This is a genomic window from Streptomyces sp. NPDC046977 (genome assembly GCF_040644455.1).
Lineage (GTDB): Bacteria > Actinomycetota > Actinomycetes > Streptomycetales > Streptomycetaceae > Actinacidiphila.
The window spans coordinates 283,757-337,308 of record NZ_JBEYWO010000003.1 but is presented as its reverse complement, the minus strand read 5'-3'; the positions used below and the strand labels follow the sequence as shown (position 1 = coordinate 337,308).

Annotated in this window: 66 protein-coding genes (2 of these 66 running past the window's edge); 56 read left to right on the top strand and 10 right to left on the bottom strand. The window is 71.1% G+C overall.

Annotated features, from left to right (window positions below; genetic code table 11):
- The 32 genes from ABZ883_RS06650 to truA all read left to right on the top strand — a co-directional run.
- Nucleotides 1–1,109, top strand: partial view of a S8 family peptidase gene (locus tag ABZ883_RS06650; RefSeq protein ID WP_360902520.1) — the 3' portion only. It extends 76 nt beyond the left edge of the window; 1,109 of the gene's 1,185 nt are visible here — the last part of the coding sequence; its start codon lies beyond the left edge, outside the window; the stop codon is at nt 1,107–1,109.
- 401 nt (nt 1,110–1,510) lie between these two features.
- Nucleotides 1,511–1,819 (top strand): 30S ribosomal protein S10, encoded by a 309-nt coding sequence (gene rpsJ / locus ABZ883_RS06645; RefSeq protein ID WP_014144312.1) that lies wholly within the window; start codon nt 1,511–1,513, stop codon nt 1,817–1,819.
- A gap of 14 nt (nt 1,820–1,833) precedes the next feature.
- Nucleotides 1,834–2,478, top strand: coding sequence for a 50S ribosomal protein L3 (rplC, locus tag ABZ883_RS06640; protein ID WP_360902516.1), 645 nt, complete (start codon nt 1,834–1,836; stop codon nt 2,476–2,478).
- 4 nt (nt 2,479–2,482) lie between these two features.
- Complete coding sequence (rplD, locus tag ABZ883_RS06635; RefSeq protein WP_360902513.1) at nt 2,483–3,133, top strand: 50S ribosomal protein L4; 651 nt, start codon at nt 2,483–2,485, stop codon at nt 3,131–3,133.
- Entirely contained in the window at nt 3,133–3,459 is a 327-nt protein-coding gene (gene rplW / locus ABZ883_RS06630; protein WP_319139009.1) for a 50S ribosomal protein L23, read from the top strand. The genes rplD and rplW overlap by 1 nt, the downstream gene beginning before the upstream one ends.
- Nucleotides 3,460–3,506: 47 nt before the next feature.
- Complete coding sequence (gene rplB / locus ABZ883_RS06625) at nt 3,507–4,343, top strand: 50S ribosomal protein L2 (RefSeq protein WP_360902510.1); 837 nt, start codon at nt 3,507–3,509, stop codon at nt 4,341–4,343.
- 12 nt (nt 4,344–4,355) lie between these two features.
- A complete protein-coding gene (gene rpsS / locus ABZ883_RS06620) occupies nt 4,356–4,637 on the top strand; it encodes a 30S ribosomal protein S19 (protein ID WP_018558873.1) in 282 nt (93 codons plus the stop codon).
- 49 nt (nt 4,638–4,686) lie between these two features.
- Entirely contained in the window at nt 4,687–5,034 is a 348-nt protein-coding gene (gene rplV, locus ABZ883_RS06615) for a 50S ribosomal protein L22 (protein WP_319139012.1), read from the top strand.
- A complete protein-coding gene (gene rpsC / locus ABZ883_RS06610; protein ID WP_360902505.1) occupies nt 5,034–5,873 on the top strand; it encodes a 30S ribosomal protein S3 in 840 nt (279 codons plus the stop codon). Before rplV ends, rpsC begins: the two co-directional genes overlap by 1 nt.
- Before the next feature lie 5 nt (nt 5,874–5,878).
- Nucleotides 5,879–6,298 (top strand): 50S ribosomal protein L16, encoded by a 420-nt coding sequence (gene rplP, locus ABZ883_RS06605; RefSeq protein WP_360902502.1) that lies wholly within the window; start codon nt 5,879–5,881, stop codon nt 6,296–6,298.
- Nucleotides 6,298–6,522, top strand: coding sequence for a 50S ribosomal protein L29 (gene rpmC, locus ABZ883_RS06600; RefSeq protein WP_319658486.1), 225 nt, complete (start codon nt 6,298–6,300; stop codon nt 6,520–6,522). Before rplP ends, rpmC begins: the two co-directional genes overlap by 1 nt.
- Entirely contained in the window at nt 6,522–6,806 is a 285-nt protein-coding gene (gene rpsQ, locus ABZ883_RS06595) for a 30S ribosomal protein S17 (protein ID WP_018558878.1), read from the top strand. Before rpmC ends, rpsQ begins: the two co-directional genes overlap by 1 nt.
- A gap of 157 nt (nt 6,807–6,963) precedes the next feature.
- Complete coding sequence (gene rplN, locus ABZ883_RS06590) at nt 6,964–7,332, top strand: 50S ribosomal protein L14 (protein WP_360902498.1); 369 nt, start codon at nt 6,964–6,966, stop codon at nt 7,330–7,332.
- A gap of 3 nt (nt 7,333–7,335) precedes the next feature.
- On the top strand, nt 7,336–7,659 hold the full coding sequence (rplX, locus tag ABZ883_RS06585) for a 50S ribosomal protein L24 (RefSeq protein WP_360902495.1): 324 nt from the start codon (nt 7,336–7,338) through the stop codon (nt 7,657–7,659).
- Nucleotides 7,659–8,228, top strand: a complete 570-nt coding sequence (gene rplE / locus ABZ883_RS06580) for a 50S ribosomal protein L5 (protein ID WP_360902492.1) — start codon at nt 7,659–7,661, stop codon at nt 8,226–8,228. The genes rplX and rplE overlap by 1 nt, the downstream gene beginning before the upstream one ends.
- Before the next feature lie 3 nt (nt 8,229–8,231).
- A complete protein-coding gene (locus ABZ883_RS06575) occupies nt 8,232–8,417 on the top strand; it encodes a type Z 30S ribosomal protein S14 (protein WP_003948630.1) in 186 nt (61 codons plus the stop codon).
- A 210-nt stretch (nt 8,418–8,627) separates the two neighbouring features.
- Nucleotides 8,628–9,026, top strand: coding sequence for a 30S ribosomal protein S8 (gene rpsH, locus ABZ883_RS06570; RefSeq protein ID WP_319658491.1), 399 nt, complete (start codon nt 8,628–8,630; stop codon nt 9,024–9,026).
- Nucleotides 9,027–9,047: 21 nt separating this feature from the next.
- A complete protein-coding gene (gene rplF / locus ABZ883_RS06565; protein WP_360902488.1) occupies nt 9,048–9,587 on the top strand; it encodes a 50S ribosomal protein L6 in 540 nt (179 codons plus the stop codon).
- A 3-nt stretch (nt 9,588–9,590) separates the two neighbouring features.
- Entirely contained in the window at nt 9,591–9,974 is a 384-nt protein-coding gene (gene rplR, locus ABZ883_RS06560) for a 50S ribosomal protein L18 (RefSeq protein ID WP_360902485.1), read from the top strand.
- Nucleotides 9,975–10,014: 40 nt separating this feature from the next.
- Nucleotides 10,015–10,620 (top strand): 30S ribosomal protein S5, encoded by a 606-nt coding sequence (gene rpsE, locus ABZ883_RS06555; RefSeq protein WP_360902482.1) that lies wholly within the window; start codon nt 10,015–10,017, stop codon nt 10,618–10,620.
- Nucleotides 10,620–10,802, top strand: a complete 183-nt coding sequence (gene rpmD, locus ABZ883_RS06550; RefSeq protein ID WP_018558884.1) for a 50S ribosomal protein L30 — start codon at nt 10,620–10,622, stop codon at nt 10,800–10,802. Before rpsE ends, rpmD begins: the two co-directional genes overlap by 1 nt.
- Nucleotide 10,803: 1 nt before the next feature.
- Nucleotides 10,804–11,268 carry a 50S ribosomal protein L15 gene (gene rplO / locus ABZ883_RS06545; protein ID WP_360902479.1) on the top strand — a complete coding sequence of 155 codons (465 nt, stop codon included), beginning with the start codon at nt 10,804–10,806 and terminating at the stop codon, nt 11,266–11,268.
- A 210-nt stretch (nt 11,269–11,478) separates the two neighbouring features.
- Complete coding sequence (secY, locus tag ABZ883_RS06540) at nt 11,479–12,792, top strand: preprotein translocase subunit SecY (RefSeq protein ID WP_360902476.1); 1,314 nt, start codon at nt 11,479–11,481, stop codon at nt 12,790–12,792.
- On the top strand, nt 12,792–13,466 hold the full coding sequence (locus tag ABZ883_RS06535; protein ID WP_360902473.1) for an adenylate kinase: 675 nt from the start codon (nt 12,792–12,794) through the stop codon (nt 13,464–13,466). Before secY ends, ABZ883_RS06535 begins: the two co-directional genes overlap by 1 nt.
- Before the next feature lie 91 nt (nt 13,467–13,557).
- The gene (gene map / locus ABZ883_RS06530) at nt 13,558–14,397 is read left to right on the top strand and encodes a type I methionyl aminopeptidase (protein WP_360902470.1); all 840 of its coding nucleotides are present in this window, start codon (nt 13,558–13,560) and stop codon (nt 14,395–14,397) included.
- Nucleotides 14,398–14,528: 131 nt separating this feature from the next.
- Nucleotides 14,529–14,750, top strand: a complete 222-nt coding sequence (infA, locus tag ABZ883_RS06525) for a translation initiation factor IF-1 (protein ID WP_003956442.1) — start codon at nt 14,529–14,531, stop codon at nt 14,748–14,750.
- 29 nt (nt 14,751–14,779) lie between these two features.
- The gene (gene rpmJ, locus ABZ883_RS06520) at nt 14,780–14,893 is read left to right on the top strand and encodes a 50S ribosomal protein L36 (RefSeq protein WP_003956441.1); all 114 of its coding nucleotides are present in this window, start codon (nt 14,780–14,782) and stop codon (nt 14,891–14,893) included.
- A 184-nt stretch (nt 14,894–15,077) separates the two neighbouring features.
- A complete protein-coding gene (rpsM, locus tag ABZ883_RS06515) occupies nt 15,078–15,458 on the top strand; it encodes a 30S ribosomal protein S13 (RefSeq protein WP_089226450.1) in 381 nt (126 codons plus the stop codon).
- Between the two features lie 65 nt (nt 15,459–15,523).
- Nucleotides 15,524–15,928, top strand: coding sequence for a 30S ribosomal protein S11 (gene rpsK / locus ABZ883_RS06510; RefSeq protein WP_003956432.1), 405 nt, complete (start codon nt 15,524–15,526; stop codon nt 15,926–15,928).
- Nucleotides 15,929–16,089: 161 nt separating this feature from the next.
- Entirely contained in the window at nt 16,090–17,112 is a 1,023-nt protein-coding gene (locus tag ABZ883_RS06505; protein WP_319658499.1) for a DNA-directed RNA polymerase subunit alpha, read from the top strand.
- A gap of 82 nt (nt 17,113–17,194) precedes the next feature.
- Nucleotides 17,195–17,698 carry a 50S ribosomal protein L17 gene (rplQ, locus tag ABZ883_RS06500; RefSeq protein WP_319658500.1) on the top strand — a complete coding sequence of 168 codons (504 nt, stop codon included), beginning with the start codon at nt 17,195–17,197 and terminating at the stop codon, nt 17,696–17,698.
- 74 nt (nt 17,699–17,772) lie between these two features.
- Nucleotides 17,773–18,624 (top strand): tRNA pseudouridine(38-40) synthase TruA, encoded by an 852-nt coding sequence (gene truA / locus ABZ883_RS06495; RefSeq protein ID WP_360902465.1) that lies wholly within the window; start codon nt 17,773–17,775, stop codon nt 18,622–18,624.
- Nucleotides 18,625–19,006: 382 nt separating this feature from the next.
- On the opposite strand, the gene ABZ883_RS06490 is transcribed toward truA, so the two are convergent.
- Complete coding sequence (locus ABZ883_RS06490; RefSeq protein ID WP_360902462.1) at nt 19,007–20,845, bottom strand: hypothetical protein; 1,839 nt, start codon at nt 20,843–20,845, stop codon at nt 19,007–19,009.
- Between the two features lie 34 nt (nt 20,846–20,879).
- Nucleotides 20,880–21,776 (bottom strand): hypothetical protein, encoded by an 897-nt coding sequence (locus ABZ883_RS06485; RefSeq protein WP_360902459.1) that lies wholly within the window; start codon nt 21,774–21,776, stop codon nt 20,880–20,882.
- A gap of 66 nt (nt 21,777–21,842) precedes the next feature.
- Here ABZ883_RS06485 and ABZ883_RS06480 point away from each other — a divergent pair, with 66 nt between their 5' ends.
- From ABZ883_RS06480 to glmM, 4 genes are all read left to right on the top strand, one after another.
- Nucleotides 21,843–23,465 (top strand): ATP-binding cassette domain-containing protein, encoded by a 1,623-nt coding sequence (locus tag ABZ883_RS06480; protein ID WP_360902452.1) that lies wholly within the window; start codon nt 21,843–21,845, stop codon nt 23,463–23,465.
- Nucleotides 23,466–23,746: 281 nt separating this feature from the next.
- Entirely contained in the window at nt 23,747–24,193 is a 447-nt protein-coding gene (rplM, locus tag ABZ883_RS06475) for a 50S ribosomal protein L13 (RefSeq protein WP_360902450.1), read from the top strand.
- Between the two features lie 40 nt (nt 24,194–24,233).
- Nucleotides 24,234–24,734 (top strand): 30S ribosomal protein S9, encoded by a 501-nt coding sequence (gene rpsI / locus ABZ883_RS06470; RefSeq protein ID WP_360902447.1) that lies wholly within the window; start codon nt 24,234–24,236, stop codon nt 24,732–24,734.
- A gap of 146 nt (nt 24,735–24,880) precedes the next feature.
- Nucleotides 24,881–26,239, top strand: a complete 1,359-nt coding sequence (glmM, locus tag ABZ883_RS06465; RefSeq protein WP_360902444.1) for a phosphoglucosamine mutase — start codon at nt 24,881–24,883, stop codon at nt 26,237–26,239.
- 286 nt (nt 26,240–26,525) lie between these two features.
- Here the strand turns inward: glmM and ABZ883_RS06460 are convergent, their stop codons facing one another.
- Both ABZ883_RS06460 and coaA read right to left on the bottom strand, forming a co-directional pair.
- A complete protein-coding gene (locus ABZ883_RS06460; RefSeq protein ID WP_360902441.1) occupies nt 26,526–27,479 on the bottom strand; it encodes a DUF389 domain-containing protein in 954 nt (317 codons plus the stop codon).
- A 29-nt stretch (nt 27,480–27,508) separates the two neighbouring features.
- Nucleotides 27,509–28,474, bottom strand: coding sequence for a type I pantothenate kinase (coaA, locus tag ABZ883_RS06455; RefSeq protein ID WP_360902958.1), 966 nt, complete (start codon nt 28,472–28,474; stop codon nt 27,509–27,511).
- A gap of 187 nt (nt 28,475–28,661) precedes the next feature.
- On the opposite strand from coaA, the gene ABZ883_RS06450 reads away from it, so the two are divergent.
- The 10 genes from ABZ883_RS06450 (at nt 28,662) to ABZ883_RS06405 (ending at nt 39,284) form a co-directional block, all read left to right on the top strand.
- The gene (locus tag ABZ883_RS06450) at nt 28,662–29,636 is read left to right on the top strand and encodes an ATP-binding cassette domain-containing protein (RefSeq protein ID WP_360902438.1); all 975 of its coding nucleotides are present in this window, start codon (nt 28,662–28,664) and stop codon (nt 29,634–29,636) included.
- Nucleotides 29,633–30,442 (top strand): ABC transporter permease, encoded by an 810-nt coding sequence (locus tag ABZ883_RS06445; protein WP_360902435.1) that lies wholly within the window; start codon nt 29,633–29,635, stop codon nt 30,440–30,442. Before ABZ883_RS06450 ends, ABZ883_RS06445 begins: the two co-directional genes overlap by 4 nt.
- Nucleotides 30,443–30,526: 84 nt before the next feature.
- Complete coding sequence (gene glmS / locus ABZ883_RS06440; protein WP_360902432.1) at nt 30,527–32,374, top strand: glutamine--fructose-6-phosphate transaminase (isomerizing); 1,848 nt, start codon at nt 30,527–30,529, stop codon at nt 32,372–32,374.
- A gap of 13 nt (nt 32,375–32,387) precedes the next feature.
- Nucleotides 32,388–32,756, top strand: a complete 369-nt coding sequence (locus tag ABZ883_RS06435; RefSeq protein WP_360902429.1) for a holo-ACP synthase — start codon at nt 32,388–32,390, stop codon at nt 32,754–32,756.
- A gap of 658 nt (nt 32,757–33,414) precedes the next feature.
- Nucleotides 33,415–34,869 (top strand): NAD(P)H-hydrate dehydratase, encoded by a 1,455-nt coding sequence (locus ABZ883_RS06430; protein ID WP_360902426.1) that lies wholly within the window; start codon nt 33,415–33,417, stop codon nt 34,867–34,869.
- A gap of 69 nt (nt 34,870–34,938) precedes the next feature.
- Nucleotides 34,939–35,877 carry a L,D-transpeptidase gene (locus ABZ883_RS06425; protein WP_360902423.1) on the top strand — a complete coding sequence of 313 codons (939 nt, stop codon included), beginning with the start codon at nt 34,939–34,941 and terminating at the stop codon, nt 35,875–35,877.
- A gap of 35 nt (nt 35,878–35,912) precedes the next feature.
- Nucleotides 35,913–37,049 carry an alanine racemase gene (gene alr, locus ABZ883_RS06420; protein ID WP_360902420.1) on the top strand — a complete coding sequence of 379 codons (1,137 nt, stop codon included), beginning with the start codon at nt 35,913–35,915 and terminating at the stop codon, nt 37,047–37,049.
- A gap of 122 nt (nt 37,050–37,171) precedes the next feature.
- On the top strand, nt 37,172–38,431 hold the full coding sequence (locus ABZ883_RS06415; RefSeq protein WP_360902955.1) for an alpha/beta hydrolase: 1,260 nt from the start codon (nt 37,172–37,174) through the stop codon (nt 38,429–38,431).
- Between the two features lie 11 nt (nt 38,432–38,442).
- A complete protein-coding gene (gene tsaE, locus ABZ883_RS06410) occupies nt 38,443–38,970 on the top strand; it encodes a tRNA (adenosine(37)-N6)-threonylcarbamoyltransferase complex ATPase subunit type 1 TsaE (protein ID WP_360902417.1) in 528 nt (175 codons plus the stop codon).
- 134 nt (nt 38,971–39,104) lie between these two features.
- The gene (locus ABZ883_RS06405) at nt 39,105–39,284 is read left to right on the top strand and encodes a hypothetical protein (RefSeq protein ID WP_360902414.1); all 180 of its coding nucleotides are present in this window, start codon (nt 39,105–39,107) and stop codon (nt 39,282–39,284) included.
- Nucleotides 39,285–39,328: 44 nt separating this feature from the next.
- Here ABZ883_RS06405 and ABZ883_RS06400 read toward each other — a convergent pair whose 3' ends face one another.
- Entirely contained in the window at nt 39,329–39,892 is a 564-nt protein-coding gene (locus tag ABZ883_RS06400; protein ID WP_360902411.1) for a hypothetical protein, read from the bottom strand.
- Between the two features lie 138 nt (nt 39,893–40,030).
- Here ABZ883_RS06400 and tsaB point away from each other — a divergent pair, with 138 nt between their 5' ends.
- Genes tsaB through ABZ883_RS06380 form a run of 4 tightly spaced genes read left to right on the top strand, consistent with a single transcriptional unit; the run spans nt 40,031 to nt 42,537 of the window.
- Nucleotides 40,031–40,684: a tRNA (adenosine(37)-N6)-threonylcarbamoyltransferase complex dimerization subunit type 1 TsaB gene (tsaB, locus tag ABZ883_RS06395; RefSeq protein WP_360902408.1), complete on the top strand. Its 654-nt coding sequence runs from the start codon at nt 40,031–40,033 to the stop codon at nt 40,682–40,684.
- A gap of 17 nt (nt 40,685–40,701) precedes the next feature.
- Complete coding sequence (gene rimI, locus ABZ883_RS06390) at nt 40,702–41,196, top strand: ribosomal protein S18-alanine N-acetyltransferase (RefSeq protein ID WP_360902952.1); 495 nt, start codon at nt 40,702–40,704, stop codon at nt 41,194–41,196.
- Nucleotides 41,189–42,289, top strand: coding sequence for a tRNA (adenosine(37)-N6)-threonylcarbamoyltransferase complex transferase subunit TsaD (gene tsaD, locus ABZ883_RS06385; protein ID WP_360902405.1), 1,101 nt, complete (start codon nt 41,189–41,191; stop codon nt 42,287–42,289). Before rimI ends, tsaD begins: the two co-directional genes overlap by 8 nt.
- The gene (locus ABZ883_RS06380) at nt 42,286–42,537 is read left to right on the top strand and encodes a hypothetical protein (RefSeq protein ID WP_360902402.1); all 252 of its coding nucleotides are present in this window, start codon (nt 42,286–42,288) and stop codon (nt 42,535–42,537) included. Before tsaD ends, ABZ883_RS06380 begins: the two co-directional genes overlap by 4 nt.
- 463 nt (nt 42,538–43,000) lie before the next feature.
- Here ABZ883_RS06380 and ABZ883_RS06375 read toward each other — a convergent pair whose 3' ends face one another.
- Nucleotides 43,001–44,200: a class I SAM-dependent methyltransferase gene (locus ABZ883_RS06375; RefSeq protein WP_360902399.1), complete on the bottom strand. Its 1,200-nt coding sequence runs from the start codon at nt 44,198–44,200 to the stop codon at nt 43,001–43,003.
- A gap of 229 nt (nt 44,201–44,429) precedes the next feature.
- Here ABZ883_RS06375 and groES point away from each other — a divergent pair, with 229 nt between their 5' ends.
- On the top strand, nt 44,430–44,738 hold the full coding sequence (gene groES, locus ABZ883_RS06370; RefSeq protein WP_018562788.1) for a co-chaperone GroES: 309 nt from the start codon (nt 44,430–44,432) through the stop codon (nt 44,736–44,738).
- A gap of 124 nt (nt 44,739–44,862) precedes the next feature.
- On the top strand, nt 44,863–46,491 hold the full coding sequence (gene groL / locus ABZ883_RS06365) for a chaperonin GroEL (protein ID WP_360902395.1): 1,629 nt from the start codon (nt 44,863–44,865) through the stop codon (nt 46,489–46,491).
- Nucleotides 46,492–46,564: 73 nt separating this feature from the next.
- Here groL and ABZ883_RS06360 read toward each other — a convergent pair whose 3' ends face one another.
- From ABZ883_RS06360 to ABZ883_RS06345, 4 genes are all read right to left on the bottom strand, one after another.
- Nucleotides 46,565–47,350, bottom strand: a complete 786-nt coding sequence (locus ABZ883_RS06360) for an SDR family oxidoreductase (protein ID WP_360902392.1) — start codon at nt 47,348–47,350, stop codon at nt 46,565–46,567.
- 11 nt (nt 47,351–47,361) lie between these two features.
- Nucleotides 47,362–48,021, bottom strand: a complete 660-nt coding sequence (locus tag ABZ883_RS06355) for an MOSC domain-containing protein (RefSeq protein ID WP_360902389.1) — start codon at nt 48,019–48,021, stop codon at nt 47,362–47,364.
- A gap of 52 nt (nt 48,022–48,073) precedes the next feature.
- Nucleotides 48,074–49,129: an aminotransferase class V-fold PLP-dependent enzyme gene (locus ABZ883_RS06350; RefSeq protein WP_360902386.1), complete on the bottom strand. Its 1,056-nt coding sequence runs from the start codon at nt 49,127–49,129 to the stop codon at nt 48,074–48,076.
- A 236-nt stretch (nt 49,130–49,365) separates the two neighbouring features.
- Nucleotides 49,366–49,680 carry a WhiB family transcriptional regulator gene (locus ABZ883_RS06345; protein WP_360902383.1) on the bottom strand — a complete coding sequence of 105 codons (315 nt, stop codon included), beginning with the start codon at nt 49,678–49,680 and terminating at the stop codon, nt 49,366–49,368.
- 479 nt (nt 49,681–50,159) lie between these two features.
- On the opposite strand from ABZ883_RS06345, the gene ABZ883_RS06340 reads away from it, so the two are divergent.
- The 4 genes from ABZ883_RS06340 to ABZ883_RS06325 all read left to right on the top strand — a co-directional run.
- On the top strand, nt 50,160–50,771 hold the full coding sequence (locus tag ABZ883_RS06340) for a response regulator transcription factor (RefSeq protein ID WP_003948568.1): 612 nt from the start codon (nt 50,160–50,162) through the stop codon (nt 50,769–50,771).
- A 260-nt stretch (nt 50,772–51,031) separates the two neighbouring features.
- Nucleotides 51,032–51,643 (top strand): sigma-70 family RNA polymerase sigma factor, encoded by a 612-nt coding sequence (locus tag ABZ883_RS06335; protein ID WP_360902380.1) that lies wholly within the window; start codon nt 51,032–51,034, stop codon nt 51,641–51,643.
- A 134-nt stretch (nt 51,644–51,777) separates the two neighbouring features.
- Entirely contained in the window at nt 51,778–53,280 is a 1,503-nt protein-coding gene (guaB, locus tag ABZ883_RS06330; protein ID WP_360902377.1) for an IMP dehydrogenase, read from the top strand.
- A gap of 129 nt (nt 53,281–53,409) precedes the next feature.
- A protein-coding gene (locus ABZ883_RS06325) for a GuaB3 family IMP dehydrogenase-related protein (RefSeq protein WP_360902374.1) crosses the window boundary here: on the top strand, nt 53,410–53,552 show its 5' portion. The gene runs 979 nt beyond the window's last position; the window shows 143 of its 1,122 coding nt (coding positions 1–143); it begins with the start codon at nt 53,410–53,412; the stop codon falls past the right edge of the window.

Sequence of the window (53,552 nt, the reverse complement as noted above, 5' to 3'; positions counted from 1 at the left end):
CCGGGGCGGTGGCGCCGCCCCCGGCCCCGGCGCCGCTCAGGATGGCCGCGGAGGGCGGTATCGCGGGGCAGTACCTGGTGACCCTGGCAGCCGGCACGGACCCGCGGTCGGTCGTGCGGGAGGTGGGCGCGGCGCCCATGTTCACGTACACCAGTGCCCTGTTGGGCTTCGCGGCCAGGCTGACCGACCGGCAGGTCACCGAACTGCGCACGGTGCCCGGTGTGCGGGCGGTGGAGCAGGACGCGGTGGTGACGGTGCCCCGGCCGCGGGCGGTGACGACCTTCGCGGACGACGTCTCGTGGGGCCTGGCCCGGATCAACCACCGGGAGGCGGGCGCGACCGGCTTCTCGGTGCGGGCGACCGGCGCCAAGGTCACCTCGTACATCATCGACACCGGTATCGACTTCGGGCACGAGGAGTTCGGCGGGCGGGCGGTGTCCGGCTACGACGTCGTGGGGGACGGCCGGGACGGCGTGGACTGCAACGGCCACGGCACCCATGTCGCCGGGACGGTCGGCGGCGCGCACTCGGGCGTGGCCCGCGGCACCCGCCTGGTGTCGGTGCGGGTGCTGGGCTGCGACGGGAGCGGTTCGATCGCCTCGGTCGTGGCGGGCGTCAACTGGGTGGCGGCGCACGCCGTGAAACCGGCCGTCGCGAACCTGTCCGTCGGCGGGCCGCACACGGAGGCCTCGGAGCGGGCGGTCGAGGGGCTGGCCGCGGCCGGGGTCTTCCCGGCCGTCGCCGCCGGCAACGGCGACACCGACGCCTGCGACACCTCGCCGGCGGGGGCCCCGGACGGCTACACCGTCGCCGCCGTCGACGAGTCCGACCACAAGGCGGAGTTCAGCAACTGGGGTCCGTGCGTGGACATCAACGCGCCGGGCACGAACATCACCTCGGCCGCCCGGGGCGGCGGCTTCACCAGGATGAGCGGCACGTCCATGGCGGCGCCCCATGTCACCGGGGTCGCGGCGCTCTACAAGGACACCTACGGCGACGTGCCGACGGCCGCCCTGGCCGCCTGGCTCACCGCGAACGCCACGCCGGACGTTCCCGCCCAGCTGCCCGCCGGGACACCGCGGCTGCTGCTGTACACCGGGGGCCTGTGACCCAGGCCCGGGGGCGGGTTTGGAGTCCGGCACGGGCGGGGTAAGCTACCCGGCCCGATTGGCGTCCGGCACGTCCGGTATGGCAGACTAGCCGGGTTGCTCGGTCGAGCGCCGATGTTGCGCGCCTCCCGTCGGGAGGACCGGAAGCGAGTCCCACAGTACTCGTCGTCACGTACCGCCCAGGCGGGGTGGCGGACGTACGGGAATCTTCCGGGAAGCGTCAGCGGGGTGCTCACCAGGCGCTCGGTGGGTGTCTTCTCCCACGTATCCCCTCCCTGAGGGTCTCCGCCATGCGGAGATTTACAAGAAGGGGTGCGACACGCCCGACCGCGTGGGTCGGAGAAGACGGTCGAACCACCGAGTTCCAGAGCGTTACTACTAGACAGGACTACGAAGTAGCCATGGCGGGACAGAAGATCCGCATCCGGCTCAAGGCCTACGACCACGAGGTCATCGACTCCTCGGCGAAGAAGATCGTCGAGACGGTGACGCGTACTGGTGCGCAGGTCGCGGGCCCGGTGCCGCTGCCCACTGAGAAGAACGTGTACTGCGTCATCAAGTCGCCGCACAAGTACAAGGACTCGCGCGAGCACTTCGAGATGCGCACGCACAAGCGCCTGATCGACATCCTCGACCCGACGCCCAAGACCGTTGACTCGTTGATGCGCCTGGACCTTCCGGCCGGCGTCGACATCGAGATCAAGCTCTGAGAGGCGCGGAACAGATGGCTAAGCAGATCAAGGGCATCCTGGGCGAGAAGCTCGGCATGACCCAGGTCTGGGACGAGAACAACCGTGTCGTCCCGGTGACCGTGGTCAAGGCCGGTCCGAACGTCGTGACCCAGGTCCGTACGAACGAGGTCGACGGTTACGAGTCGGTCCAGATCGCCTTCGGCGAGATCGACCCGCGCAAGGTGAACAAGCCCCTCAAGGGCCACTTCGCCAAGGCCGACGTGACCCCCCGCCGCCACCTGGTGGAGCTCCGCACCTCCGACGCCGCCGAGTACAGCCTCGGCCAGGAGATCACCGCTGAGGTCTTCGAGGCCGGCGTGAAGGTGGACGTCACCGGCAAGAGCAAGGGCAAGGGCTTCGCCGGTGTCATGAAGCGTCACAACTTCAAGGGCCTCGGCGCCGGTCACGGCACCCAGCGCAAGCACCGCTCTCCCGGCTCCATCGGTGGCTGCGCCACCCCGGGCCGTGTGTTCAAGGGTCTGCGCATGGCGGGCCGCATGGGCAACGAGCGGGTCACCACCCAGAACCTGACCGTCCACGCCGTTGACGCGGAGAAGGGCCTGCTGCTCATCAAGGGCGCGGTTCCCGGCCCGAACGGCGGCCTCGTCCTGGTCCGCACCGCGGCCAAGGGGGCCTGAGGATATGAGCACCATTGACATTCTGTCGCCCGCGGGCGACAAGGCCGGGACGCTTGAGCTCCCGGGCGAGATCTTCGACGCGAAGGTCAGCATCCCGCTGATCCACCAGGTCGTCGTGGCGCAGCTGGCCGCGGCCCGTCAGGGCACGCACAAGGTCAAGACGCGTGGCGAGGTCCGCGGTGGTGGCAAGAAGCCGTACCGCCAGAAGGGCACCGGCCGCGCCCGTCAGGGTTCGACCCGCGCCCCGCAGTTCGCCGGTGGTGGCGTCGTGCACGGTCCCGTGCCGCGTGACTACTCGCAGCGGACCCCGAAGAAGATGAAGGCCGCCGCCCTGCGCGGTGCCCTCACCGACCGGGCGCGTCACAACCGCATCCACGTCGTGACCGGCGTCATCGAGGGCGAGTCCCCGTCGACGAAGGCCGCCAAGGTGCTGCTGGGCAAGATCAGCGACCGCAAGAACGTGCTGCTCGTCGCCGACCGCGCCGAAGAGGCCGCGTGGCTGTCCGCGCGCAACCTGCCCCAGGTGCACATCCTGGAGGCCGGCCAGCTGAACACGTACGACGTGCTCGTCTCCGACGACGTGGTCTTCACCAAGGCCGCCTTCGACCGCTTCATCGGTAACGGCGCCGCCGAGACCGAAGGGAGCGACGCCTGATGGCCGAGCAGACCGCGATCACCAGCCGGACCTTCACGGACCACCGTGACATCCTGGTCAAGCCGGTGGTCTCCGAGAAGAGCTACGCGCTGCTGGACGAGAACAAGTACACGTTCGTCGTCGACCCGCGCGCGAACAAGACCCAGATCAAGCAGGCCGTCGAGGCGGTCTTCTCGGTCAAGGTCACCGGGGTCAACACGATCAACCGTCAGGGTAAGCGCAAGCGCACCAAGACCGGTTTCGGCAAGCGCAAGGACACCAAGCGCGCCATCGTGACCCTCGCCGAGGGCGACCGCATCGACATCTTCGGCGGCCCGGTCTCCTAACGGGGACCGGTACGTGTCGAAGTCCGGAATATTCCGAGGACTGAGAAATGGGTATCCGCAAGTACAAGCCGACGACCCCGGGCCGTCGTGGCTCCAGCGTCGCCGACTTTGTCGAGGTCACGCGGTCCACGCCGGAGAAGTCGCTGGTCCGCCCCCTGCACAGCAAGGGCGGCCGTAACAACGCCGGTCGTGTGACCGTTCGCCACCAGGGTGGTGGCCACAAGCGCGCCTACCGCGTGATCGACTTCCGTCGTCACGACAAGGACGGCGTGCCGGCCAAGGTCGCGCACATCGAGTACGACCCCAACCGCACCGCGCGCATCGCGCTCCTGCACTACGCGGACGGCGAGAAGCGCTACATCCTCGCGCCGGCCAAGCTGAGCCAGGGCGACCGGATCGAGAACGGCCCCGGGGCCGACATCAAGCCGGGCAACAACCTGCCGCTGCGCTACATCCCCGTCGGTACGACGGTGCACGCCATCGAGCTGCGTCCCGGTGGCGGCGCGAAGATCTCCCGTTCCGCGGGTTCTTCGGTGCAGCTGCTGGCGAAGGAGGGCTCCATGGCCACCCTTCGCATGCCGTCCGGTGAAGTCCGCCTGGTCGACGTCCGCTGCCGCGCCACCATCGGCGAGGTCGGCAACGCCGAGCAGTCGAACATCAACTGGGGCAAGGCCGGCCGTATGCGCTGGAAGGGCGTCCGCCCGACCGTCCGCGGTGTGGCCATGAACCCCGTCGACCACCCGCACGGTGGTGGTGAGGGCAAGACCTCCGGTGGTCGCCACCCGGTCAGCCCGTGGGGTCAGAAGGAGGGTCGTACTCGCTCGCCGAAGAAGGCCAGCAGCAAGTACATCGTCCGCCGCCGCAAGACGAACAAGAAGCGCTAGGAGCGGGTTTAGATGCCGCGCAGTCTCAAGAAGGGGCCCTTCGTCGACGACCACCTGATCAAGAAGGTGGACGTTCAGAACGAGGCCGGTACCCACAACGTCATCAAGACCTGGTCCCGCCGCTCGATGATCATCCCGGCGATGCTGGGCCACACGATCGCGGTGCACGACGGCCGTAAGCACGTCCCGGTGTTTGTCACCGAGTCGATGGTCGGCCACAAGCTCGGCGAGTTCGCGCCGACCCGCACCTTCCGCGGCCACGAGAAGGACGACCGCAAGTCGCGTCGTCGCTGACCTGCGGAGCGGAACAGTGACGACAAAGACAGACACCGAAGGGACAACCATGGAAGCCAGGGCCCAGGCGCGGTACATCCGCGTCACGCCCATGAAGGCCCGCCGCGTGGTGGACCTCATCCGTGGCATGAGTGCCACGGAGGCTCAGGCGGTCCTGCGTTTCGCCCCGCAGGCCGCGAGCGTGCCGGTGGGCAAGGTGCTCGACAGCGCCATTGCCAACGCCGCGCACAACTACGACCACACCGATGCCGAGTCGCTGTACATCAGCGAGGCGTTCGTGGACGAGGGCCCGACCCTGAAGCGGTTCCGTCCGCGTGCGCAGGGTCGTGCCTACCGGATCCGTAAGCGGACCAGCCACATCACCGTGGTCGTCAGCAGCAAGGAAGGAACCCGGTAATGGGCCAGAAGGTTAACCCGTACGGGTTCCGTCTCGGCATCACCACGGACTTCAAGTCCCGGTGGTACGCCGACAAGCTGTACAAGGACTACGTCAAGGAAGACGTCGCCATCCGCAAGATGATGACGCAGGGCATGGAGCGGGCGGGCATCTCGAAGGTCGAGATCGAGCGCACCCGTGACCGCGTCCGCGTCGACATCCACACCGCCCGGCCGGGCATCGTCATCGGCCGTCGCGGCGCGGAGGCCGACCGCATCCGCGGCGACCTGGAGAAGCTGACCGGCAAGCAGGTCCAGCTGAACATCCTCGAGGTCAAGAACCCGGAGACGGACGCTCAGCTGGTGGCCCAGGCCGTCGCCGAGCAGCTGTCCTCCCGCGTCTCCTTCCGTCGTGCCATGCGCAAGAGCATGCAGAGCACGATGAAGGCCGGCGCCAAGGGCATCAAGATCCAGTGCGGTGGCCGTCTCGGCGGCGCCGAGATGTCCCGCTCGGAGTTCTACCGCGAGGGTCGCGTTCCGCTGCACACGCTGCGCGCCAACGTCGACTACGGCTTCTTCGAGGCCAAGACGACCTTCGGCCGCATCGGCGTGAAGGTCTGGATCTACAAGGGCAATGTCAAGAACATCGCCGAGGTCCGCGCGGACAACGCCGCTGCCCGTGCCGGCAACCGCCCGGCCCGTGGCGGCGCCGGCGGCGGTGGCGGCAGCGACCGCCCGCAGCGTCGCGGCGGCGAGCGCGGCGGCCGCGGCCGTCGTCCTCAGGGTGACGCCCAGGCCCCCAAGGCCGAGGCGACCACCTCTGAGGCTCCGGCCGCGGAGACCACTGGAACGGAGGCCTGACCCCCATGCTGATCCCCCGTCGGGTCAAGCACCGTAAGCAGCACCACCCCAACCGCGATGGCATGGCCAAGGGTGGCACCGAGCTGGCGTTCGGTGAGTACGGCATCCAGGCACTGACCCCGGCCTACGTGACGAACCGGCAGATCGAGTCCGCTCGTATCGCCATCACCCGTCACATCCGCCGTGGCGGCAAGGTCTGGATCAACATCTACCCGGACCGTCCCCTCACGAAGAAGCCGGCCGAAACCCGCATGGGTTCCGGTAAGGGCTCCCCTGAGTGGTGGATCGCGAACGTCAAGCCCGGTCGGGTGATGTTCGAGCTGTCCTTCCCGAACGAGAAGGTTGCGCGTGAGGCGCTCACCCGAGCTGCCCACAAGCTTCCGATGAAGTGCCGGATCGTCCGGCGCGAGGCAGGTGAGCTGTGATGGCGGCCGGTACCAAGGCGACCGAGCTGCGTCAGCTGGGCGACGAGGAACTCGTCGGCAAGCTGCGTGAGGCCAAGGAGGAGCTGTTCAACCTCCGCTTCCAGGCGGCCACCGGACAGCTCGAGAACAACTCCCGGCTGAAGATCGTCCGCAAGGACATCGCCCGGATCTACACCCTCATGCGTGAGCGTGAGCTCGGCATCGAGACGGTGGAGAACGCCTGATGAGCGAGAAGAATGTGACTGAGAGCAGCGAGCAGCGCGGCGACCGCAAGACCCGTGAGGGCCTCGTGGTGAGCGACAAGATGGACAAGACCGTCGTGGTCGCCGTCGAGGACCGTGTCAAGCACGCCCTCTACGGCAAGGTCATCCGCCGCACCAACAAGCTCAAGGCGCACGACGAGCAGAACGCCGCGGGCGTCGGCGACCGTGTCCTCCTCATGGAGACCCGGCCGCTGTCCGCGAGCAAGCGCTGGCGCGTCGTCGAGATCCTCGAGAAGGCCAAGTAACACCCGCCGGCAGCCGGATCGGCCGCGTGTTCGCACGCGGCCGGTCCGGAGCCGGTCAGCAATTCCTGCGGGGAACATCCCGCAGGACGGTTCCGCCAGGCTCGCAGAGTGATCCGCAAGGATCCTGCGGGAACCGGCAGACGATCAGGAGATAGACGTGATCCAGCAGGAGTCGCGACTCCGCATCGCCGACAACACTGGTGCGAAGGAAATCCTTTGCATCCGTGTGCTCGGCGGCTCAGGTCGCCGCTACGCGGGAATCGGTGATGTCATCGTCGCCACCGTCAAGGACGCGATCCCCGGTGGCAACGTGAAGAAGGGCGACGTCGTCAAGGCGGTCGTCGTGCGCACCGTCAAGGAGCGCCGCCGTGCCGACGGCTCGTACATCCGCTTCGACGAGAACGCGGCCGTCATCCTCAAGAACGACGGTGACCCCCGCGGCACCCGCATCTTCGGCCCGGTGGGCCGGGAGCTGCGCGAGAAGAAGTTCATGAAGATCATCTCGCTCGCGCCGGAGGTGCTGTAACCGATGAAGATCAAGAAGGGCGACCTGGTCCAGGTCATCACCGGCAAGGACAAGGGCAAGCAGGGCAAGGTCATCGCGGCCTACCCCACTGAGGACCGTGTCCTGGTCGAGGGTGTCAACCGGGTCAAGAAGCACACGAAGGCCGGCCAGACGGACCGCGGTTCGAAGACCGGCGGCATCATCACGACCGAGGCCCCCGTCCACGTCTCCAACGTCCAGCTGGTCGTGGAGAAGGACGGCAACAAGGTCGTGACTCGCGTCGGCTACCGCTTCGACGACGAGGGCAACAAGATCCGCGTTGCGAAGCGGACCGGTGAGGACATCTGATGACTACCACCGACACGACGCACGTGAAGCCGCGTCTGAAGGCGCGCTACCGCGAGGAGATCGCGGGCAAGATGCGTGACGAGTTCCAGTACGAGAACGTCATGCAGATCCCCGGTCTCACCAAGATCGTGGTCAACATGGGTGTGGGCGACGCCGCCCGCGACTCCAAGCTGATCGAGGGCGCGATCCGCGACCTCACCACGATCACCGGCCAGAAGCCGGCCGTCACCAAGGCCCGCAAGTCCATCGCGCAGTTCAAGCTGCGTGAGGGTCAGCCGATCGGCGCCCACGTCACCCTCCGCGGTGACCGCATGTGGGAGTTCCTGGACCGGCTGCTGTCGCTCGCGCTCCCGCGCATCCGCGACTTCCGCGGCCTGTCGCCGAAGCAGTTCGACGGCCGTGGCAACTACACCTTCGGTCTCACGGAGCAGGTCATGTTCCACGAGATCGACCAGGACAAGATCGACCGCACCCGGGGTATGGACATCACCGTGGTGACCACGGCGACCAACGACGCTGAGGGCCGTGCGCTCCTTCGTCACCTCGGCTTCCCGTTCAAGGAGGCGTGAGCCGTGGCGAAGAAGGCTCTTATCGCGAAGGCCGCCCGCAAGCCCAAGTTCGGCGTGCGTGGCTACACGCGCTGCCAGCGCTGCGGCCGTCCGCACTCCGTGTACCGCAAGTTCGGCCTGTGCCGTGTGTGCCTTCGTGAGATGGCGCACCGCGGCGAGCTGCCGGGCGTGACCAAGAGCTCCTGGTAACAACCCTTCTGGGTTGTGCCGGACTCTCGGTGAGCATCAAGGACGGCGGGAGCCCAGCCCCGCATACCGTAAGGTAGAAGGGTTGGGCGCTCGCCGCCCATGACCGTCTTACTACGCCGTAGGTCCCCGCGCCGCACCCGTCCCCAGTCTGATGGGGGAGAGGGATGGCGCATATAGGAAACCCCGGCGAGAGAGGCCTAAGGCCATCACATGACCATGACTGACCCGATCGCAGACATGCTGACACGTCTGCGGAACGCGAACTCCGCGTACCACGATGACGTCACCATGCCGTTCAGCAAGATCAAGTCGCACATCGCGGAAATCCTCCAGCAGGAGGGTTACATCACCGGCTGGAAGGTCGAGGACGCCGAGGTCGGCAAGAACCTCGTTCTCGAGCTGAAGTTCGGTCCGAACCGCGAGCGCTCGATCGCCGGCATCAAGCGCATCAGCAAGCCCGGTCTGCGGGTCTACGCAAAGTCCACCAACCTGCCGAAGGTGCTCGGCGGCCTGGGCGTGGCGATCATCTCCACCTCCCACGGGCTCCTCACCGACAAGCAGGCGAACAAGAAGGGCGTGGGTGGGGAAGTCCTCGCCTACGTCTGGTAGTCGGGAAACGGAGGTAAAGCCATGTCGCGAATTGGACGGCTGCCCATCCCGGTTCCCGCCGGCGTGGACGTCACCATCGATGGCCGGACGGTCTCGGTGAAGGGCCCCAAGGGTTCCCTGACCCACACCGTTGCCGCGCCGATCGACATCGCCAAGGGCGAGGACGGCACTCTCGTGGTGTCGCGCCCGAACGACGAGCGTCAGAACAAGGCCCTGCACGGCCTGTCCCGCACGCTGGTGGCGAACATGATCACCGGCGTGACCGCGGGCTACGTGAAGAAGCTCGAGATCAGCGGTGTCGGCTACCGCGTCCAGGCGAAGGGCTCCAACCTGGAGTTCGCCCTGGGCTACAGCCACCCGATCCTCGTCGAGGCCCCCGAGGGCATCTCCTTCAAGGTCGAGAACCCGACCCGGTTCTCGGTCGAGGGCATCGACAAGCAGAAGGTCGGCGAGGTCGCCGCGAACATCCGCAAGCTGCGGAAGCCCGACCCGTACAAGGCCAAGGGCGTCAAGTACGAGGGCGAAGTCATCCGCCGCAAGGTCGGAAAGGCTGGTAAGTAAGCCATGGCATACGGTGTGAAGATCGCCAAGGGCGATGCTTACAAGGGCGCGGCCAAGAAGCGCCGCCACATCCGGGTCCGCAAGCGTGTCTCGGGCACCGAGGCGCGTCCGCGCCTGGTCGTGACCCGGTCCAACCGCGGTATCACGGCGCAGGTCATCGACGACCTCAAGGGCCACACGGTGGCCTCGGCGTCGCACCTGGACACCTCGATCCGTGGTGTCGAGGGCGACAAGACCGAGCAGGCGAAGAAGGTCGGCCAGCTGGTCGCCGAGCGCGCCAAGGCGGCCGGTGTCGAGACCGTCGTGTTCGACCGTGGTGGCAACCGGTACGCCGGGCGCATTGCCGCCCTTGCCGACGCCGCCCGCGAAGCCGGGCTCGGTTTCTGAGCCGGTTCCGTAGCTAGCGGAAACAGAGAGAGGTAATCCAATGGCTGGACCCCAGCGCCGCGGTGGCGGTGCCGGTGGCGGCGAGCGGCGGGACCGGAAGGGCCGTGACGGCGGCGCAGCTGCTGCCGAGAAGACCGCGTACGTTGAGCGCGTTGTCGCGATCAACCGCGTCGCCAAGGTTGTGAAGGGTGGTCGTCGCTTCAGCTTCACCGCGCTGGTCGTGGTGGGCGACGGTGACGGCACCGTGGGTGTCGGTTACGGCAAGGCCAAGGAGGTGCCGGCCGCCATCGCCAAGGGTGTTGAGGAGGCCAAGAAGCACTTCTTCAAGGTCCCCCGTATCCAGGGCACCATCCCCCACCCCATCCAGGGCGAGAAGGCCGCGGGCGTCGTCCTGCTCAAGCCTGCTTCCCCCGGTACGGGTGTGATCGCCGGTGGTCCGGTGCGCGCCGTTCTGGAGTGCGCCGGCATCCACGACGTCCTGTCGAAGTCGCTCGGCTCCGACAACGCGATCAACATCGTGCACGCCACGGTGGAGGCGCTCCAGGGGCTCCAGCGCCCCGAGGAGATCGCCGCCCGTCGTGGCCTGCCCCTCGAGGACGTTGCTCCCGCGGCCCTGCTCCGGGCGCGTGCTGGGGTGGGTGCGTAATGGCTCGCCTCAAGGTCACGCAGGTCAAGTCCTACATCGGCAGCAAGCAGAACCACCGTGACACCCTGCGGTCGCTCGGCCTGAAGCGGCTGAACGACGTTGTGGTCAAGGAGGACCGCCCGGAGATCCGCGGCATGGTCCACACTGTCCGCCACCTCGTCACGGTCGAGGAGGTTGACTGACATGGGAACCGACAACACGTCGAACCCGCTGAAGATCCACAACCTCCGTCCGGCCCCCGGCGCCAAGACCGCCAAGACCCGCGTGGGTCGTGGTGAGGCGTCCAAGGGCAAGACGGCCGGTCGTGGTACGAAGGGCACGAAGGCCCGCTACCAGGTTCCGGAGCGCTTCGAGGGTGGGCAGATGCCCCTCCACATGCGTCTCCCGAAGCTGAAGGGCTTCAAGAACCCCTTCCGCACCGAGTTCCAGGTCGTGAACCTGGACAAGCTGGCCGCGCTCTACCCCGAGGGTGGCGAGGTCACGGTGGCCGATCTGGTCGCCAAGGGCGCGGTGCGCAAGAACCAGCTCGTCAAGGTGCTCGGCACCGGCGAGATCTCCGTGGCGCTGCAGGTTTCCGTTGACGCGGTCTCCGGCTCCGCCAAGGAGAAGATCACCGCTGCGGGCGGCTCGGTCACCGAGCTCGTCTGAGATTGATGCAACACCCGACCGGGGATGTTCCGCACATTGTGCGGAGCATCCCCGGTTGTTCATTCCAAGCGATGGTCCTGCGCCGGTAAGGTGGCAGACGCTGCTAGTCTCGTGAAGCCTGTGTGCTGACGCGGGTCTGGGACCACACTCGTATTCGTTGCTGTTCAACCGTTACCTCCCGCCCAAGAAGCGGGGGGCGCAGGAGGCACCGTGCTCACCGCGTTCGCCCGGGCGTTCAGGACGCCCGACCTGCGCAAGAAGCTGCTGTTCACGCTGGGCATCATGGTGCTGTTCCGGCTGGGTGCGCACATCCCGATCCCGGGGATCGACTACCAGGTCGTGAACCAGTGCATCAAGGAGGTGCAGGGTAGCCAGGGTCTCTTCGGCCTGGTGAACCTCTTCAGCGGCGGCGCGCTCCTTCAGCTGACCATCTTCGCGCTCGGGATCATGCCGTACATCACGGCGAGCATCATCCTGCAGCTGCTGACCGTGGTCATCCCCCGGCTCGAGGCCCTCAAGAAGGAGGGTCAGGCCGGCCAGACCAAGATCACGCAGTACACCCGTTATCTGACGGTGGCCCTCGCGGTCCTGCAGGGCACCGGCCTGGTGGCGACCGCTCGCTCCGGCAGCCTGTTCCAGGGATGCACCGAGCGCTTCAGCATCGTCCCGAACCAGTCGATCTTCACGACGGTCACGATGGTCATCACGATGACCGCGGGCACCGCGTTCATCATGTGGCTGGGCGAGCTGATCACCGATCGCGGTATCGGCAACGGCATGTCGATCCTGATGTTCCTGTCCATCGCGGCCGGCTTCCCCGGCGCCCTCTGGGCGATCAAGAAGTCCGGCAAGATCGCGGACGGCTGGGTCGAGTTCGGCGCGGTCATCCTCGTCGGCCTGGCGATGGTGGCCCTGGTGGTCTTCGTGGAGCAGGCGCAGCGCCGGGTCCCCGTGCAGTACGCCAAGCGCATGATCGGCCGGCGTTCCTACGGCGGTACGTCCACCTACATCCCGCTGAAGGTGAACCAGGCGGGTGTGATTCCCGTCATCTTCGCGTCATCGCTCCTGTACATCCCGTCACTGGTCGTCCAGTTCAGCGGATCCACCTCAACGTGGGCAAACTGGGTCAGGGACAACCTGGTCAAGGGCGATCACCCGGTCTACATCGTCACGTACTTCCTGCTGATCGTCTTCTTCGCCTTCTTCTACGTGGCCATCTCGTTCAACCCCGAGGAAGTCGCGGACAACATGAAGAAGTATGGTGGGTTCATCCCGGGCATCCGGGCTGGTCGACCCACCGCGGAGTACCTCAGCTACGTGCTCAACCGCATCACGTGGCCGGGCGCGATGTACCTGGGTCTGATCGCCCTGGTGCCCACTGTGGCGCTGGTGCTGTTCAACGCGAACCAGAACTTCCCGTTCGGCGGGACGAGCATCCTGATCATCGTGGGTGTCGGCCTGGAAACCGTGAAGCAGATCGAGAGCCAGCTTCAGCAGCGTAACTACGAAGGGTTCCTCCGCTGATGCGCATTGTCCTCGTCGGGCCCCCCGGGGCCGGCAAGGGTACGCAGGCCGCGTACCTTGCCAGGAACCTGTCGATCCCGCACATCTCCACGGGCGACCTCTTCCGGGCGAACATCAGCCAGGGCACCGAGCTGGGCCTCAAGGCCCGGGAGTACACGGACGCCGGCCGGCTGGTCCCCGACGAGATCACCATCGGCATGGCCAAGGACCGCATGCTGCAGGCGGACGCCACGAACGGCTTCCTCCTCGACGGCTTCCCGCGGAACGTCGGCCAGGCCCAGGCGCTCGACAAGATCCTCGCCGAGAACGGGATAGCGCTGGACGCCGTCCTGGACCTCGAAGTGCCCGAGGAAGAGGTCGTCAAGCGGATCGCCGGTCGCCGGCTGTGCCGCAAGGACGGCGGCCACGTCTTCCACGTGGTGTACAGCCCTCCGGCCGTCGAAGGTGTCTGCGACCAGTGCGGTGGCGAGCTCTACCAGCGCTCGGACGACACCGAGGAGAAGGTCAGGGTCCGGCTCGAGGAGTACCACAGCAAGACCGAGCCGATCATCGACTACTACAAGCAGCAGGGCCTGGTCCGCACGATCTCGGCCCTGGGCAAGGTCTCCGAGGTCACCCAGCGGGCGATGGAAGCCCTGGGCGTCAAGAAGACCACGGGCGACAGCGCCGCCTGAACCCGTAGAAGTCCGTTACGGCCGCGGTGTCCGGGAGGACGCCGCGGCCGTAACGTTGAGCTAACCGCTGCACTGAGGAAGGCCAGAGCCGATGGTGGAGATCAAGACCCCCGAGCAGATCGCGAAGATGCGCGCCGCGGGGCTGGTCGTCGCGGCGGCGCTCAAGGCGTGCCGCGACGCGGTCGCGCCCGGGGTGAGCACCGGCGATCTGGACGAGATCGCGGCCAAGGTGATCGCCGACCACGGTGCCACCTCCAACTTCAAGGCGGACCACGGCGGTCTGTGGTTCCCCGGGGTCATCTGCGCGTCGGTGAACGACGAGGTCGTGCACGGCATCCCCGGCGGGCGGGTGCTGCAGGAGGGCGATCTGATCTCCATCGACTGCGGCGCGATCGTCGACGGCTGGCACGGCGACGCCGCGATCACCGTCCCGGTCGGTGCGGTCGCTCCGGAACTGCTGCAGCTCAGCGCGACCACCGAGGGCTCGATGTGGTCCGGCATCGCGCAGGTGAAGAAGAACAACCGGCTGCAGGACATCAGCCGCGGAGTGGAGTCCTACATCCGCCGGCAGCCGCTCCCCTCCAAGGGCAAGTACGGGATCGTCGAGGGATACGGCGGCCACGGCATCGGCTCTGCCATGCACATGGAGCCGCACGTGCTGAACTACGTCGAGCGCGGCCGGGGCCGCGGGCCGAAGCTGGTGCCGGGCATGTGCCTGGCCATCGAGCCGATGGTCAGCCTGGGCACCCCGCACACCCGGGTGCTCGAGGACCAGTGGACGGTGGTCACCACCGACGGCACCTGGGCCTCGCACTGGGAGCACTCGGTCGCCCTGACCGAGCAGGGCCCGCTGGTCCTGACCGCCGAGGACGGCGGCAAGGCCAAGCTGGCGGAGCACGGGGTCACGGCGGCACCCGACCCGCTTGCTTAATGATCTTCAATCGGGGGCATACACCCCGGATTCGTCTTTCGCGGATGCCTGGCGTAGACTGACACGTCGGCTCACGTATGTCTTCAGGCATGCCAAAAGCCGACCAAGGTAGCCGATCCCGAAAGCAGGACATGGCCAAGAAGCAAGGCGCCATTGAGATCGAAGGCACTGTGATCGAATCTCTGCCGAACGCTATGTTCAAGGTGGAGCTGCAGAACGGTCACAAGGTCCTCGCGCACATCAGCGGCAAGATGCGGATGCACTACATCCGTATCCTCCCGGATGACCGAGTCGTTGTGGAGCTGTCTCCCTACGACCTCACGCGCGGACGGATCGTCTACCGCTACAAGTAGATCTCACGACCCGGAGAACCTGACATCCCATGAAGGTCAAGCCGAGCGTCAAGAAGATCTGCGACAAGTGCAAGGTGATCCGCCGTCACGGTCGGGTCATGGTCATCTGCGACAACCTGCGCCACAAGCAGCGCCAGGGCTGACGCACACCGACCTGCACTTCGCAGTTCTTCGCGCGACGCAAGCAACTCGTACATACGCAGCGCCCGTCGAGCCCCTCGCGGCTGACGACACCTCCGGCCGGGGGCCGGGGACCTGATCCGTACCTCGTACGGCGGTCAGGAGTGGGGCTGCGGAAGACCCCCGAACACCAACAGGAGCCATTGAATGGCACGCGTTTCAGGTGTTGACATCCCGCGCGAAAAGCGCGTGGAGGTTGCCCTCACCTACGTCTTCGGCATCGGCCGCACCCTGGCCCAGGAGACCCTCGCCGCCACGGGCGTGAACCCGAACACCCGCGTTCGCGACCTGGACGAAGAGGACCTGGTCAAGATCCGCGAGTACGTGGACGCCAACATCAAGACCGAGGGTGACCTCCGTCGCGAGATCCAGGCGGACATCCGTCGCAAGGTCGAGATCGGCTGCTACCAGGGCCTGCGCCACCGTCGCGGCCTGCCGGTCCACGGCCAGCGCACCCACACCAACGCCCGCACCCGCAAGGGCCCGCGTCGCGCCATCGCCGGCAAGAAGAAGCCGGGCAAGAAGTAGTCCTCAGCGGACGCTCGTCAGCGGTCTTCGCTGTAGGACCGACCACCTCCCGTAGGAGTTAGTAGATGCCCCCCAAGGGTCGTCAGGGCGCTGCCAAGAAGGTGCGCCGCAAGGAAAAGAAGAACGTCGCTCACGGCCACGCGCACATCAAGAGCACGTTCAACAACACCATCGTCTCGATCACGGACCCGTCCGGCAACGTGATCTCCTGGGCCTCCGCCGGCCACGTCGGCTTCAAGGGCTCGCGCAAGTCGACCCCGTTCGCCGCGCAGATGGCCGCCGAGTCGGCCGCGCGTCGTGCGCAGGAGCACGGCATGCGCAAGGTCGATGTGTTCGTCAAGGGCCCGGGCTCCGGCCGTGAGACCGCGATCCGCTCGCTCCAGGCCACCGGCCTGGAGGTCGGCTCGATCCAGGACGTCACGCCCACCCCGCACAACGGATGCCGCCCGCCGAAGCGCCGGCGCGTCTGACCAGTGGTGTGCCGGCGCCTGGCGCCGGCTGATCACGAGGGTTCCGGGCGGTGCAGCGCTTCACGCGCCGCACCGCCCGTACCCTTGCAGTATCGATATCGGGCACACGCCCGGCGGCTCGGCATCAAATAGCGGGTGCCGATGACTGGAAGGCTTCATCCATGCTGATCGCTCAGCGCCCCTCGTTGACCGAAGAGGTAGTCGACGAATTCCGCTCCCGGTTCGTGATCGAGCCGCTGGAGCCGGGCTTCGGCTACACCCTCGGCAACTCGCTCCGCCGCACGCTCCTCTCCTCGATCCCGGGTGCCGCCGTCACCTCGATCCGGATCGACGGTGTCCTGCACGAGTTCACCACCGTGCCGGGCGTCAAGGAGGACGTCACCGACCTCATCCTCAACATCAAGCAGCTGGTCGTCTCCTCGGAGCACGACGAGCCGGTCGTGATGTACCTGCGCAAGCAGGGCCCCGGTGTGGTCACCGCCGCCGACATCGCGCCCCCGGCCGGTGTCGAGGTGCACAACCCCGACCTCGTCCTGGCCACGCTGAACGGCAAGGGCAAGCTGGAGATGGAGCTGACCGTCGAGCGCGGTCGCGGCTACGTCTCCGCCGTGCAGAACAAGCAGCAGGGCCAGGAGATCGGCCGCATCCCGGTCGACTCCATCTACAGCCCGGTGCTCAAGGTCAGCTACAAGGTCGAGGCGACCCGTGTCGAGCAGCGCACCGACTTCGACAAGCTGATCGTCGACGTCGAGACCAAGCCGGCCATGCGTCCCCGCGACGCCGTGGCGTCGGCGGGCAAGACCCTCGTCGAGCTGTTCGGCCTCGCCCGCGAGCTGAACGTCGACGCCGAGGGCATCGACATGGGCCCGTCCCCGACGGACGCCGCCCTGGCGGCCGACCTCGCGCTCCCGATCGAGGAGCTCGAGCTCACCGTCCGTTCCTACAACTGCCTCAAGCGCGAGGGCATCCACTCCGTGGGTGAGCTCGTGGCGCGCTCCGAGGCCGACCTGCTCGACATCCGCAACTTCGGTGCGAAGTCGATCGACGAGGTCAAGGCGAAGCTGGCCGGCATGGGCCTGGCCCTCAAGGACAGCCCGCCCGGATTCGACCCGACCGCCGCCGCCGACGCCTTCGGCGCGGACGACGACGTCGACGCCGGCTTCGTCGAGACCGAGCAGTACTGATCTGACTGCCCCCAGGCGCCCGCTTGGGGGGCCCTGACACCGGTACCTGACACGGCCGGTGCAGAGATTGAGGAGAAACACCATGCCGAAGCCCGCCAAGGGTGCCCGTCTGGGCGGCAGCGCCGCGCACGAGCGTCTGCTTCTCGCGAACCTCGCGAAGTCGCTGTTCGAGCACGGTCGCATCACCACCACCGAGGCCAAGGCGCGCCGTCTGCGTCCGGTCGCGGAGCGCCTGATCACCAAGGCGAAGAAGGGCGACATCCACAACCGTCGCCTGGTGCTGCAGACGATCACGGACAAGAGCATCGTCCACACGCTCTTCACCGAGATCGCCCCGCGGTACGAGAACCGCCCGGGTGGTTACACCCGCATCACCAAGATCGGCAACCGTCGCGGCGACAACGCGCCGATGGCGGTCATCGAGCTGGTGGAGGCGCTGACCGTGGCCCAGCAGGCCACGGGCGAGGCGGAGGCCGCGACCAAGCGCGCGGTCAAGGAGGCCGAGACCAAGACCGAGGCTCCGGCCGAGGTCGAGGACAAGGCCGAGGCTGCCGAGGCTCCGGCCGAGGAGTCCAAGGACGCGTAAGGCGTACTCGGACGGGCCCGCACCCAGGAATCTGGGGGCGGGCCCGTTCCGTTTGAGGACAGGTGGAGTGACGGGTGAGTGACGAGGTGGCTCCCGGCTTTGTCCGGGTGCGGCTGGACCTGGCGTACGACGGCGCCGAGTTCTCCGGGTGGGCGAAGCAGCGCAGCCGGCGGACCGTGCAGGGCGAGCTGGAGTCGGCCCTCCGGACCGTGCTGCGGCTGCCCGGCCCGGTCGAACTGACCGTGGCCGGACGCACGGACGCGGGCGTGCACGCCCGCGGACAGGTCGCGCACGTGGACCTGCCGGAGGAGGCCTGGACGGCGGAGGGCGACAAGCTGCTGCGCCGGCTGGCCGGACGGCTGCCCTGGGACGTACGGGTGTGGAAGGTCTCGCGGGCCCCCGCCGGCTTCAACGCGCGCTTCTCCGCGATCTGGCGCCGCTACGCCTACCGGGTCGGCGACCACCAGGGCGGGGTCGACCCGCTGCTGCGGGGCCACGTGCTGTGGCACGACCGGCCGGTGGACGTCGACCTCATGAACGCGGCCGCCGAGAGGCTGCTGGGGGAGCACGACTTCGCGGCCTACTGCAAGAAGCGCGAGGGCGCGACGACCATCCGCACCCTGCTGGAACTGCACTGGGAGCGGGACGCCTCGGGGCTGGCGGTGGCGACCGTCCGCGCGGACGCGTTCTGCCACAACATGGTGCGCGCCCTGGTCGGGGCCATGCTGCTGGTCGGCGACGGACACCGCCCCGAGGGCTTCCCCGGCGAGGTCCTGGCCGGCCGCGTCCGGCACTCGGCCGTCAACGTCGTACGGCCGCACGGCCTCACCCTGGAGGAGGTCGGCTACCCCGCGGACGACCTCCTCGCCGCCCGCAACCTCGAAGCCCGCAACCTCCGCACCCTCCCCTGCGCGAACAACGCGTGAGCGTGCCCCCCCAGGGGCGCGGGGAACTGCGCGATCAGCCCGAGCGGACCCGCTACGGGCTCACGCAGCTCAGCCCACGGGTAACCCTGCCGGCGGCGAGGCGTGGCGCCTGAGCGTGCTCCCCAGGGGCGCGGGGAACTGCGCGCCCAGCCCGAGCGGACCCGCTACGGGCCCACGCAGCTCAGCCCACGGGTAACCGTGCCGGGGGCCAGGCGTGGTGCCTGAACGTGTTCCTCAGGGGCGCGGGGAACTGCGCGCCCAGCCCAAGCGGACCCGCGCCGAATGGACGCAGGCCGGCCCAGGGGTGCCGGGAACTGCGCGATCAGCCCCGGCGGACCCGCGCCGGACGCACGCAGGCCGACCGCGCACAGCCGTCTCCGGCCTACCGGCGGCGCAGCGCCACCCCCACTTGCGCCAGCACGTACGCCGCGCCCAGCGACGTCACCACGAGCGGAACCGTCCGCACATGCCCGTGGAAGGCGCTGTACCAGCTGAACGCGGCCCCCGGCAGCAGGAACAACAGGTAGAGCGCGCGCAGCAGCCACCAGCCATGGGGCAGCCGGACGGGGGTGCCGGGCGCGGGGAACGCCAGGGCGCTCTCGTCCGTGGTGAGCGAGTCCTTGACGCCGGTCAGGAAGCCCCGCTGGGCCAGTATTCGCGCGCCGGGCAGCCCGTCGAGGACGCCCGGATGGTCCCCGAAGCCCTCGGGGAGGGCCGGCAGGCCCAGGGCCGCGGCGGTGTCCGCGAGGCGCCGTGCGGGGGCGTCCGTGCCGCGCAGCAGGGACGTCAGGGGCCGCGGGTCGGGTATGCCGAAGGCGGCCGCGAGGGCCGCGGCGGTGGAGCCGGCCCTGTCGAGGGAGGGGACGGGCGCGCCGGGCGCCCATTCGTGGGCGGCCAGTCTCCTGCCGCGGGAGGAGAGCGTGATCCCGTAGCGGTCGCCGGACCGCTGGAGCACGACGGCCGGCCATTTCTCGCCCGCCGTGAAGAGATCGACCACACCCGCGAGGCTGCCCTCGCCGGTCAGTTCCACGTACGTGAAGCGCCCCCCGGCGGGCGCCAGCCGCAGCCCCGTGCGGCAGAGCAGCGCGGCCTGGGCGACGGCGGGCAGCGGCGCCGCGGCCACCGCGAGGGCGCGCGGCGCCCACTCCGGCGGACTGGCCGGGGCCGGCGGCCGCGGCGGGGCGTGGAAGAAGCGGGTCCGGATGGCGACCTGCATGCGCACGCCGGTGCGGAAGTCCAGGAACTCCTGGAGCGGGTCGGCGCCCAGGTACGCCCAGGGGAGGCTGGTGGCGTGGACGCCGATGTCCCGGAAGACGGCCAGTGCCTCGTCCCAGCGGCTCGTCCGCAGCAGCATGAGGGCGAGGTGGTTGCGGAAGCCCGCGGCCTCCGGGTCGCCGGGCTCGTACCAGGTGGACAGTTCCAGGGCGCGGTCGACGGCGGCGGCGATCCGGGCCGGGTCGATGACGTCCTCGCCGTCGTCGGGGGCACCGCCGGCGACGATGTCGTACTCGACGGCGGCCAGCAGCGGCAGGGAGTTGATCAATGAGCCGGGCAGCGCCTCCTCGGCGGCCTGCTCGGCGAAGTCGAACATCTCCTCGTGGGAGCCGTACCACTTCGCGCACAGGTACTGCATGGCGGTGGCGTGGCAGCCGTAGTGGTGGGGGGAGCGTTCGACGGCCTCGGACCAGTAGGCGTCGAAGATCTCGCGGGAGGCCTGGATGCCGCGGGCGTGGGTGAGCGCGATGCGCCACGGCACGGGGTCGGAGGGGTTGAGCTCGGCGGCGCTGCCGATCACCGGGACGGCGTCCTTGAGCAGGGCGAAGAAGGCCTTGAACTGCTCGGGTTCGACGTCCTGGGCGCGGGCGCCGCTGCGTATCTCCCAGGCCTGGAGGATGGACAGGTCGGCCTTGACCAGGGTCGCGTCCGGGTCGGCGGGGGAGGCCGCCAGCCAGGCGTCGAGCCAGCCGGGGTTGTGCAGCGCGAACTGCGCCATCTCCGCCACGTACACGTCCCGCCGCTCCCACTCGCAGCCCAGCCGGGTCGCCGACAGCAGGTCCCGGGCCGGGGCGTGGTCGCCGGTGCCCGCCGCGGCGAGCGCGGCGCGCAGCGGGGCGCCGGGCACGTCGAGCACGACGGCCTCGTCCGGCGGCAGCCCCGCGCCGACGGCGGTGCCGTGGCGGAGCATGCGCGGGAGGGTCAGCAGCGTTCGCAAGGAGGGCATGCCGTTCCGGTCCGGGTCGCGGGGGAGGGGCGGGTCAGTTGTCCGGGGAGGCCGTGGCGGAGGTCGCCGCGGCGGCGGCCTGGGACCTTCCGCGCTGGACGATCCGGTGGAAGGCGTGGTCGGAGCCGTCCGTGCCCGCCTGCCTGGCAACGGTGTCGGAGGCGGTGACGCGTGCGTTGTTCTTCAGGCCGGCGATGGTGAAGTACGCGTAGCGGCCCGTGGCGTTGGTGGTCGTACGGCACGAGGTGGCCCGGCAGAAGGTGCCCGCACCGCCGCCGGCCAGCGGCTTGACGTACCCCTTGGCCTGCGACTTGGTCCGGCCGGCCGCGGACGGGTCGCCGAAGACGGCCACACCGACGGTGACGGCGGCCCTGCCGTCAGCGTAGGTGACGCGCAGGAGCTTGCCGCAGCCGTTCCTGCGCAGCACGGCGGCGAGTTCGGCCGAGGCCGCGGAGGAGCAGTCGCCCTCCTGGGCGCCTGCCCTGGTGTACGTGCGGCCGTCCCGCACGAGGTGCCTGCCGGGGAACAGACCCGCCACCGTCAGCGGGGCGGTGTCCTTTCCCCGGTCGGAGATGTAGGCCAGCGGGTCGAGCGGCGGCGCGGAGACCCCGGAGGACGAGGGCCGCGGCGGCAGCGCCACCCGGGAGGGGGCGGACGAGCCGGCCACGGCGGTGGCGACGATCCCCGTGACGGCGGCGACGGCGAGGACGCCGCCGCCCGTGAGGGCGAGCCTGCGGCGCCGGGCGCGGTACTCCGCCCGCTCCGCCAGCGCCGCCCAGTCGGGCCGCGGGGCCGGGAGGCCGGGGCCGCCGGCGAGGTCGCCGCGCAGGGCCGGGCGCTCTCCCGCGGGTGTCCGGGACGCGCTGTGCTGCCCCGGTGGCGCGGTCCGTCCCCGGTCCGGGTGGTACGGCTGCTGCGGCCCTTCAGTCATGGCGCGGATTCTATAGAGGAGAAAACCCGTTTGGCGGCGGGCGGCCGCGCAACGAGAATCCAGGACATGGGACATGTCGACGTTGCACATCTGGAGTACTACCTGCCGGACGGGCGGGTGCTGCTCGGCGATGTCTCGTTCCGGGTGGGCGAGGGCGCCGCGGTGGCCCTCGTGGGGGCGAACGGCGCGGGCAAGACCACGCTGCTGCGCCTGATCTCGGGGGACTTGAAGCCGCACGGCGGCACGGTCACCGTCGGCGGCGGACTCGGCGTGATGCCGCAGTTCGTCGGCTCGGTACGGGACGACCGCACCGTGCGCGACCTGCTGGTGTCGGTCTCCGCGCCGCGCATCCGCGAGGCGGCCGCGGCGGTCGACGCCGCCGAGCTGGAGATCATGGCGCAGGACGACGAGGCCGCTCAGCTCGCGTACGCGCAGGCGCTGAGCGACTGGGCCGAGGCGCGCGGCTACGAGGCCGAGACGGTCTGGGACATGTGCACCATGGCCGCCCTCGGCGTCCCGTACGAGCGCGCGCAGTGGCGCGAGGTGCGGACGCTGTCGGGCGGCGAGCAGAAACGCCTCGTCCTGGAGGCGCTGCTGCGCGGCACCGACGAAGTGCTGCTGCTCGACGAGCCGGACAACTACCTGGACGTTCCCGGCAAGCGCTGGCTGGAGGAGCAGCTGCGGCAGACCCGCAAGACGGTGCTCTTCGTCTCCCACGACCGCGAGCTGCTGGCCCGCTCCGCCGAGAAGATCGTCTCCGTCGAGCCGGGTCCGGCGGGGTCGGACGTGTGGGTGCACGGCAGCGGCTTCGCCACGTACCACGAGGCGCGCCGCGAGCGCTTCGCCCGCTTCGAGGAGCTGCGGCGGCGCTGGGAGGAGGAGCACGCCAAGCTGAAGAAGCTGGTGCTGACATTGCGTCAGCAGGCGGCGATCAGCCCCGACATGGCGTCCCGCTACCGGGCCGCGCAGACCCGGCTGAAGAGGTTCGAGGACGCGGGCCCGCCGCAGGAGCCGCCGCGCGAGCAGGACATCCGCATGCGGCTGTCCGGCGGGCGCACCGGCGTGCGCGCCGTCACCTGCGAGCGCCTGGAGCTGACCGGGCTGATGAAGCCGTTCGACCTGGAGGTCTTCTACGGCGAGCGGGTCGCGGTGCTGGGCTCGAACGGCTCCGGCAAGTCGCACTTCCTGCGGCTGCTGGCGGGGGACGCCGGGGTCCGGCACACGGGGCAGTGGAAGCTGGGCGCGCGGGTCGTGCCGGGGCACTTCGCGCAGACCCACGCGCACCCGGAGCTGCTCGGGCGCACGCTCGTCGACATCCTGTGGACGGAGCACGCCCGCGACCGGGGCAAGGCGATGTCCGCCCTGCGCCGGTACGAGCTGGACCGCCAGGGCGACCAGCGCTTCGACCAGCTGTCCGGCGGGCAGCAGGCCCGCTTCCAGATCCTGCTGCTGGAGCTGTCGGGCACCACGGCGCTGCTGCTGGACGAGCCGACGGACAACCTGGACCTGGAGTCGGCCGAGGCCCTCCAGGAGGGCCTGGAGGCGTTCGACGGGACCGTGCTCGCGGTGACGCACGACCGCTGGTTCGCGCGCAGCTTCGACCGCTTCCTGGTCTTCGGGTCGGACGGGGTCGTCCGGGAGGTGCCGGAGCCGGTGTGGGACGAGACACGCGTGGCACGGGAGCGCTAGCCGCCGGAACGGCCGGGTGACCGGCGCGTACGCCGTGTGCGGAGGGGCCCGCACACGGCGTCGGCGGCGCGTTTTGACCCGAACAGGGCGGCGCGGGTATTCTGCAGGTTCGTTATGCGTATTGGCTTGCTCGTTCTCACGTGAGAGGCCGCTACGCCGGTCCACCGGGCCGATGACCAGCGTTCGTCCAGCGGTTGCGTCGCCGCAGGACGACAGGGCTGTCGTGATCGTCCGGGTGGCCTTGTCAGTACCCACTCACTGAAGAAGCGAAGGCTACGACCGTGCGTACGTTCAGCCCCAAGCCCGGCGATGTCCAGCGCCAGTGGCACGTCATTGACGCGCAGGACGTCGTCCTGGGCCGACTGGCGGCCCACACCGCGTCCCTCCTCCGGGGCAAGCACAAGCCGGTGTACGCGCCTCACGTTGACACTGGTGACTTCGTCATCATCATCAACGCCGACAAGGTGCACCTGTCCGGCAACAAGAAGCAGCAGAAGCTCGCCTACCGCCACTCCGGCTTCCCCGGCGGTCTGCGCTCCGTTCGTTACGACGAGCTGCTCGACAAGAACCCGGAGAAGGCCATCGAGAAGGCCGTCCGGGGCATGCTGCCCAAGAACAGCCTGGGCCGCCAGATGCTCTCGAAGCTGAAGGTCTACGCGGGTGCCGAGCACCCGCACGGCGCTCAGCAGCCGGTTCCGTTCGAGATCAGCCAGGTCGCGCAGGGCTAGTCCCGGCCACCGTCAACACAGAAAGCATCTGAGGAGAATCGTGGCCGAGACCACCGCTGAGACCCCTCTCGTCGAGGACGGCGAGATCGTGGAGACCATCGAGATCCCGGAGGAGTACACCTCCGAGTCCCTCGCATCCCGCTTCGGCGAGCCCCAGCCGGCCGCCGGCACGGGCCGCCGCAAGGAGTCCGTCGCCCGCGTCCGGATCATCCCGGGCTCCGGCAAGTGGACCATCAACGGTCGCACCCTTGAGGAGTACTTCCCCAACAAGGTGCACCAGCAGGAAGTCAACGAGCCGTTCAAGATCCTTGAGCTCGACGGCCGTTACGACGTCATCGCCCGCATCAACGGCGGCGGCATCTCCGGCCAGGCCGGTGCGCTGCGCCTGGGCGTGGCCCGTGCGCTGAACGAGGCGGACGTGGACAACAACCGCGGCCCGCTCAAGAAGGCCGGCTTCCTGACCCGCGACGCTCGCGAGATCGAGCGGAAGAAGGCCGGTCTGAAGAAGGCCCGCAAGGCGCCTCAGTACAGCAAGCGCTGATCAACCCGCGTGCTGCACTGCGCGTACGCCCCGGAGACACTTTCTGCGTCTCCGGGGCGTACGTGTTTCGGGGGATAGTGGCGTATAACCGGATGAACGCCCGCTGAACACGGGGCGAGGCACGGCAACATCTCGGAGGAAATACTGTGGGACGACTCTTCGGTACGGACGGTGTGCGCGGCGTCGCGAACGCCGACCTGACGGCCGAGCTGGCGCTCGGGCTGTCGGTCGCGGCAGCGCACGTGCTGGCCGAGGCGGGCACGTTCGAGGGCCACAGGCCGGTGGCCGTGGTGGGGCGTGATCCCCGGGCGTCCGGAGAGTTCCTGGAAGCGGCCGTGGTGGCGGGACTCGCCAGCGCCGGCGTGGACGTCCTGCGGGTGGGCGTGCTGCCGACCCCGGCTGTGGCGTATCTCACCGGGGCGCTCGGCGCGGACCTCGGCGTGATGCTCTCCGCGAGCCACAACCCGATGCCCGACAACGGCGTGAAGTTCTTCGCCCGGGGCGGCCACAAGCTCGCCGACGAGCTGGAGGACCGCATCGAGTCCGTCTACGAGGAGCACCGCACCGGCGCCCCCTGGGACCGCCCGACGGGCGCCGGCGTCGGCCGGGTCCGGGACTACGACGAGGGCTTCGACCAGTACGTCGCCCACCTGATCGCCGTGCTGCCCAACCGCCTCGACGGACTGACGATCGTCCTGGACGAGGCGCACGGCGCGGCCGCCCGCGTCTCGCCCGAGGCCTTCGCCCGGGCCGGCGCCGAAGTGATCACCATCGGCGCCCAGCCGGACGGCCTCAACATCAACGACGGCTGCGGCTCCACCCACATGGAACTGCTCAAGGCCGCCGTCATCGAGCACCACGCGGACCTCGGCATCGCCCACGACGGCGACGCCGACCGCTGCCTGGCCGTGGACCACCTCGGCAACGAGGTCGACGGCGACCAGATCCTGGCCGTCCTGGCGCTCGCCCTGCGCGAGGCGGACCGGCTGCGCAAGAACACCGTCGTCGGCACCGTCATGTCCAACCTGGGCTTCAAGCTCGCCATGGAGCGCGAGGGGATCGACCTGATCCAGACCGCCGTGGGCGACCGCTACGTGCTGGAGTCCATGAAGGAGCACGGCTACGCGCTCGGCGGCGAGCAGTCCGGGCACGTGATCATCCTCGACCACGCCACCACCGGCGACGGCACCCTGACCGGCCTCATGCTGGCCGCCCGGATCAGCTCCACCGGCCGCACGCTGGCCGAACTGGCGCAGGTCATGGAGCGGCTGCCGCAGGTGCTGATCAACGTCCGCGACGTCGACAAGCACCGCGTGCACTCCTCGCCCGAGCTCACCGCCGCCGTCGCCGAGGCCGAGGCCGAGCTCGGCACCACCGGGCGCGTCCTGCTGCGCTCCTCGGGCACCGAGCCGCTGGTGCGCGTCATGGTCGAGGCCTCCGACATCGACCACGCCCGCTCGGTCGCCGGCCGGCTCGCCGACGCGGTGAAGTCCGCGCTCGGCTAGGGCCTGTTTCGAAAGTCCCTCCCCCAGCTACCGCTGGGAGGTGCCCCCATCCCGCGACGCTCCCCCAGCTTCGCTGGGAGGTGCCCCCAGGCACGGCACTCCCCCAGCCTTCGGCCGGGGGTGCCCCCACGCTGCGTTGTCGAATCGTCCGAGTAGCCCGACTACGCCGACCACAAGGACGACTCTCCGCCTTGCGATGCACCGCACCTGGGGGTACCCCCAGCGGTAGCTGGGGGAGCCGCGGGACCCGCCCTCCGGGCGGCCGACGCTACTTTCGAAACAGGCCCTAGACCGCGAACGACCCCGGTTCCGTACGCCGCCTGCGCTGCACCGCCCAGAAGCCCTTCTGGGCGAGCAGCGTCAGGACGCCCGCGATGACGATGCCCGCCAGGTTCACACCCAGCTGGGCCGACGAGCCCCACAGCTCGCGGTAGTCGCCGTAGCTCAGCGCCAGGGCGGCGTTCGCGGCGGCCGGGACGGTCGTTACCGAGATCGCCACCCCGACCAGCGCCCCGGACTTGGCGGAGGTCAGCGAGAGGATGCCGGCGACCCCGGCGAGCAGCGCCACCACGAGGGAGCTCAGGTCCGGCTGCCAGATGAACTCGGTGGACGGGTGGGGCGCGGTGAAGTCCGCCTCGCTGAAGACCCCGAGCACGTCCATCAGGTAGTTGAAGCCGCCCGTGAGCACCATTGCGAGCGGGAAGCCGACCAGCAGCGCGACCAGTGAGCGCCGGGCCAGCGCGAGCCGCCCCCGTACCAGCCCCGTGCACACTCCGGCCAGCGGGCCGAACTCGGGGCCGACGACCATCGCGCCCACGATGAGGATCGCGCTGTCCAGCATCACGCCGCAGGCGGCCAGCATCGTGGCGACCGACAGGAACGCCAGGTAGGTGACGGTGAGCGTGGACTCCTCGTGCGTCGCCTCGGTCAGCGACTCCCACAGCACGGCGTCCGCGCCCTCGCCCGGTGCCTCCTGCTCGGCCTTGTCGGCCCGCCGGGAGAGCGTGAGGTCGATCTGCTCGACCGTGATCGCGCCGGTGTCGGCGATGCCGAGGCCCCGCAGACCGTGCAGCAGTTCATCGGCGGACTCGCGGGCCACGTCGCACAGCACGACGTCGCCGCGCGGGTTGCGCGCGGCGCCGGCCAGCACGGCCACGTGGGCGGTGCCCACGGTCCGTTCCACGAGCGAGACCACCCGGTCGGTGTCGGCCTCCGGGACGATCATCCGAAGATGCAGCATGCGCGCAGGCTACCGGGCCCGGCGCCCCCCTAGAGCTTGCGCAGGGACAGCTTCTGCACCTTGTGGTCGGCGCCCTTGCGCAGCACCAGGGTGGCCCGGCCGCGGGTCGGCAGCACGTTCTCCAGCAGGTTCGGCTGGTTGATGGCGCGCCAGGTGTGCCGGCCGTACTCCATGGCCTCCTCCTCGGAGACCTCGGTGTACCGGTGGAAGTACGACCGCGGGTTCTGGAAGGCGGTCTCGCGCAGCTTGCGGAAGCGCGCCAGGTACCACTGCTCGATGTCCTCGGTGCGTGCGTCCACGTACACGCTGAAGTCGAAGTAGTCGGCCAGTGCCACGCGCGTGCGGCCGTCCTTGCCGGGCAGGGCCGGCTGGAGGACGTTGAGCCCCTCGACGATGAGGATGTCCGGGCGCCGGACCACCAGCTCCTCGCCGGGCACGATGTCGTAGATCAGGTGCGAGTAGACCGGCGCCCGCACCTCGTCCTTGCCGGCCTTCACATCCGCGACGAAACGCGTCAGCGCCCGCCGGTCGTACGACTCGGGGAAGCCCTTGCGGGACATCAGCCCGCGGCGCTGCAGCTCGGCCTTGGGCAGCAGGAAGCCGTCGGTCGTGACGAGTTCCACCCGCGGGTGCTCCGGCCAGCGGGCCAGCAGCGCCTGGAGGATACGGGCGGTGGTGGACTTGCCGACCGCCACGCTGCCCGCGACCCCGATGACGAAGGGCGTGCCCGGCTGGGCGCCGTGCCCGCCCGCGGAGTCGTCCAGGAAGGTGTTGACCGCGCCGCGCAGGCCGTGGGTGGCGCCGACGTACAGGTTCAGCAGCCGCGACAGCGGCAGGTAGACGTCGATCACCTCGTCCAGGTCGATGACGTCGCCGAGGCCCCGCAGCCGCTCGACCTCCTCGGCCGACAGCGGCAGCGGGGTGCGGTCGCGCAGCGCGCTCCACTCCGCCCGGGTCAGGTCGACGTACGGGGTCGGCTCGGCGCGGCGGCGCATGGGGTGGGGCGAAGTCGTCGGCGGCACGGACTCATTGTTGCGCCGGGATGAACGGGGTTCGCGGCGGGGTCGCCGGCTGCGGCCCCACCGGCTGTCAGCCGCCTGTCAGCCCGTTGTCAGTGGGGGAGAGGACAGTGGTGCGCATCGCACGAAGACCACAGGAACCGGCACGGGGAGGACATCGCGGATGAGTTACGCGATCCAGGCGGAGGGCCTGGTCAAACGCTTCAAGGAGACGGAGGCCCTGTCCGGCGTGGACCTGGCCGCCCGGACCGGCACCGTGCTCGGTGTGCTCGGCCCCAACGGGGCCGGCAAGACCACCGCGGTGCGCATCCTCGCCACCCTGCTGCGGCCCGACGCCGGCCGCGCCCTGGTCGGCGGCCACGACGTCGTACGGGAGGCGGGCGCGGTGCGCGCCCTGGTCGGGCTCACCGGGCAGTACGCCGCGGTGGACGAGATGCTCACCGGCCACGAGAACCTGCTGATGATCGCCCGCCTGCTCGGCCTGCCCCGGCGCGAGGCCCGGGCCAGGGCGACCGGCCTGCTGGAGGACTTCCGGCTGTCGGACGCGGGCGGCCGGGCCGCCAAGACGTACTCCGGCGGCATGCGCCGCCGCCTCGACCTCGCCGCGAGCCTCGTCGGCCGGCCCCGCATCCTCTTCCTCGACGAGCCCACCACCGGCCTGGACCCGCACAGCCGCAACGAGCTGTGGGACATCGTCCGCACCCTGGTCGGGGACGGCACGACCGTCCTGCTGACCACGCAGTACCTGGAGGAGGCCGACCAGCTCGCCGACGACATCGCCGTCATCGACCGCGGCCGCGTGATCGCCGAGGGCACCCCCGACGGCCTCAAGGAGCAGGTCGGCGGCCAGGTGCTCCAGGTGCGGCCGATGAACGCGGACGAACTGCCCAAGGTGCACGCCATGGTCTCGGTGATCGCCGGCCCTGCCGCCACCGTGGAGAACGGCGCGGTCACCGCCCCGGTGAACGACCCGGAGCTGATGCCCGCCGTCGTCCGGCGGCTGGACGAGGCCGGTGTGCAGGTGGGCGAGCTCACCCTGCGCCGCTCCAGCCTCGACGAGGTGTTCCTGTCCCTGACCGGGCACCGCGCGATGGACGGCACGACGACCGACGAGGACAGGACGGAGGCACTGGTATGACCGCCGTGACCCTGGACGTGACGCCGCCGGCCGCCAAGGTGCGGCCCTGGGACGGGCTGCAGCAGACCGGCACCCTCGCCTGGCGCAACCTGGTGCAGATCAAGCACAACCCGATGGAACTGATGGACCTCAGCGTCCAGCCCATCATGTTCGTCCTGCTGTTCACCTACGTCTTCGGCGGCCAGATGGCCGGGTCGCCGGACGCCTACCTGCAGTACGCGCTCCCCGGGATCATCGTGCAGAACGCGCTGTTCGCCACGATGAACACCGCGATGGGCCTGAACATCGACCTCACCAAGGGCGTCCTGGACCGGCTGCGCTCCCTGCCGATCGCGCGCTCCGCCCCGCTCATGGGCCGCGTCGTCGCCGACCTCGGCAAGCAGCTCTGGTCGCTGCTGCTGATGCTCGGCCTCGGCATGCTGATGGGCTTCGACGTCGACGGCGGCGTCCCCGGGGTGCTCGGCGCGGCGGGCCTGCTGCTGCTCTTCGCCCTGGCGATGTCGTGGATGACGCTGCTCATCGGGATGCTGGTCTCCGAGCCGGAGAAGGTGATGACCTTCGGCTTCGTGCTCGTGATGCCGCTGACCTTCACCTCCAGCGCCTTCGTACGGGCCGACACGATGCCGGGCTGGCTCAAGGCCTGGGCCGACGTCAATCCCGTCACCCGTCTGGCCGACGCGGTACGGGCCCTGACGACCGGCACCGGCGAGGTCGCCGGCCCGGTGATGTGGTCGCTGCTGTGGGCCGCCGGAATCGCCGTGGTGTTCGTCCCGCTGGTGATGCGCGCCTACCGCGCGCGGACCTGACCGAGCGCCTCCCGATGCCCCGGATGCCCGGCCTCCCGGGCATCCGGGCGCCCCGCTCCGGCTTCGCCGCTTAGAGTTCTCCTCATGTGCGGAATCGTGGGATACGTGGGCGGGCAGTCCGCTCTCGACGTGGTCATCGCAGGGCTCAAGCGCCTGGAGTACCGGGGTTACGACTCCGCCGGCGTCGCCGTCCTGGCGGACGGGGGCATGGCGGCCGCCAAGAAGGCGGGCAAGCTCGCCAACCTGGAGAAGCTGCTCGACGAGCGCCCGCTGCCGACCGGCCCGGCCGGCATCGGCCACACCCGCTGGGCCACCCACGGCGGTCCCACCGACGCCAACGCGCACCCCCACCTGGACAACGCGGGCCGGGTCGCCGTCGTCCACAACGGCATCATCGAGAACTTCGCTGCCCTGCGCGCGGAGCTCGCCGAGCGCGGCCACGACCTGCACTCCGAGACCGACACCGAGGCCGTCTCCCACCTGCTCGCCGAGGCCTACTCCTCCACCGGCGACCTCACCGAGGCCATGCGCCAGGTGTGCGGCCGCCTGGAGGGCGCCTTCACCCTCGTGGCCGTCCACGCCGACGAGCCGGACGTCGTGGTCGGCGCCCGCCGCAACTCCCCGCTCGTCGTGGGCGTCGGCGACGGCGAGAACTTCCTCGCCTCCGACGTGTCGGCCTTCATCGAGCACACCCGCGAGGCGATCGAGCTCGGCCAGGACCAGGTCGTCGAGCTGCGCCGGGAGGGCGTCACCGTCACCGACTTCGAGGGCAAGCCCGCCGAGGTCCGGCCGTACCACATCGACTGGGACGCCTCCGCCGCCGAGAAGGGCGGCTACGACTACTTCATGCTCAAGGAGATCGCCGAGCAGCCCAAGGCCGTCGCCGACACGCTGCTCGGCCGGATCGACGCGAGCGGCCAGCTCACGCTCGACGAGGTCCGCATCCCCGCCTCCGTGCTGCGCGAGATCGACAAGATCGTGATCGTCGCCTGCGGCACCGCCTTCCACGCCGGCATGATCGCCAAGTACGCGATCGAGCACTGGACCCGCGTGCCCTGCGAGGTCGAGCTCGCCAGCGAGTTCCGCTACCGCGACCCGATCCTCGACTCGCGCAGCCTCGTCGTGGCCATCAGCCAGTCCGGCGAGACCATGGACACCCTCATGGCCCTGCGGCACGCCCGGGAACAGGGCTCCAAGGTGCTCGCGATCTGCAACACCAACGGCTCCACCATCCCCCGCGAGTCCGACGCGGTCCTGTACACCCACGCCGGCCCCGAGGTCGCCGTCGCCTCCACCAAGGCGTTCCTCACCCAGGTGGTGGCCTGCTACCTCGTCGCCCTCTACCTCGGGCAGGTCCGCGGCACGAAGTGGGGCGACGAGGTCAACGCCGTCATCCGCGAGCTCTCGCACATCTCCCGGCAGGTCGAGCAGGTCCTGGAGACCATGGAGCCGGTGCGCGAACTCGCCCGCTCCCTGGCGGACAAGAACACCGTCCTCTTCCTCGGCCGCCACGTCGGCTACCCCGTCGCCCTCGAAGGCGCGCTCAAGCTCAAGGAGCTCGCCTACATGCACGCGGAGGGCTTCGCCGCCGGCGAGCTCAAGCACGGGCCCATCGCGCTCATCGAGGACGACCTGCCGGTCGTCGTGGTCGTCCCCTCCCCGCGCGGGCGGTCCGTGCTCCACGACAAGATCGTCTCCAACATCCAGGAGATCCGGGCGCGCGGCGCCCGCACGATCGTCATCGCGGAGGAGGGCGACGAGTCCGTCGTCCCCTACGCCGACCACCTCATCCGCGTACCGCAGACGCTGACCCTGCTCCAGCCGCTGGTCGCCACCGTGCCGCTGCAGGTCTTCGCCTGCGAACTCGCCACGGCCCGCGGCAACGAGGTGGACCAGCCGCGCAACCTCGCGAAGTCCGTCACCGTCGAATGAGCCGGGGGGTCACGTGATCATCGGGGTCGGCATCGACGTCGCCGAGATCGACCGCTTCGGCGAGTCCCTGGAGCGCACCCCCGGCCTGGCCGAACGCCTCTTCCTCCCCGGCGAACTCCACCTCCCCAGCGGGGCGCGCCGCGGCACCGCCTCCCTCGCGGCGCGCTTCGCCGCGAAGGAGGCCGTCGCGAAGGCGCTGGGAGCCCCGGGGGGGCTCCACTGGGCGGACGCGGAGGTCGTCACGGAGGACTCCGGGCGGCCCCGTCTCGTCGTACGGGGGACGGTCGCGGCGGCGGCGGAGGCGCTGGGGGTGCGGGTGTGGCACGTGTCGCTCAGTCATGACGCGGGGGTCGCGTCGGCGATGGTGGTCGCAGAGGGCTGACGCTTTCGCTGTGCCTGGGTTTTTTCCCCGCCCGCCCGCCCTCCCCCAACCTTCGGCCGGGGGTGCCCCCAGCCCGGCGCGGTAAGTGCGGGCCCCGCTCTGTTGCCTGTGGGGTCGGTGCCGCGCCGGGGTACTCCCCCAGCCTTCGGCCGGGGGGACCCCCACAGCGCTCGCGGGTCACCCCCGCGATTCGTGTACCGCGGTCTCCGCTCGTCTCCCCCAGCTACCGCTGGGAGGTGCCCCCAGCGGGCGCACCCCGCCACACCCCCTCCCGGGCCGGTTGGGGCGACTTACGGCCGGTGGGGTGTCTGTGGGCGGCGACGGCTGCGCACTTGGACGGCGCGGCGCCTACGGGTGCCCGAGCACGGTGCCGCTTCAGACCACCCACCGGGGATCAGGCGCTTGCAGCTACGGAGGGGGCGGGGTTGTAGGGGTGGTGTTCTGGACTGTGGAGCATATTTGGGTGCGTGACCCGGGGCACGCAGCCGACAGTGCCTGAGGCACCTAAATGTGCTGTCCAGAATGGCAGCCCCGGAGGGCCCGCACCCGGCCCCCCAACAACTGGCGTCGGGGCGCGTGACTTCACAGGGCACACGGGAGGGAGGGCGGGGGAGAACCTGGGCAGCAACATGCGCGGGGGGATGGGAACATGGGCCTCATGCGGGTTGCGCACAACGTGAACACCGTCAGGGCCGCCGAGCGCGAGCTCATGTCCCGCCTGCCGGACGGCACATTGATGCAGCGTGCCGCCGCAGGCCTCGCCGCCGCCTGCGCGACAGCGCTCGGCGGTGGCGCGTACGGCGCCCGCGTCGTCGTGCTGACGGGCAGCGGGGACAACGGCGGCGACGCCCTGTACGCGGGCGCGCGGCTCGCCCGGCGCGGGGCGGGCGTGACGGCGCTGCTGCTCTCCCCGGAGAAGACGCACCCCGGCGGGCTGGCCGCCCTGCGCGCGGCCGGCGGCCGGGCCGTGACCGCGGCGGACGTGGACGCCGAGGCGCTGATCCACCGCGCCGACCTCGTCCTGGACGGCATCGTGGGCATCGGCGGCAAGGGTGGTCTGCGCCCGGAGGCGGTGCCGCTGGCGGAGGCCGCGCACGCGGCGCCCGCGATCGTGGTGGCCGTCGACCTGCCCAGCGGTGTGGACGCGGACACCGGTGAGGTCCGCGGCGCGGCGGTACGGGCCGACATGACGGTGACGTTCGGCACGTACAAGCCGGGCCTGCTGATCGACCCCGCCGCCGAGTACGCGGGCGCCCTGCGCCTGATCGGCATCGGTCTGGAGCCGCCCGCCCCGGACCTGGAGGCGTTGCAGCACGCGGACGTGGCGGCGCTGCTGCCGCATCCGTCGGCGGAGAGCGACAAGTACCGCCGCGGGGTGGTCGGCGTGGTCGCGGGGTCGGAGCGCTACCCCGGCGCGGCCGTGCTGGCGGTGGCGGGCGCGCTGCGTGCCGGCGCGGGGGCCGTGCGGTACGTGGGCCCGGGCGCGCGGGCGGTGGTCGCGCGCTTCCCGGAGGCGCTGGTGTCGGCGGGGCCGCCGCACAAGGCGGGCCGGGTGCAGGCGTGGGTGGTCGGCCCGGGGCTCGGCGACGGCACGGAGGCGCGGCAGTCCGTGGCGGACGTGGTCGCCTCGGACGTCCCGGTGCTGGTGGACGCCGACGGGCTGCGGCTGCTGGACCGCGCGGCCGTGCGCGGGCGTTCCGCGCCCACCGTGCTGACCCCGCACGCGGGGGAGGCGGCGGCGCTGCTGGGCGTGGCCCGGGAGGAGGTCGAGGCGTCCCGGCTGGTCTTTGTGCGGCGGCTGGCGGCGGAGTTCGGCGCGACGGCGTTGCTGAAGGGCTCGACGACGCTGGTGGCGGACCCGGAGCCGGGCGTGCCGGTGCGGGTCAATCCGACGGGGACGCCCTGGCTGGCCACGGCCGGCAGTGGGGACGTGCTCTCCGGCATCACCGGTTCGCTGCTCGCCGCGGGCCTCGCGGCGCGTGACGCCGCGTCGGCCGGCGCGTATCTGCACGGTCTCGCGGCGCGCGTCGCCGCCGGGGCGGTGGGGGCGCCGGTCGCGGCGCACGACGTGGCCGACGCGGTTCCCGATGCCTGGCGGAGCGTCAGATCGTAGCTGGGCGAAACGGGTGGAGTCCGCGCGCGGAGTGTTCCGGCGGGCGGCGTCGCGTCTATCCGTCAAGGCATGGGAAGAACGTACGCCTGCCGGGGGGCGCGGTTGTGCACCGCCGCCCTGGTCGTCCTGTCCGCCCTGGGCGCAGAGACGACGGCCTCCGCCGATGATCACCACCCCGTGAAGCTGGAAGACTACGTCGCCGGGGTCCCGTTCCAGCAGTACGACCTGCCGGGGCCCGCCGACACCCCGGACCAGGGGCTGCCGCCCAAGCACGTGGACCACTCGCACGACGCCGAGGAGAACCGCGGCGACTACGACGAGGAGGAGGCGGAGGAGGAGCAGGCGCCCATCGACCCGCAGCAGGTCGAGTGGCTGCCGCCCGACGAGGCCGCCGCCGGCCGTCTGTCGCCGTACTGCACCCCGCTCGCCGGCCCGTACCAGCGGGACGTGGAGAGGCTGCTGGGGCTGCCGGTGGACGGCAAGCAGTCCGAGGACGACTGCTACGCCATCCAGCGCTACCAGCAGGAGAGCGAGATCCTGCCCGACACCGGGTTCGCCGGGCCCACCACCTTCGGCCACCTGCGCCTGGACCTGGCCATCCGCCAGGGCCCGAACGCGGGCCGCCAGTGCATGACCCCGGCCAAGGGGCAGCGCGTCGCGTGCGTGGACCTGACCCGGCAGATCGTGTGGGTGCAGACCAGTGCGTCGAACGTGGTCTTCGGGCCGGTCTCCATGCGCAGCGGGCGTACGGGCTTCGCGACCCGCACGGGGCGCTTCAAGGTCTACTGGCGCCACCGCGACCACGTGTCCGACCTCTACGACGCGCCCATGCCCTTCAGCCAGTTCTTCAGCGGCGGCCAGGCCCTGCACGCCATCACCGGCAGCGTCTACCGCCCGCCGGGTTCGCACGGCTGCGTGAACCTGTCCACGCCCGACGCGGGCCGGCTGTGGAACATCATGAAGCTCCATGACCAGGTGCATGTCTTTGGGCACAAGTCCGGCACGTGACGGGGGCACCGGGCGGGCCTGAGACACTGGGCGCGATGGATGAGACGAATCTGCGTGCCCAGGCCACGATCGATCTCGCCGCTCTGCGGTCGAACGTCGCGGCGCTGCGCGCCCGTGCGCCCCGTTCCGGGCTGATGGCCGTGGTCAAGGCGGACGCCTATGGCCACGGCATGGTCCCGGCCGCCCGGGCGGCGCTGGAGGCCGGCGCCGCCTGGCTCGGCGCCGCCACCCCCGAGGAGGCGCTGGCGCTGCGGGCCGCGGGGATCACCGCCCCGGTGCTGTGCTGGCTGTGGACGCCGAACGGGCCGTGGCGCGACGCGGTCGAGGCGGGCCTCGACGTGACGGTCAGCGGGCTGTGGGCGCTGCGCGCGGCGGCCGCGGCGGCCGAGGCCGCCGGCCGCACCGCCCGGGTGCAGCTCAAGGCGGACACCGGGCTGGGCCGCAACGGCGCCCAGCCCGCCGACTGGGCGGACCTGGTGACCGCCGCCCGCGCCGCCGAGGAGGCCGGCCTGGTCAAGGTGACCGGCCTGTGGTCGCACTTCGCGTGCGCCGACGAGCCCGGGCACCCCTCCATCGCCGCTCAGCTGGCCGTCTTCCGCACCGCGCTGGAGACCGCCGAACGCGCCGGGCTGCGCCCCGAGGTGCGGCACATGGCCAACTCCCCGGCGACGCTCACCCTGCCCGAGGCGCACTTCGACCTCGTGCGGACCGGTGTCGCGATGTACGGGATCTCGCCGGTCCCGCAGGTCGGCGGCCCGGCGGAGTTCGGGCTGCGGCCGGTGATGACGCTCTCCGCCCGGCTGGCCTCGGTCAAGCGGGTGCCCGGCGGACACGGCGTCAGCTACGGGCACCACTACACGACGCCCGGCGACACCACCCTCGCCCTCGTCCCGCTCGGCTACGCGGACGGTGTCCCGCGGCACGCCTCGGGCACCGGACCGGTGCTGGTGGCGGGCAAGTGGCGGACCGCCGCGGGCCGGGTGGCGATGGACCAGTTCGTCGTGGACCTCGGCGGCGACCACGCCGAGGCCGGCGACGAGGCCGTGCTGTTCGGCCCCGGCGACCGGGGCGAGCCGACCGCCGAGGACTGGGCACGTGCCGCCGGCACCATCGCGTACGAGATCGTCACCCGGATCGGGAGCCGGGTGCCGCGCGTCTACGTGGGTACGTAACCGCGTAGCCGAGGGGAAGCAGCGAAGACGACATGAGCGGGTCCGAGAGCGGTAGTACGGCGGGGAGAGCGGTGGAGGCGGCCGAGGCGGTGGCCGGGGCCGCCGAGGCGGTCGCGGAGGCCGTGACGGGTGGTTCGGGCGGTGTGCTGTCGTCCGGCCGCTGGCGCAGCGCGGGGATAGCGGGCGCGGCCATCGGCGTCGTGGCGGCGGGTGCCGCCGCGGGCGTGGCCCTGGAGCGCGTCACCGTCGGCCGCAGCATGCGCCGGCGCGCACGGCTGGCCCTCGACGTGTCCGGGCCCTACGGGTCGCTGCGCGGGATGCCGGGGCGGGTGGCCGCCGAGGACGGCACCGAGCTGTACTACGAGGTCGAGGAGGCCGATCCGGCCGTCGCCGACCCGGTCGCGCCGGCCCGCCGCTGGGGCCTGTTCCGGCGCCCCGGGCAGAGCGCCCCGCTCACCGTGGTCTTCAGCCACGGCTACTGCCTCAACCAGGACTCCTGGCACTTCCAGCGCGCGGCCCTGCGCGGCGCGGTGCGCGCCGTGTACTGGGACCAGCGCAGCCACGGCCGCTCCGCCCGCGGTACCGACCAGGCGGGCGGCGAGCGGGCCACCATCGACCAGCTCGGCCGCGACCTGATGCGGGTCGTCGACGCCGCCGTGCCGGAGGGCCCGGTGGTGCTCGTCGGGCACTCCATGGGCGGCATGACGGTCATGGCGCTGGCCGACCAGTTCCCCGAGTTTGTCCGGGAGCGCGTCGTGGGCTTTGCCTTCGTGGGCACGTCCTCCGGCAAGCTCGCCAGTGTGACGCTGGGCCTGCCGGCGGTGGGCGCGCGGGCGCTGCGGGCGCTGGCGCCGGGGGTGCTGCGCATCCTGGGCACCCAGGTGGACCTGGTGGAGCGGGGGCGCCGGGCGACGGCCGATCTCTTCGCCGGGATCATCAAGCGCTACTCGTTCGGCTCGGACGTCGACCCGGCGGTCGCGCGGTTCGCCGAGCGGATGATCGAGTCGACGCCGATCGACGTGGTCGCCGAGTTCTACCCGGCCTTCACCGAGCACGAGAAGAGCGAGGCGCTGGACGTCCTGGACGGCCTGCCCGGACTGGTGCTCGCCGGGGACAAGGACCTGCTGACGCCCAGTGAGCACAGCCGGGCCATCGCCGAGCGGCTGCCCGACACCGAGCTGGTCGTCGTCCCCGGCGCCGGCCACCTGGTGATGCTTGAGCAGCCGGACCTGGTCAACACGCATCTCGCCGCGGTCCTCGCCGAGGCGGCGGACGCCTCGCGCGCGCCCGTGCCGCAGGCGCTGCGCGAGCTGGCCGCGGCGCGGCCGGCGGTGCCGCGGCAGCAGGGCCGGTCCGACCGGACGGTCACCGGCGGCGCGTAGCATTCGGGCCCATGGGCATGGAAGCCATCGGCAGGGAAGCGATCCGGGTCGTCGTCAGGACCCCCGAGCAGATGCGGGAGCTGGGGCGGCGCCTCGCACCACTGCTGCGGGCGGGTGATCTCGTCCTGCTCAGCGGGGATTTGGGCGCGGGCAAGACGACACTGACCCGCGGCCTGGGCGAGGCCATGGGCGTGCGCGGCGCGGTGACGTCGCCGACCTTCGTGATCGCGCGGGTCCATCCGTCGCTGACCGGCGGTCCGGCGCTGGTGCACGTCGACGCGTACCGGCTCGCCGGCGGCCTGGACGAGATGGAGGACCTGGACCTGGACGTCTCGCTCCCGGAGTCGGTCGTGGTCGTCGAATGGGGCGAGGGCAAGGTCGAGGAGCTGTCCGAGGACCGCCTCCAGCTGGTGATCCACCGTGCGGTGGGCGAGATCGCGTCGGGGAACGGGCAGGAGGACCACGACGTGCGCGAGGTGGTCGTCACCGGGGTCGGCGCCCGCTGGGCCGGGGAGAACCTGGTGGCGCTGGGGGCGTAACCGTTCCGACAAGCTGTCGGGAAGATGTTGCGCCGGGCACGGGTCACGTGTTCTTCTGGAGGTGCGAGGAGAAGTTAGGGCTGCCTAACCTCCAGCCCCTCGGACCACACCGCCCCCCGCCCCAGGAGGCAACCATGTCGGCCCACAAGGTGCCGGAGCCGGAGCCGGGCTACTCGGTGGAGGCACTGCTCGCCGCGTGTGCCGCGGCGAACGCGGTCAGTACGCCCCCTACGCCGCCGGAGCAGCCGGCGGAGCCCGGCGCCCCGGACCAGCAGGCCCCCGAAAGGACGGCCCCCGAGGCGGACGCGGCCTAAGTCGTTCACTCGGTCGGGTGATTCCCTGGCGCCGGCGTGCGGGCTCAGCGGACGACGACGACCTTGGTGTCGATCGTGGCGAACTTCCACAGGGCCATGCCGTCCGGGCGCTTCTCGCGGATGCCGCCCGTCTGCTGCGAGGGGTCCGGCTTGGGCAGCGAGCCGTCACGGGCGGCGCTGAAGCCGACGATCACGTTGTCCACCGACGCGAAACGCACCACGTGCTCGATCGGGACCCCGTCGCCGCCGGTGCCGCTGGCGCTGCGCGTCGTCACGTCGTACGTCCCCGGGTCCGGGTCCACCGTGCCCGGCACGACGACGTAGGTGCGGCTCACCGTGCCCGCGTCGCCCACCAGCCAGACGCGGTCCTGGCGCAGGGAGTACACCACGCGGCGGCCGCTGCCGGAGGCGGCGGGCAGCAGGAGCTTCTTTCCCGCGGAGGGGGACGTGGTGCCCGAGGGCGAGGTGCCGTCGTCCGTGGACACCGCCGCGCCGCCCGCGGTCACCTCCGTGGCGGAGCTGGAGGCCTGGACGGCGAGCACGCCGACGGCGGCCAGGGCGGCTGCGGTCAGTCCGGCCACGATCGTCCCTGAACCGATCCTTGCCACGGGGTCCTCCGGAAGTGGGGGCGTCAGACTCAGGTTGACGTTAGCAGCCGGTGCGGGCGGGACCCGAGCGCCGCCCCCGTACCGGCGGGGACCCCGGTGGCGGCAGGGCCGCCCCGGTGAACGCCGTAGGCTGAACGCGTGCTGCTGCTTGCCTTCGACACCGCCACCCCCGCCGTGACCGTCGCCCTGCACGACGGGCAGCGCGTGCTCGCCGAGTCGACGGAGATCGACGCGCGCCGGCACGGCGAACTGCTCATGCCCGCCGTGGACCGCGTGCTGCGGGAGGCGGGCACCGAGCCGGCCGACCTGACCGGACTGGTGGTCGGCGTCGGCCCCGGTCCCTACACCGGCCTGCGCGTGGGCCTGGTGACCGCCGCCGCCTTCGGGGACGTCCTCGGGGTGCCCGTGCACGGACTGTGCACGCTGGACGGCCTGGCCTACGCCGCCGGGATCGACGGTCCCTTCGTCGTGGCCACCGACGCCCGCCGCAAGGAGGTCTACTGGGCCCGCTACGAGGGCCCGCGCGACCGCGTCGGCGACCCGGCGGTGGACCACCCGGCCGAGATCGCCGAACACGTCGCGGGCCTGCCCGCGGTGGGCGCGGGCGCCGCGCTGTACCCGGGCGTCTTCACCGACGTCCGCCCGCCCGCCGACCAGTCCGCCGGCGCGCTCGCCGCGCTCGCCGCGGCGAAGCTGGCCGAGGGCGAGGACTTCCTCCCCCCGCTTCCGCTCTACCTGCGCCGCCCCGACGCGCAGGTGCCGGCCGGATACAAGGCGGTCCTGCCGCAGTGACCGCCGTCCTGCGCGAGATGCGCTGGTGGGACCTGGAGCCGGTGATGGAGCTGGAGCACCTGCTCTTCCCCGACGACGCCTGGTCGCGCGGCATGTTCTGGTCCGAGCTCGCCGACGCCCGGCACCCGGCCGCGACCCGGCACTACGTCGTCGCCGAGAAGGACGGGCGCCTGGTGGGCTACGCCGGTCTGGCCGCCGTGGCCGGCACCGGCGACGTGCAGACCATCGCCGCCGCCCGCGACCAGTGGGGCACCGGCCTCGGCGCCCGCCTGCTGCGCGAACTGCTCCACCAGGCCACGTCGTTCGAGTGCCACGAGGTGCTGCTGGAGGTGCGGGTCGACAACATCCGCGCCCAGCGGCTGTACGAGCGCTTCGGCTTCGAGCCGATCGGATTCCGGCGCGGCTACTACCAGCCCGGCAACGTCGACGCCCTGGTCATGCGGCTCGGCGATCTGACGGCGGACACACGAGAAGCACCAGGTCTACAAGGAACTGAGACGACCCATGGCTGACGAGCCCCTTGTCCTCGGCATCGAGACGTCCTGCGACGAGACCGGTGTCGGCATCGTGCGCGGACACACGCTGCTGGCCGACGCGATCGCGTCCAGCGTGGACGAGCACGCCCGATTCGGCGGCGTCGTCCCCGAGGTCGCCAGCCGCGCCCACCTGGAGGCGATGGTCCCCACCATCCGGCGCGCGCTGAAGGAGGCCGGCGTCGCCGCCTCCGACCTCGACGGCATCGCCGTCACCGCCGGACCCGGCCTGGCGGGCGCGCTGCTGGTCGGCGTCTCGGCCGCCAAGGCGTACGCCTACGCCCTCGGCAAGCCGCTGTACGGCGTGAACCACCTCGCCTCCCACATCTGCGTCGACCAGCTGGAGCACGGCGCCCTCCCCGAACCCACGATGGCGCTGCTGGTCTCCGGCGGGCACTCCTCGCTGCTGCTGGCACCCGACATCACCGGCGACGTCCGGCCGCTCGGCGCCACCATCGACGACGCGGCGGGCGAGGCCTTCGACAAGGTCGCCCGCGTGCTGGGCCTCGGCTTCCCCGGCGGCCCCGCCATCGACCGCGTCGCGCGCGAGGGCGACCGGGCCGCCATCCGCTTCCCCCGCGGCCTCACAGGCGGCCGGGACCCGCTGTACGACTTCTCCTTCTCCGGGCTGAAGACGGCCGTGGCCCGCTGGATCGAGTCCAAGCGCCGCGAGGGCGAGAACGTGCCCGTCGCCGACGTCGCCGCCTCCTTCCAGGAGGCCGTGGCCGACGTGCTGACCCGCAAGGCCATCCGCGCCTGCAAGGACAACGGCGTCGACCACCTCATGATCGGCGGCGGTGTCGCCGCCAACAGCCGGCTGCGCTCGCTCGCGCAGGAGCGCTGCGACGACGCGGGCATCGTGCTGCGCGTACCGCGGCCCAAGCTGTGCACCGACAACGGCGCGATGGTGGCGGCACTCGGCGCGGAGATGGTCGCCCGCAACCGCCCGTCCTCGACGTGGGACCTCCCGGCGGACTCCTCGCTGCTGGTCACCGACGTGTCCGTGCCCGGGCACACCCACGACCACGACCACGTGCACGAGCTCAGCAAGGACAACCTCTACTCGTCATGACGGTCGCCCTGATGTGGGAGGCCCGCGCCGTGGAGGGCGGCGGGCCCGAACTCCTCGCGTGGGTCCGCGCCCGGACGCTGACGCCCGCCCCGGTGCGCCGGGAGAGCTTCTCGGCCCCGCAGGACCGGGTGCTGGTCATCACCTGGTGGGATGCCGCGTACGACGCGGAACTCCCCGAACTGCCGGATCCGCCGGAGGCGCTGTGCCGGCGGGGTGTCCACCGCTGGCGCTTCGAGTCTGTGGCCTGAGGTGCGCTGCGCTTCGCTGTGCCTGGGTTTTTCCCCCGCCCTCCCGCCCTCCCCCAACCTTCGGCCGGGGGGACCCCCACAGCGCTCGCGGGTTACCCCCTCGATTCGTGTACCGCGGTCTCCGCTCGTCTCCCCCAGCTACCGCTGGGAGGTGCCCCCAGCGGGCGCACCCCGCCACACCCCCTCCCGGGCCGGTAGGGGCGGCTTACGGCCGGTGGGGGGTCGGATGGGCACTTGCGTCGACCCCGGACCGCCTCTTCGCCCACCCACCGGGGATCAGGCGCGGAGACTACGGAGGGGGCGGGGTCGTAGGGGTGGCGTTCTGGACTGTGGAGCATATTTGGGTGCGTGACCCGGGGTACGCAGCCGAGAGTGCTTGAGGCACCTAAATGTGCTGTCCAGAATGGCAGCCCCGGAGGGCCCGCACCCGGCCCCCCAACGACTGGCGTCGGGGCACCTGACTTCACAGGGCACACGGGCGGGAGGGCGGGGGAACAGGTGAGCCGAGCAGCATGCTGGGCGCACCCGCGACCCGGGTCAGGAAGACCGTCACCGCATTGGGCCCCTGGGCCCTGACCCTGCGGCGCAACTCCTCCGGCTCGACGGCCGAGCCGCGCTTCTTGACCGTGAGCACGCCCACCTCCCGTTCCCGCAGCAGCGCCTTGAGCCGCTTGAGGCTGAACGGCAGCACGTCGGTGATCTCGTACGCGGTCGCCCACGGCGTCGCCCGTACTTCGTCGGAGGTGACGTACGCGATGGTCTCGTCGATGAGCCCGCCCCCGACCTGCGCCGCGACGTCCGCGACGAGGTGGGCCCGGATGACGGCGCCGTCGGGTTCGTAGAGCCAGCGCCCGACCGGGCGCACCGCGGGGTCGGGGAGGCCCGCGGCGGGCAGGGAGGCGCCGGAGGGCAGCAGGGTCGCCCGGCGGGTGCCCGCGGCCGTGCCGAACCAGAGCACGGCCTCCTTCACGTCGCCGCGGTCGGAGACCCACTCCGCCTCCGCGTCCTGCGGCACCGCCTCGTGGGGGATGCCCGGCGCGACCTTGAGCGCGGCCAGCGGCGCCTTTCGTGCGGCCGCGACGGCCCACGACAGCGGCGGGGAGTACGCCTCGGGGTCGAAGATCCTGCCGCGGCCCCCGCGCCGGGCGGGGTCCACGAACACCGCGTCGAAGCCGTCCGCGGCCACCTCGGTGACGTCGGCGCAGCGCACCTCGATGCGTTCGGAGAGCCCCAGCGCCCGCGCATTGGCCCGGGTCACCGCGCAGGTCAGCGGATCGCGGTCGACGGCCAGCACGTCCACGCCGGCCCGCGCCAGCGGGATCGCGTCGCCGCCGATGCCGCAGCACAGGTCGGCCAGCCGCCGCACGCCGAGGGCCGCGAACCGTTCCGCGCGGTGCCGGGCCACCGATGCCCGCGTCGACTGCTCCACTCCGTGGGGCGTGAAGTACATCGCGTACGCGTCCTCGCCGAACTTCGCCTCGGCCCGCTGCCGCAGCCGCGCCTGGGTGAGCGCCGCGGAGACCAGGGCCGCGTCGTGCTCGCGCCGCAGGCGGGTCGCGGTGGCGATCTCGTCCGCGGGGTCGTAGTCGCGGAGGGCGGCCAGCAGCCGCTGCCCCTCGTCGGTCAGCAGGGCGGAGAACGCGTCGAGATCCACGTCGTCCATTGTCCCGCGCCGCGGTCGCTGCCCCGGTCCCGGGCGACCGCGTACGGCGCGGCGTTGGCACTCCGCTTGACCGAGTGCTAAGCGCGTCATAATCTCAGACCTGGCACTCAGCCCTGCCGAGTGCCAATAACAAAGCGACGGGCAGGTCCGGCACCCGCGACGACGGGCCTACCAGGTCGCCACCCCAGACAGACACTCCCGTGAGCCCTTTGAAGGGGGAGGTCGGATCGTGACGACCGCCAGCACCAAGGTTGCCATCAAGCCGCTCGAGGACCGCATCGTGGTCCAGCCGCTGGATGCCGAGCAGACCACCGCCTCCGGCCTGGTCATCCCGGACACCGCCAAGGAGAAGCCCCAGGAGGGCGTCGTCCTGGCTGTCGGCCCGGGTCGCTTCGAGGACGGCAACCGCATCCCGCTCGACGTCAAGGTCGGCGACATCGTGCTGTACAGCAAGTACGGCGGCACCGAGGTCAAGTACAGCGGCGAGGAGTACCTCGTCCTCTCGGCTCGCGACGTCCTCGCGATCGTCGAGAAGTAAATCCGGCGCCGCTCGTAACCGAGAAATGCCGTGACCACGCCCCGGGCACACCGAGTCCAAGCACGGACCGGGGGCCCGGGGCGCGGTCTTTGACGAGAACCCAAAGACGAGGAATTCCGCCGGTATGGCCAAGATCCTGAAGTTCGACGAGGACGCCCGTCGCGCCCTTGAGCGTGGAGTCAACAAGCTCGCCGACACCGTGAAGGTGACGATCGGCCCCAAGGGCCGCAACGTCGTCATCGACAAGAAGTTCGGCGCCCCGACCATCACCAACGACGGCGTGACCATCGCCCGTGAGGTCGAGATCGACGACCCGTACGAGAACCTCGGCGCGCAGCTGGTGAAGGAGGTGGCGACCAAGACCAACGACATCGCGGGTGACGGCACCACCACCGCCACCGTGCTCGCCCAGGCGCTCGTGCGCGAGGGTCTGCGCAACGTCGCCGCCGGCGCCTCCCCGGCCTCCCTGAAGAAGGGCATCGACGCCGCCGTCAAGGCCGTCTCGGACGAGCTGCTCGCCTCGGCCCGCCCGATCGAGGGCAAGGACGACGTCGCCGCCGTCGCCGCGCTGTCCGCCCAGGACAAGCAGGTCGGCGAGCTGATCGCCGAGGCGATCGACAAGGTCGGCAAGGACGGTGTCATCACCGTCGAGGAGTCCAACACCTTCGGTCTGGAGCTGGACTTCACCGAGGGCATGGCCTTCGACAAGGGCTACCTGTCGCCGTACTTCGTGACGGACCCGGAGCGCCAGGAAGCCGTCCTGGAGGACCCGTACATCCTCATCACCCAGGGCAAGATCGCCTCCATCCAGGACCTGCTCCCGCTGCTGGAGAAGGTGCTGCAGGCCGGCGCCTCCAAGCCCCTGCTGATCATCGCCGAGGACGTCGAGGGCGAGGCCCTGTCCACCCTGGTGGTCAACAAGATCCGCGGCACCTTCAACGCGGTCGCGGTCAAGGCCCCCGGCTTCGGCGACCGCCGCAAGGCCATGCTGGGCGACATCGCCGCCCTCACCGGCGCGACCGTCGTCGCCGAGGAGGTCGGCCTCAAGCTCGACCAGGTCGGCCTGGACGTGCTCGGCAACGCCCGCCGCGTGACCGTCACCAAGGACGAGACCACCGTCGTCGACGGTTCGGGCGACTCCTCGGAGATCGAGGGCCGGATCAACCAGATCAAGGGCGAGATCACCACCACGGACTCCGACTGGGACCGCGAGAAGCTCCAGGAGCGCCTCGCCAAGCTGGCCGGCGGCGTGTGCGTCATCCGCGTCGGCGCGGCCACCGAGGTCGAGCTCAAGGAGAAGAAGCACCGTCTGGAGGACGCCATCTCCGCGACCCGCGCCGCGGTCGAGGAGGGCATCGTCTCCGGTGGTGGCTCCGCGCTCGTCCACGCCGTCAAGGTGCTGGAGGACAACCTCGGCAAGTCCGGCGACGAGGCCACCGGTGTCGCGGTCGTCCGCCGCGCCGCGGTCGAGCCGCTGCGCTGGATCGCCGAGAACGCCGGCCTGGAGGGCTACGTCATCACCTCCAAGGTCGCCGAGCTGGAGAAGGGCCACGGCTTCAACGCCGCGACCGGCGAGTACGGCGACCTGGTGAAGGCCGGCGTCATCGACCCGGTCAAGGTCACCCGCTCCGCCCTGGAGAACGCCGCCTCCATCGCCTCCCTGCTTCTCACCACCGAGACCCTCGTGGTGGAGAAGAAGGAGGAGGAGCCCGCCGAGGCCGGTCACGGCCACGGTCACGGCCACTCCCACTGAGTGCGCCCGAAGGCCCCCGTTCCCGGTGCGGGAACGGGGGCCTTCGGCATGCCCGGTGAGCCTTCCGGCCGCGTCAGTCCCGGGGGTAGAGAGGACCGAAGCGGCGTCCCGCCGACGCGGAGACCGAGCCCATGGCGCCGCTCGGGGCGAACTTGGCGGCGAGCGCCGCGGCCTTGTAGCGCGGGTCGGGCACGCTGAGCGTGCGGCCGCGGGCCAGGTCGCGGATGGCGGCGGCGACCACCTTGTCGGCGTCGAGCCACGCCCAGGAGGGGATGCCGGAGGTGTCCAGGCCGGCCCGCTCGTGGAACTCGGTGCGGACGAAGCCCGGGCACAGCGCCATCAGCCGCACCCCGCTGCCGGACAGTTCGCGGGCCGCGCCCCGGGTGAAGCTGACCACCCACGCCTTGCTCGCGCCGTACGTGCCGCGCGGCACGAAGGCCGCCACCGAGGCCACGTTGACGATGAACCCGCGGCGGCGCTCCTTCATGGCCGCGGCCGCCGCGCCGGTCAGCCGCAGCACGGCCTCGCAGTGCACCTTGAGCATGGTCAGCTCCTCGGCCATGGGGACGTCGCCGAAGGCACCGCGGTTGCCGAAGCCCGCGTTGTTGACCAGTACGCCGACCGGGCGCTCGCGGTCGCCCAGCCGGCTCTCCACCGCCTCGATGCCCTTGTCCGTCGAAAGGTCGGCGGGCAGCACCTCCACGGTCACCGCGTAGGTGCGGCGCAGCTCGGCGGCGCGTTCCTCCAGTCGCTGCTCGTCGCGCGCGACGAGGACGAGGGCGTGGCCGTCGCTCGCGAGCCGGCGGGCGAAGGCCGCGCCGAGGCCCGCGGTGGCTCCCGTGATGAGTGAAGTCGTCATGCCCCGAAAGGCTAGTGGGACGGTGTGCGCCCGCGCGCCGCGGCGCGGATCTCCTCCGGGAGCGCGTCCGCCGCCAACAGAGCCGGGAGCAGGCCGGGTTCCAGGGTGACCGCCCGGAAGACCAGGGCGACGGTCACCGCGTGGCCGGGGCGGTGGACGACCTCCACCGGGTCGCCCGCGCGGATCCCGCCCGGTTCGGCCACCCGCAGGTAGGCGCCCGGCAGTGCGGCGCGGGTGAACCGCCGGAGCCAGCCGGCCTCGTCCAGCCAGCCCTGGAAGGTGCCGCAGGGAATGCGCGGGCAGGACACCTCCAGGACCGCGCCCGCCGGGCCGCCGATCCGCCAACGTTCGCCGATCAGCGCCCCGTTGACGTCCACGCCGAGGGTGGTGAGGTTCTCCCCGAACATGCCGTCGCGCAGGTCCCGGCCGAGTTCGCGCTCCCAGCCGTCCAGGTCCTCGCGGGCGTAGGCGTAGACGGCCTGGTCGGGGCCGCCGTGGTGGCGTACGTCGTACGCCCGGTCGCCGGCCAGGCCCACCGCGCCGGTGCCCTTGGGGCCCGGCGCGGTCACGGCCACCGGACCCGTCACGGGCCGCTTGTCGATGCCCGTGACGCCCGTGTCCTTCCACGGGTTCGGCCGGGGACGTCCCACGTTGACCGAGAGCACTCTCATCCCGCGACCGTACGGCGGCCGCCCGCGGCGGGGCGACGCGATTTCCGGCCGCTCAGCGCGCGAGCACGCGCAGCAGCAGGTCCACGTCCGCCTCGGTGTTGTACAGGTGGAACGCCGCCCGCAGGTTCCCGGCGCGGACCGAGAGGCGGATGCCGGCCGCGGCCAGCCGTTCCGCCGCGTCCCCCAGGCCCGGGACGGCGACGATCGCCGAGTCGTGCGCACCCGGCGGCACGGCCTTGTGGCCGAGTTCGCGCAGTCCCGCCCGGAAGCGCTCGGCCAGCGCGGTGTCGTGGGCGCCGATCACCCCGACGCCCACTTCCTCGATCAGCCCGAGGGAGGCCGCGCCGGCCAGGTACGGCAGGAACGGGGGCAGGACGTCGAAGCGCCGCGCGGAGCGGGCGAGCCGGGCCACCGGCCCGTAGCAGTCGCCCCAGGGGTCCTCGGCCGCGTACCACCCGGCGAAGTGCGGGGACAGGCCGTCCTCGGCGCCTTCCCGCACGGTCAGGAAGGAGACGCCGCGGGGGGCGAGCAGCCACTTGTAGCCGCCGCACACCACGTAGTCGTAGGCCCCGGCGGTCAGTGGCAGCCAGCCGACCGCCTGTGTGGCGTCGACCAGCACGCGGGCGCCGTGCCGGCCGGCGGCCTCGCGGACCGCGGCGAGGTCGGCGACGCGGCCGTCCGCGGACTGCACCGCGCTGACGGCGACCAGCGCGGTGCCGGGACGGACGGCGTCGGCCACGCCCTCCAGGGGCACGGTGCGGACAGCGAGGTCGGGGCGGGAGGCGAAGGGGTTGACCAGGGAACTGAAGTCGCCCTCCGCGAGCACGACTTCGGCACCCGCCGGAAGGCCCGCGGCGATCATCCCGACATGCGTGGTGACCGACGAGCCGACGGCGACCCGGTCGGCCGGCACGCCGGTCAGCCGGGCGTAGGTGGCGCGGGTGGTGTTCAGGACGGCCTCGTTGCGCACCCAGTCGTCGCTGCCGTCGGACCAGGCGGTCACGGCGGTGCGCAGTACGTCGGCGGCCCGGCGCGGGCCGACGCCCGCCGACGCGGTGTTCAGGTAGGTGATGCCGGCATCGAGCGTGAATTCCCCGGTGAGGTCCATGGCTCCTCAGCCTGGGCCCAGAGCTGCGCGAAGTCCATGGGGGAGGTGCGGTGCCGGTGTCGCCCCGGCACGGCGGGCGGCCGTGACGCGGGGGTGCGGTTGCGGTCCGGCGGATCCGGGCGGGCCCGAGAGCGGCTCGGGGGCCCGGCAGGGCAGGGGCGCCGCTCGGGCGCCCGGTCCGGTTCCCCGCGGTACGGGGAGGGGGAAACGTTTCCTCAGTGGGTGAAGCCCGGCGTTCAGTGTCCGCCGGCGGCGTGCGAGCTCATGACCCGGTTGCGGGACCGGCCCATCATCTCCTCGCGCTCGTCCTCGGTGAGCCCGCCCCAGACCCCGTAGGGCTCGCGAACCGTCAGGGCGTGGGTCGCGCACTCGGCGCGCACAGGACAGCGCATGCACACCTCCTTGGCGGCCGCTTCACGCGCGCTCCGCGCCGCACCGCGCTCTCCCTCCGGATGGAAGAACAGCGAGCTGTCCACACCACGGCACGCGGCGATCAGCTGCCAGTCCCAGAGGTCGGCGTTGGGGCCCGGGAGGCGGGAGAAGTCTGCCATTGCTCATCTCCTCGAGAGGTGGGCTGCACGGGACTGCCTCCCAGGCGACGCTCCAGACGCTCTGCGGGAGGTGATGTCGACGGTACATCTACTGTCCAAGTAGATGTAAATATGATTCATCACAAAATCGCCAACGAACTCCCGCCATGCGGGTAAAAAGCCGCCAAACAGGCAAAATCTGACATTGACCCCCCGGTCGGCGGGTGGGTGTCCTGCAACCGGGCGCCCGATGTCCTTCATTCCGTATCCGGTCCCACGGTCACGACCTGCGGTGTTGCTGGTGCGTGGCGAGCCGGGCACGCAGCGTGCGGGAGAGCGTCCGCAAACTCCGTAACTCTTTCGAGTGAGGGTCGTTGAAGGTGCGGAAGTGGTTGGCGGCCGAACGCAACGGGCAGGTGCCCGGGGCCGTCGACCCCACCAGTGACGATTCGTACAGCCTGGAGGCTCAACGTGACGCGGATCAGCTGCGGAGGACGGTCATGACTTCCGTTCTCGTCTGCGACGACTCCCCGCTCGCCCGAGAGGCGCTGCGCCGCGCGGTCGCGACCGTGCCCGGTGTCGAGCGCGTAACGACCGCGGCCAACGGCGAGGAAGTCCTCCGCCGCTGGGGCGCCGACCGCTCGGACCTCATTCTCATGGACGTCCGGATGCCCGGACTCGGCGGTGTCGAGACCGTACGGCGGCTGCTGTCCGCCGATCCGGGGGCCCGCATCATCATGCTCACGGTCGCCGAGGACCTGGACGGGGTGGCGCTCGCCGTCGCCGCCGGTGCCCGCGGATACCTGCACAAGGACGCCTCGCGCGCCGAACTGCGGGCCACGGTCACCCAGGCCCTCGCCGACCCGACGTGGCGGCTCGCACCGCGCCGGCTGCGCTCCGCCGAGATGGGCGCCGCACCGACACTCACCGCCCGCGAGATCCAGGTGCTGGAGGGCATGAGCCACGGCCGCTCCAACGCCGAGATCGGACGCGAGCTCTTCCTGTCCGAGGACACCGTCAAGACGCACGCGCGACGTCTGTTCAAGAAACTCGGCGCCTCGGACCGGGCCCACGCGGTGGCGCTCGGCTTCCGCTGGGGCCTGGTGCGCTAGGCCGTCGAGTTGAGCGGCGAGGGGCCGATGGGCCGTGGGGCGACTGTGCGGCTGCCCCGCTCGTACCGGTTTCCGTTCCGAGGGCGCATGCTTGAGGCATGGACTCTCGGGGACACGGGCGGGCGGGGCGGCGGGTGCATGACATGACTACGGCCGGTGCGGTCCCTCGGAACGCGCCGCAGGGCGCTTCGCATAACGCTTCGGACCACAACAACCCCGCCGAGGCCACGGAGCGCGCCTCGGCGAGGCACTATGGATGGATGCGCGACGAGGCCACCGGCACAGAGACAGCCATAGGGGCTCTCGTACGTCGAGCCGTCGAGGGCGACGAGCAGGCGACCCACGACCTGCTCGCCCATGTGCACCCCCTCGCCGAACGCTATTGCCGCACCCGGCTGTCGCGACTGCCCGGTGACGCGCGCCACTTCGTGGACGACCTCGCCCAAGAGGTGTGCCTCGCGGTGCTGTGCGCGCTGCCGCGCTATCGCGACCAGGGCCGGCCCTTCGAGGCCTTCGTGTTCGGCATCGCCGCGCACAAGGTCGCCGATCTGCAACGGGCGGCCATGCGCGGCCCCGGCTCGACGGCGGTCCCCTCCGACGAGATGCCCGAGCAGCCCGACGACTCGCTCGGGCCGGAGGAGCGGGCGCTGCTCAGCAGCGACGCCGAATGGGCGAAGGGCCTGCTGGCGAATCTGCCGGAGCACCAGCGGGAGCTGGTGCTGCTGCGGGTCGCCGTCGGGCTCACCGCCGAGGAGACCGGACAGGTGCTCGGGATGTCCCCGGGGGCCGTTCGGGTGGCGCAGCACCGGGCGCTGTCCCGGCTGCGCGCGCTCGCCGAGGAAGCCGCGGGAGCCCGCGGGCTGAGCGCCTAGCCCCTCGCTCCGGTCCCCGGCGGGGCCCCGCCGGAAACACCGGCCCCGCGGGCCGCGATCAGGACCGGAAAAGGTTTCCCGCGAGAGCCATTAGCATTGAACATCTCGCTGGGCAAGACCATGGGGAAGGTGTCATGACGCTGAACGCCGACGGAGTAGCCGAGAAGTTCGGACTGCTCGGACTGACCTACGACGACGTGCTCCTCCTCCCAGGGCCCTCGGACGTCGTGCCGAACCAGGTCGACACCAGCTCCCGGGTCACCCGCAACGTCCGCGTGAACATCCCGCTGATGTCCGCCGCGATGGACAAGGTCACCGAGGCCCGGATGGCCATCGCGATGGCCCGCCAGGGCGGCGTGGGCGTGCTGCACCGCAATCTGTCGGTCGACGACCAGGTCAACCAGGTCGACCTGGTCAAGCGCTCCGAGTCCGGCATGGTGACCGACCCCATCACCGTGCACCCGGACGCGACCCTCGCCGAGGCCGACGCGCTGTGCGGCAAGTTCCGCATCAGCGGCGTCCCGGTCACCGACGGCGCCGGCAAGCTGCTGGGCATCGTCACCAACCGCGACATGGCCTTCGAGAGCGACCGCTCCCGCCAGGTCCGCGAGGTCATGACGCCGATGCCGCTGGTCACCGGCAAGGTCGGGATCTCCGGCATCGAGGCGATGGAGCTGCTGCGCAAGCACAAGATCGAGAAGCTTCCGCTGGTCGACGACGAGGGCCGGCTCAAGGGCCTCATCACGGTCAAGGACTTCGTCAAGGCGGAGAAGTACCCCAACGCCGCCAAGGACGCCGAGGGCCGCCTCCTGGTCGGCGCGGCGGTCGGTGTCGGCGACGAGGCGTTCCTGCGCGCCCAGCGGCTGGTGGAGGCCGGTGCCGACTTCCTGGTGATCGACAGCGCCCACGGCCACAGCCGCGGCATCCTCGACATGGTCGCCAAGGTCAAGGCCAACATCAGGATCGACGTGGTGGCCGGCAACGTCGCCACCCGCGACGGCGCCCAGGCGCTGATCGACGCCGGTGCCGACGGTATCAAGGTCGGTGTCGGCCCCGGCTCCATCTGCACCACGCGCGTGGTCGCCGGCGTGGGCGCCCCGCAGGTCACCGCGATCTACGAGGCCTCGCTGGCCGCCGGCCCGGCCGGCGTGCCGCTGATCGGCGACGGCGGTCTGCAGTACTCCGGCGACATCGCCAAGGCGATCGCCGCCGGCGCCGACACGGTGATGCTGGGCAGCCTGCTCGCGGGCTGCGAGGAGTCGCCGGGCGAGCTGATGTTCATCAACGGCAAGCAGTTCAAGTCGTACCGCGGCATGGGGTCGCTCGGCGCGATGCAGTCGCGCGGCCAGGCCAAGTCGTACTCCAAGGACCGCTACTTCCAGGACAACGTGCTCTCCGAGGACAAGCTCGTCCCCGAGGGCATCGAGGGCCAGGTCCCCTACCGCGGCCCGCTCGCCGCGGTGGCCCACCAGCTCATCGGCGGTCTGCGCTCCTCCATGGGCTACGTCGGCTCGGCCACGATCCCGGAGCTGAAGGAGAAGGGCCGCTTCGTGCGGATCACCGCGGCCGGCCTCAAGGAGAGCCACCCGCACGACATCCAGATGACGACCGAGGCGCCCAACTACCACGGGCGCTGATCCGCGACCGGCGCGCGGTGCGCGTACGGCGCGGACACGGCGGAGCCCGCGGCCTTCCACGGTCGCGGGCTTTCGCCTGCCCTGGCTGGGATACTGGTCGGGCAGGACACGAGGAAAGGCATAGCGACAGTGACTGAGATCGAGATCGGGCGGGGCAAGCGCGGCCGCAGGGCGTACGCATTCGACGACATCGCCGTCGTCCCGAGCCGCCGTACGCGGGACCCGAAGGAGGTCTCGATCGCGTGGCAGATCGACGCCTACCGCTTCGAGCT

Bases quoted from the DNA above. Each gene is read 5' to 3' on its own strand.
- rplW (WP_319139009.1), top strand. From the start codon at position 3,133: ATGGCCGAGCAGACCGCGATCACCAGCCGGACCTTCACGGACCACCGT.
- ABZ883_RS06350 (WP_360902386.1), bottom strand. From the start codon at position 49,129: ATGGACCTCACCGGGGAATTCACGCTCGATGCCGGCATCACCTACCTG.
- ABZ883_RS06460 (WP_360902441.1), bottom strand. From the start codon at position 27,479: ATGCTGCATCTTCGGATGATCGTCCCGGAGGCCGACACCGACCGGGTG.
- ABZ883_RS06485 (WP_360902459.1), bottom strand. From the start codon at position 21,776: ATGACTGAAGGGCCGCAGCAGCCGTACCACCCGGACCGGGGACGGACC.
- groL (WP_360902395.1), top strand. From the start codon at position 44,863: ATGGCCAAGATCCTGAAGTTCGACGAGGACGCCCGTCGCGCCCTTGAG.
- tsaD (WP_360902405.1), top strand. From the start codon at position 41,189: ATGGCTGACGAGCCCCTTGTCCTCGGCATCGAGACGTCCTGCGACGAG.
- rplQ (WP_319658500.1), top strand. From the start codon at position 17,195: ATGCCGAAGCCCGCCAAGGGTGCCCGTCTGGGCGGCAGCGCCGCGCAC.
- rpsC (WP_360902505.1), top strand. From the start codon at position 5,034: ATGGGCCAGAAGGTTAACCCGTACGGGTTCCGTCTCGGCATCACCACG.
- rpmD (WP_018558884.1), top strand. From the start codon at position 10,620: ATGGCTCGCCTCAAGGTCACGCAGGTCAAGTCCTACATCGGCAGCAAG.
- ABZ883_RS06335 (WP_360902380.1), top strand. From the start codon at position 51,032: ATGCGCGACGAGGCCACCGGCACAGAGACAGCCATAGGGGCTCTCGTA.
- rplE (WP_360902492.1), top strand. From the start codon at position 7,659: ATGACTACCACCGACACGACGCACGTGAAGCCGCGTCTGAAGGCGCGC.
- rpmC (WP_319658486.1), top strand. From the start codon at position 6,298: ATGGCGGCCGGTACCAAGGCGACCGAGCTGCGTCAGCTGGGCGACGAG.
- rpmJ (WP_003956441.1), top strand. From the start codon at position 14,780: ATGAAGGTCAAGCCGAGCGTCAAGAAGATCTGCGACAAGTGCAAGGTG.
- guaB (WP_360902377.1), top strand. From the start codon at position 51,778: ATGACGCTGAACGCCGACGGAGTAGCCGAGAAGTTCGGACTGCTCGGA.
- rplC (WP_360902516.1), top strand. From the start codon at position 1,834: ATGGCTAAGCAGATCAAGGGCATCCTGGGCGAGAAGCTCGGCATGACC.
- rpsS (WP_018558873.1), top strand. From the start codon at position 4,356: ATGCCGCGCAGTCTCAAGAAGGGGCCCTTCGTCGACGACCACCTGATC.
- rpsJ (WP_014144312.1), top strand. From the start codon at position 1,511: ATGGCGGGACAGAAGATCCGCATCCGGCTCAAGGCCTACGACCACGAG.
- rplV (WP_319139012.1), top strand. From the start codon at position 4,687: ATGGAAGCCAGGGCCCAGGCGCGGTACATCCGCGTCACGCCCATGAAG.
- ABZ883_RS06345 (WP_360902383.1), bottom strand. From the start codon at position 49,680: ATGGCAGACTTCTCCCGCCTCCCGGGCCCCAACGCCGACCTCTGGGAC.
- rpsM (WP_089226450.1), top strand. From the start codon at position 15,078: ATGGCACGCGTTTCAGGTGTTGACATCCCGCGCGAAAAGCGCGTGGAG.
- glmS (WP_360902432.1), top strand. From the start codon at position 30,527: ATGTGCGGAATCGTGGGATACGTGGGCGGGCAGTCCGCTCTCGACGTG.
- ABZ883_RS06355 (WP_360902389.1), bottom strand. From the start codon at position 48,021: ATGAGAGTGCTCTCGGTCAACGTGGGACGTCCCCGGCCGAACCCGTGG.
- ABZ883_RS06505 (WP_319658499.1), top strand. From the start codon at position 16,090: ATGCTGATCGCTCAGCGCCCCTCGTTGACCGAAGAGGTAGTCGACGAA.
- rimI (WP_360902952.1), top strand. From the start codon at position 40,702: ATGCGCTGGTGGGACCTGGAGCCGGTGATGGAGCTGGAGCACCTGCTC.
- rplX (WP_360902495.1), top strand. From the start codon at position 7,336: ATGAAGATCAAGAAGGGCGACCTGGTCCAGGTCATCACCGGCAAGGAC.
- ABZ883_RS06375 (WP_360902399.1), bottom strand. From the start codon at position 44,200: ATGGACGACGTGGATCTCGACGCGTTCTCCGCCCTGCTGACCGACGAG.
- map (WP_360902470.1), top strand. From the start codon at position 13,558: ATGGTGGAGATCAAGACCCCCGAGCAGATCGCGAAGATGCGCGCCGCG.
- rplF (WP_360902488.1), top strand. From the start codon at position 9,048: ATGTCGCGAATTGGACGGCTGCCCATCCCGGTTCCCGCCGGCGTGGAC.
- ABZ883_RS06445 (WP_360902435.1), top strand. From the start codon at position 29,633: ATGACCGCCGTGACCCTGGACGTGACGCCGCCGGCCGCCAAGGTGCGG.
- rplB (WP_360902510.1), top strand. From the start codon at position 3,507: ATGGGTATCCGCAAGTACAAGCCGACGACCCCGGGCCGTCGTGGCTCC.
- infA (WP_003956442.1), top strand. From the start codon at position 14,529: ATGGCCAAGAAGCAAGGCGCCATTGAGATCGAAGGCACTGTGATCGAA.
- ABZ883_RS06360 (WP_360902392.1), bottom strand. From the start codon at position 47,350: ATGACGACTTCACTCATCACGGGAGCCACCGCGGGCCTCGGCGCGGCC.
- rpsH (WP_319658491.1), top strand. From the start codon at position 8,628: ATGACCATGACTGACCCGATCGCAGACATGCTGACACGTCTGCGGAAC.
- ABZ883_RS06405 (WP_360902414.1), top strand. From the start codon at position 39,105: ATGTCGGCCCACAAGGTGCCGGAGCCGGAGCCGGGCTACTCGGTGGAG.
- ABZ883_RS06430 (WP_360902426.1), top strand. From the start codon at position 33,415: ATGCGGGTTGCGCACAACGTGAACACCGTCAGGGCCGCCGAGCGCGAG.
- alr (WP_360902420.1), top strand. From the start codon at position 35,913: ATGGATGAGACGAATCTGCGTGCCCAGGCCACGATCGATCTCGCCGCT.
- rplO (WP_360902479.1), top strand. From the start codon at position 10,804: ATGGGAACCGACAACACGTCGAACCCGCTGAAGATCCACAACCTCCGT.
- tsaE (WP_360902417.1), top strand. From the start codon at position 38,443: ATGGGCATGGAAGCCATCGGCAGGGAAGCGATCCGGGTCGTCGTCAGG.
- rpsK (WP_003956432.1), top strand. From the start codon at position 15,524: ATGCCCCCCAAGGGTCGTCAGGGCGCTGCCAAGAAGGTGCGCCGCAAG.
- coaA (WP_360902958.1), bottom strand. From the start codon at position 28,474: ATGCGCCGCCGCGCCGAGCCGACCCCGTACGTCGACCTGACCCGGGCG.
- rpsE (WP_360902482.1), top strand. From the start codon at position 10,015: ATGGCTGGACCCCAGCGCCGCGGTGGCGGTGCCGGTGGCGGCGAGCGG.
- ABZ883_RS06380 (WP_360902402.1), top strand. From the start codon at position 42,286: ATGACGGTCGCCCTGATGTGGGAGGCCCGCGCCGTGGAGGGCGGCGGG.
- rplP (WP_360902502.1), top strand. From the start codon at position 5,879: ATGCTGATCCCCCGTCGGGTCAAGCACCGTAAGCAGCACCACCCCAAC.
- rplD (WP_360902513.1), top strand. From the start codon at position 2,483: ATGAGCACCATTGACATTCTGTCGCCCGCGGGCGACAAGGCCGGGACG.
- rpsQ (WP_018558878.1), top strand. From the start codon at position 6,522: ATGAGCGAGAAGAATGTGACTGAGAGCAGCGAGCAGCGCGGCGACCGC.
- ABZ883_RS06450 (WP_360902438.1), top strand. From the start codon at position 28,662: ATGAGTTACGCGATCCAGGCGGAGGGCCTGGTCAAACGCTTCAAGGAG.
- ABZ883_RS06490 (WP_360902462.1), bottom strand. From the start codon at position 20,845: ATGCCCTCCTTGCGAACGCTGCTGACCCTCCCGCGCATGCTCCGCCAC.
- ABZ883_RS06425 (WP_360902423.1), top strand. From the start codon at position 34,939: ATGGGAAGAACGTACGCCTGCCGGGGGGCGCGGTTGTGCACCGCCGCC.
- rplR (WP_360902485.1), top strand. From the start codon at position 9,591: ATGGCATACGGTGTGAAGATCGCCAAGGGCGATGCTTACAAGGGCGCG.
- ABZ883_RS06340 (WP_003948568.1), top strand. From the start codon at position 50,160: ATGACTTCCGTTCTCGTCTGCGACGACTCCCCGCTCGCCCGAGAGGCG.
- ABZ883_RS06535 (WP_360902473.1), top strand. From the start codon at position 12,792: ATGCGCATTGTCCTCGTCGGGCCCCCCGGGGCCGGCAAGGGTACGCAG.
- ABZ883_RS06480 (WP_360902452.1), top strand. From the start codon at position 21,843: ATGGGACATGTCGACGTTGCACATCTGGAGTACTACCTGCCGGACGGG.